Origin of the sequence: Massilia sp. YIM B02443, from assembly GCF_030411955.1 — a bacterium.
GTDB lineage: Bacteria > Pseudomonadota > Gammaproteobacteria > Burkholderiales > Burkholderiaceae_D > Telluria.
The window spans coordinates 110935-165216 of record NZ_JASNRA010000013.1 but is presented as its reverse complement, the minus strand read 5'-3'; the positions used below and the strand labels follow the sequence as shown (position 1 = coordinate 165216).

Annotated in this window: 55 protein-coding genes (2 of these 55 cut by a window edge); 29 read left to right on the top strand and 26 right to left on the bottom strand. The window is 66.4% G+C overall.

All coding sequences use genetic code 11. The features are described 5' to 3' along the window. The 4 genes from QPK27_RS15095 to QPK27_RS15080 all read left to right on the top strand — a co-directional run. Positions 1-12 carry the end of a YqjD family protein gene (locus QPK27_RS15095; RefSeq protein ID WP_290419073.1) on the top strand. 336 nt of this gene lie to the left of the window's left edge, so only the last 12 of its 348 coding nucleotides appear in the window; its start codon lies beyond the left edge, outside the window; it ends in the stop codon at positions 10-12. A 16-nt stretch (positions 13-28) separates the two neighbouring features. Next, the gene (locus QPK27_RS15090) at positions 29-415 is read left to right on the top strand and encodes a phage holin family protein (protein WP_290419072.1); all 387 of its coding nucleotides are present in this window, start codon (positions 29-31) and stop codon (positions 413-415) included. Between the two features lie 26 nt (positions 416-441). Then, on the top strand, positions 442-825 hold the full coding sequence (locus tag QPK27_RS15085; protein WP_290419071.1) for a hypothetical protein: 384 nt from the start codon (positions 442-444) through the stop codon (positions 823-825). A gap of 373 nt (positions 826-1198) precedes the next feature. Next, the gene (locus QPK27_RS15080; protein ID WP_290419070.1) at positions 1199-2377 is read left to right on the top strand and encodes a DUF3616 domain-containing protein; all 1179 of its coding nucleotides are present in this window, start codon (positions 1199-1201) and stop codon (positions 2375-2377) included. A gap of 90 nt (positions 2378-2467) precedes the next feature. On the opposite strand, the gene QPK27_RS15075 is transcribed toward QPK27_RS15080, so the two are convergent. Further along, complete coding sequence (locus tag QPK27_RS15075; RefSeq protein WP_290419069.1) at positions 2468-2854, bottom strand: hypothetical protein; 387 nt, start codon at positions 2852-2854, stop codon at positions 2468-2470. A 131-nt stretch (positions 2855-2985) separates the two neighbouring features. Then, on the bottom strand, positions 2986-3441 hold the full coding sequence (locus QPK27_RS15070) for a glycine zipper 2TM domain-containing protein (protein ID WP_290419068.1): 456 nt from the start codon (positions 3439-3441) through the stop codon (positions 2986-2988). 213 nt (positions 3442-3654) lie between these two features. On the opposite strand from QPK27_RS15070, the gene QPK27_RS15065 reads away from it, so the two are divergent. The 3 genes from QPK27_RS15065 (at position 3655) to QPK27_RS15055 (ending at position 5950) form a co-directional block, all read left to right on the top strand. Next, positions 3655-4233: a hypothetical protein gene (locus QPK27_RS15065; protein WP_290419067.1), complete on the top strand. Its 579-nt coding sequence runs from the start codon at positions 3655-3657 to the stop codon at positions 4231-4233. An 84-nt stretch (positions 4234-4317) separates the two neighbouring features. Beyond that, positions 4318-4632, top strand: a complete 315-nt coding sequence (locus QPK27_RS15060) for a BON domain-containing protein (RefSeq protein ID WP_290419066.1) — start codon at positions 4318-4320, stop codon at positions 4630-4632. 46 nt (positions 4633-4678) lie between these two features. Then, positions 4679-5950, top strand: a complete 1272-nt coding sequence (locus tag QPK27_RS15055; RefSeq protein WP_290419065.1) for an AI-2E family transporter — start codon at positions 4679-4681, stop codon at positions 5948-5950. A 99-nt stretch (positions 5951-6049) separates the two neighbouring features. Here QPK27_RS15055 and QPK27_RS15050 read toward each other — a convergent pair whose 3' ends face one another. Both QPK27_RS15050 and QPK27_RS15045 read right to left on the bottom strand, forming a co-directional pair. Further along, positions 6050-6964, bottom strand: coding sequence for a YihY/virulence factor BrkB family protein (locus tag QPK27_RS15050; RefSeq protein WP_290419064.1), 915 nt, complete (start codon positions 6962-6964; stop codon positions 6050-6052). A gap of 90 nt (positions 6965-7054) precedes the next feature. After that, positions 7055-8083 carry an OmpA family protein gene (locus QPK27_RS15045; protein ID WP_290419063.1) on the bottom strand — a complete coding sequence of 343 codons (1029 nt, stop codon included), beginning with the start codon at positions 8081-8083 and terminating at the stop codon, positions 7055-7057. Positions 8084-8643: 560 nt separating this feature from the next. Here QPK27_RS15045 and QPK27_RS15040 point away from each other — a divergent pair. The 5 genes from QPK27_RS15040 (at position 8644) to phbB (ending at position 12710) form a co-directional block, all read left to right on the top strand. Beyond that, positions 8644-9252: a winged helix-turn-helix domain-containing protein gene (locus QPK27_RS15040; protein ID WP_290419062.1), complete on the top strand. Its 609-nt coding sequence runs from the start codon at positions 8644-8646 to the stop codon at positions 9250-9252. 233 nt (positions 9253-9485) lie between these two features. Further along, positions 9486-10271 carry a glutathione peroxidase gene (locus QPK27_RS15035; RefSeq protein ID WP_290419061.1) on the top strand — a complete coding sequence of 262 codons (786 nt, stop codon included), beginning with the start codon at positions 9486-9488 and terminating at the stop codon, positions 10269-10271. Next, on the top strand, positions 10271-11170 hold the full coding sequence (locus tag QPK27_RS15030) for a zinc-dependent peptidase (protein WP_374047073.1): 900 nt from the start codon (positions 10271-10273) through the stop codon (positions 11168-11170). The genes QPK27_RS15035 and QPK27_RS15030 overlap by 1 nt, the downstream gene beginning before the upstream one ends. A gap of 133 nt (positions 11171-11303) precedes the next feature. Next, entirely contained in the window at positions 11304-11858 is a 555-nt protein-coding gene (locus QPK27_RS15025; protein WP_290419059.1) for a hypothetical protein, read from the top strand. A gap of 108 nt (positions 11859-11966) precedes the next feature. Then, positions 11967-12710 (top strand): acetoacetyl-CoA reductase, encoded by a 744-nt coding sequence (gene phbB / locus QPK27_RS15020; protein ID WP_290419058.1) that lies wholly within the window; start codon positions 11967-11969, stop codon positions 12708-12710. A gap of 141 nt (positions 12711-12851) precedes the next feature. On the opposite strand, the gene QPK27_RS15015 is transcribed toward phbB, so the two are convergent. From QPK27_RS15015 to QPK27_RS14995, 5 genes are all read right to left on the bottom strand, one after another. Then, positions 12852-13556 (bottom strand): hypothetical protein, encoded by a 705-nt coding sequence (locus QPK27_RS15015; protein WP_290419057.1) that lies wholly within the window; start codon positions 13554-13556, stop codon positions 12852-12854. Between the two features lie 10 nt (positions 13557-13566). Next, positions 13567-14418 carry a hypothetical protein gene (locus QPK27_RS15010; protein ID WP_290419056.1) on the bottom strand — a complete coding sequence of 284 codons (852 nt, stop codon included), beginning with the start codon at positions 14416-14418 and terminating at the stop codon, positions 13567-13569. A gap of 87 nt (positions 14419-14505) precedes the next feature. Beyond that, positions 14506-14871, bottom strand: coding sequence for a VOC family protein (locus QPK27_RS15005; RefSeq protein ID WP_290419055.1), 366 nt, complete (start codon positions 14869-14871; stop codon positions 14506-14508). Between the two features lie 665 nt (positions 14872-15536). Next, positions 15537-16892: a DEAD/DEAH box helicase gene (locus QPK27_RS15000; protein ID WP_290419054.1), complete on the bottom strand. Its 1356-nt coding sequence runs from the start codon at positions 16890-16892 to the stop codon at positions 15537-15539. Positions 16893-17187: 295 nt separating this feature from the next. Further along, the gene (locus QPK27_RS14995; protein WP_290419090.1) at positions 17188-17967 is read right to left on the bottom strand and encodes an inositol monophosphatase family protein; all 780 of its coding nucleotides are present in this window, start codon (positions 17965-17967) and stop codon (positions 17188-17190) included. Between the two features lie 176 nt (positions 17968-18143). Here QPK27_RS14995 and QPK27_RS14990 point away from each other — a divergent pair, with 176 nt between their 5' ends. The 5 genes from QPK27_RS14990 to QPK27_RS14970 all read left to right on the top strand — a co-directional run bounded on the left by QPK27_RS14990 (position 18144) and on the right by QPK27_RS14970 (position 22453). After that, on the top strand, positions 18144-18935 hold the full coding sequence (locus tag QPK27_RS14990; RefSeq protein ID WP_290419053.1) for an RNA methyltransferase: 792 nt from the start codon (positions 18144-18146) through the stop codon (positions 18933-18935). A 56-nt stretch (positions 18936-18991) separates the two neighbouring features. Beyond that, positions 18992-20014, top strand: a complete 1023-nt coding sequence (locus QPK27_RS14985) for a triacylglycerol lipase (protein ID WP_290419052.1) — start codon at positions 18992-18994, stop codon at positions 20012-20014. A gap of 84 nt (positions 20015-20098) precedes the next feature. Then, complete coding sequence (locus QPK27_RS14980; RefSeq protein ID WP_290419051.1) at positions 20099-21007, top strand: response regulator; 909 nt, start codon at positions 20099-20101, stop codon at positions 21005-21007. 128 nt (positions 21008-21135) lie between these two features. Further along, complete coding sequence (locus QPK27_RS14975) at positions 21136-21831, top strand: TetR/AcrR family transcriptional regulator (RefSeq protein ID WP_290419050.1); 696 nt, start codon at positions 21136-21138, stop codon at positions 21829-21831. Between the two features lie 19 nt (positions 21832-21850). After that, positions 21851-22453, top strand: coding sequence for a TIGR00730 family Rossman fold protein (locus QPK27_RS14970; protein ID WP_290419049.1), 603 nt, complete (start codon positions 21851-21853; stop codon positions 22451-22453). A gap of 28 nt (positions 22454-22481) precedes the next feature. Here QPK27_RS14970 and QPK27_RS14965 read toward each other — a convergent pair whose 3' ends face one another. The 8 genes from QPK27_RS14965 to QPK27_RS14930 form a co-directional block, all read right to left on the bottom strand. Beyond that, entirely contained in the window at positions 22482-23606 is a 1125-nt protein-coding gene (locus QPK27_RS14965) for a diguanylate cyclase (protein ID WP_290419048.1), read from the bottom strand. Continuing rightward, entirely contained in the window at positions 23603-26389 is a 2787-nt protein-coding gene (locus QPK27_RS14960) for an EAL domain-containing protein (RefSeq protein ID WP_374047071.1), read from the bottom strand. The genes QPK27_RS14965 and QPK27_RS14960 overlap by 4 nt, the downstream gene beginning before the upstream one ends. A gap of 13 nt (positions 26390-26402) precedes the next feature. Continuing rightward, positions 26403-26855: a phosphate ABC transporter substrate-binding protein gene (locus QPK27_RS14955; RefSeq protein ID WP_290419047.1), complete on the bottom strand. Its 453-nt coding sequence runs from the start codon at positions 26853-26855 to the stop codon at positions 26403-26405. 9 nt (positions 26856-26864) lie between these two features. After that, entirely contained in the window at positions 26865-28088 is a 1224-nt protein-coding gene (locus QPK27_RS14950) for a porin (RefSeq protein WP_290419046.1), read from the bottom strand. A gap of 343 nt (positions 28089-28431) precedes the next feature. After that, complete coding sequence (locus QPK27_RS14945) at positions 28432-28938, bottom strand: M48 family metallopeptidase (protein ID WP_290419045.1); 507 nt, start codon at positions 28936-28938, stop codon at positions 28432-28434. Between the two features lie 273 nt (positions 28939-29211). Further along, the gene (locus QPK27_RS14940) at positions 29212-29553 is read right to left on the bottom strand and encodes a KGG domain-containing protein (RefSeq protein WP_290419044.1); all 342 of its coding nucleotides are present in this window, start codon (positions 29551-29553) and stop codon (positions 29212-29214) included. Between the two features lie 185 nt (positions 29554-29738). After that, complete coding sequence (locus tag QPK27_RS14935) at positions 29739-30173, bottom strand: phasin family protein (RefSeq protein WP_290419043.1); 435 nt, start codon at positions 30171-30173, stop codon at positions 29739-29741. Positions 30174-30303: 130 nt separating this feature from the next. Further along, on the bottom strand, positions 30304-31335 hold the full coding sequence (locus QPK27_RS14930) for an NADP-dependent oxidoreductase (RefSeq protein WP_290419042.1): 1032 nt from the start codon (positions 31333-31335) through the stop codon (positions 30304-30306). Positions 31336-31463: 128 nt separating this feature from the next. Here QPK27_RS14930 and QPK27_RS14925 point away from each other — a divergent pair, with 128 nt between their 5' ends. Next, entirely contained in the window at positions 31464-32006 is a 543-nt protein-coding gene (locus QPK27_RS14925; protein ID WP_290419041.1) for a YaeQ family protein, read from the top strand. 70 nt (positions 32007-32076) lie between these two features. Further along, complete coding sequence (locus QPK27_RS14920; protein WP_290419040.1) at positions 32077-32574, top strand: copper chaperone PCu(A)C; 498 nt, start codon at positions 32077-32079, stop codon at positions 32572-32574. Between the two features lie 6 nt (positions 32575-32580). Here the strand turns inward: QPK27_RS14920 and QPK27_RS14915 are convergent, their stop codons facing one another. Continuing rightward, positions 32581-33348, bottom strand: coding sequence for a head GIN domain-containing protein (locus QPK27_RS14915; protein WP_290419039.1), 768 nt, complete (start codon positions 33346-33348; stop codon positions 32581-32583). Between the two features lie 183 nt (positions 33349-33531). Here QPK27_RS14915 and QPK27_RS14910 point away from each other — a divergent pair, with 183 nt between their 5' ends. Both QPK27_RS14910 and QPK27_RS14905 read left to right on the top strand, forming a co-directional pair. Beyond that, positions 33532-34014 carry a DMT family transporter gene (locus QPK27_RS14910; protein ID WP_290419038.1) on the top strand — a complete coding sequence of 161 codons (483 nt, stop codon included), beginning with the start codon at positions 33532-33534 and terminating at the stop codon, positions 34012-34014. A 72-nt stretch (positions 34015-34086) separates the two neighbouring features. Continuing rightward, positions 34087-35208, top strand: coding sequence for a type IV pilus twitching motility protein PilT (locus tag QPK27_RS14905; protein WP_290419037.1), 1122 nt, complete (start codon positions 34087-34089; stop codon positions 35206-35208). A gap of 22 nt (positions 35209-35230) precedes the next feature. Here the strand turns inward: QPK27_RS14905 and QPK27_RS14900 are convergent, their stop codons facing one another. Further along, on the bottom strand, positions 35231-35800 hold the full coding sequence (locus QPK27_RS14900; RefSeq protein WP_290419036.1) for a DUF3617 domain-containing protein: 570 nt from the start codon (positions 35798-35800) through the stop codon (positions 35231-35233). Between the two features lie 202 nt (positions 35801-36002). On the opposite strand from QPK27_RS14900, the gene QPK27_RS14895 reads away from it, so the two are divergent. The 4 genes from QPK27_RS14895 (at position 36003) to QPK27_RS14880 (ending at position 39987) form a co-directional block, all read left to right on the top strand. Further along, entirely contained in the window at positions 36003-36779 is a 777-nt protein-coding gene (locus tag QPK27_RS14895) for a hypothetical protein (RefSeq protein ID WP_290419035.1), read from the top strand. A gap of 7 nt (positions 36780-36786) precedes the next feature. Continuing rightward, positions 36787-37077 carry a hypothetical protein gene (locus QPK27_RS14890; RefSeq protein WP_290419034.1) on the top strand — a complete coding sequence of 97 codons (291 nt, stop codon included), beginning with the start codon at positions 36787-36789 and terminating at the stop codon, positions 37075-37077. A 165-nt stretch (positions 37078-37242) separates the two neighbouring features. Beyond that, a complete protein-coding gene (locus QPK27_RS14885) occupies positions 37243-39654 on the top strand; it encodes a TonB-dependent siderophore receptor (RefSeq protein WP_290419033.1) in 2412 nt (803 codons plus the stop codon). 105 nt (positions 39655-39759) lie between these two features. Beyond that, on the top strand, positions 39760-39987 hold the full coding sequence (locus QPK27_RS14880; RefSeq protein WP_290419032.1) for a hypothetical protein: 228 nt from the start codon (positions 39760-39762) through the stop codon (positions 39985-39987). 18 nt (positions 39988-40005) lie between these two features. On the opposite strand, the gene QPK27_RS14875 is transcribed toward QPK27_RS14880, so the two are convergent. From QPK27_RS14875 to QPK27_RS14850, 6 genes are all read right to left on the bottom strand, one after another. Beyond that, complete coding sequence (locus QPK27_RS14875) at positions 40006-41415, bottom strand: hypothetical protein (protein WP_290419031.1); 1410 nt, start codon at positions 41413-41415, stop codon at positions 40006-40008. A 106-nt stretch (positions 41416-41521) separates the two neighbouring features. Then, complete coding sequence (locus tag QPK27_RS14870; protein ID WP_290419030.1) at positions 41522-42394, bottom strand: endonuclease/exonuclease/phosphatase family protein; 873 nt, start codon at positions 42392-42394, stop codon at positions 41522-41524. A 171-nt stretch (positions 42395-42565) separates the two neighbouring features. Next, positions 42566-43834 (bottom strand): cytochrome c, encoded by a 1269-nt coding sequence (locus QPK27_RS14865; protein ID WP_290419029.1) that lies wholly within the window; start codon positions 43832-43834, stop codon positions 42566-42568. Further along, positions 43831-44544, bottom strand: coding sequence for a cytochrome c4 (locus QPK27_RS14860; protein WP_290419028.1), 714 nt, complete (start codon positions 44542-44544; stop codon positions 43831-43833). Before QPK27_RS14860 ends, QPK27_RS14865 begins: the two co-directional genes overlap by 4 nt. 111 nt (positions 44545-44655) lie before the next feature. After that, entirely contained in the window at positions 44656-45204 is a 549-nt protein-coding gene (locus tag QPK27_RS14855) for a 3'-5' exonuclease (protein WP_290419088.1), read from the bottom strand. Positions 45205-45300: 96 nt separating this feature from the next. After that, positions 45301-45876: a ProQ/FINO family protein gene (locus QPK27_RS14850; RefSeq protein WP_290419027.1), complete on the bottom strand. Its 576-nt coding sequence runs from the start codon at positions 45874-45876 to the stop codon at positions 45301-45303. A 566-nt stretch (positions 45877-46442) separates the two neighbouring features. Between QPK27_RS14850 and rpoD the strand changes: the two genes are divergently transcribed. Beyond that, entirely contained in the window at positions 46443-49196 is a 2754-nt protein-coding gene (rpoD, locus tag QPK27_RS14845) for an RNA polymerase sigma factor RpoD (RefSeq protein ID WP_290419026.1), read from the top strand. A gap of 177 nt (positions 49197-49373) precedes the next feature. On the opposite strand, the gene ppc is transcribed toward rpoD, so the two are convergent. Continuing rightward, positions 49374-52193, bottom strand: a complete 2820-nt coding sequence (gene ppc, locus QPK27_RS14840; RefSeq protein ID WP_290419025.1) for a phosphoenolpyruvate carboxylase — start codon at positions 52191-52193, stop codon at positions 49374-49376. A gap of 206 nt (positions 52194-52399) precedes the next feature. Here ppc and hemC point away from each other — a divergent pair, with 206 nt between their 5' ends. The 3 genes in view from hemC to QPK27_RS14825 are tightly spaced (at most 40 nt apart) and all read left to right on the top strand, a layout consistent with a single transcriptional unit that may run on beyond the window. Continuing rightward, positions 52400-53359 carry a hydroxymethylbilane synthase gene (hemC, locus tag QPK27_RS14835; protein WP_290419087.1) on the top strand — a complete coding sequence of 320 codons (960 nt, stop codon included), beginning with the start codon at positions 52400-52402 and terminating at the stop codon, positions 53357-53359. Positions 53360-53399: 40 nt separating this feature from the next. After that, positions 53400-54182, top strand: a complete 783-nt coding sequence (locus QPK27_RS14830) for a uroporphyrinogen-III synthase (RefSeq protein WP_290419086.1) — start codon at positions 53400-53402, stop codon at positions 54180-54182. Then, a protein-coding gene (locus QPK27_RS14825) for a uroporphyrinogen-III C-methyltransferase (RefSeq protein WP_374047070.1) crosses the window boundary here: on the top strand, positions 54182-54282 show its 5' end (the start). The gene runs 1213 nt beyond the window's last position; 101 of the gene's 1314 nt are visible here — the first part of the coding sequence; its start codon is at positions 54182-54184; its stop codon lies beyond the right edge, outside the window. The genes QPK27_RS14830 and QPK27_RS14825 overlap by 1 nt, the downstream gene beginning before the upstream one ends.

Genomic DNA, 54282 nt, shown 5'->3' with positions numbered 1-54282 from the left:
CGTAAACAATAAGACGCCGGGAGCTGTCGTGGACAAGAACGAAACAATCGTGCACAACCCCGGCCTGATGGGCGGGATCTCGAGCCTGTTCAAGAGCCTGTTCGGCCTGGCGGTCTCGCGCGTGGAACTGGCGGCGCTCGAGCTGTCCGAGATCCGCAACCACGTGATCGAGCTGGTCGCCATCTTCGCGGCGGCGCTGCTGGCGGTGTGCTTTGCCATCGCCTACGGCACCGTGACGATCGTGGCGCTGGCCTGGGATTCGATGGGCTGGACCATCCTGCTGGTGATGTTCGCGGTGTTCGCGCTCGCCACCGCGGTGCTGGTGGCGAAAGGGATGGCGCTGCTGCGCCAGAACAAGCTGGCCTTCCCGGCGACCATGAAAGAACTGAAGAACGACCGCGAGATGCTGCTGTAAGGGCGGCGACACCACAAGGGGAAACCATGCACAATCATGACGGAACGACTGGACTGGCCGGTCACAAGCACAGCCTGGATCCGGCGGCCCGCAAGCAGGAACTGCTGCGCGAAGGCGAGTTCTTCCGCGCAGGCGTGGCGCACGCCAAGGCGCACATCCAGCACTCGGCCAAGCCCGAGGTGATGCTGCACTCGGCGATCGACCACGCCACCTGGGCGCTGCGGGCGCGGGCCGATGCCCTGCTGAAACCGACCGGCACCAATGTGTCGGTGTTGATGCCATACGCATTGGCAGTGGTGAATTTCGTGCGCCAGCGGCGCATGGGCAAGCAGGCGGCCGGCGCCGCCCTGGTGCTTGGCGCACTGGGCTGGTATGTCAACCGACGGCGCGCCCGGCAATTGCCGGACTGAGGCTCCGGACGAGGTTGCAGGAGTATGCGCCGGCGTCATTGCCGGCGCGATGTGCCAGCCGTCGTAGTGCGTCGATGCCCGCGCCAGGCGCTGCGGCATGGGCGTGATGGGCAAGTCGAACGGCGGCGCATCAAACAGCATATGGTGGGGCTTGAGCGGCGTCTCAATCGGGGATTGGACGCCGTCTTTTTTTGTCCTGGCCAAGCTGCCAGGCCCGCGCGCGAACTGCGACGCGCTGCGCATTCAACGCGCCTGCACGCATCCGGTTGACAGGATGACGCACACTGTCACGTTGGCCGCCTTGCAAGCGGACCCGGCGCACAATGGCAAACACATGCAGTATGCTGTGGCAAACATCGCCACCCGAGGCCACATGCAATCGTTCGCTACGCATCCGAGCAATATTGTGCTGCTCGAATTTCATCCCGATCATGACGAACTCAGTCCCGGCAAGGAATTGCGCGACGGCCTGTCGGTGGCGCTGCGCATGGGATCGACCCTGTGGCTGGCCAACGACGAGTCGCTCAGCATCGAGCGGCTGAGCATTTCCCCCGAAGACAGTTCCGGACGCAGCAGCTTCGCTGGCGCGCACCGCCAGTTTGCGCTGCACGACTTCCTGGCGCTGCCGCTGCCGCCGCGCAATGCGCCAGGCGAACGCATCAACGAAGCCGACATCGAAGGGCTGGCCAGCGATGGCAAGTACCTCTGGCTGACCGGCTCGCACAGCCTGCGCCGCAAGCAGCCGGACCCGGGCGACGGCATCCGGCGCGCCCACAAACGCCTGGCCAGCGTCAGCGCCGACGGCAACCGCTATCTGCTGGCGCGCATTCCGGTCGTCGAACAGGAGGGCGGGCACGTGCTGATGCGCGAGGTCGAGCACAAGGGCAAGCGGCGCACCGCGGCGTTATTGCGCGGCGACGAGCACGGCAACGAACTGACGGCACTGCTGCGCGAGGACGAGCACCTGGCGCCGTTCCTGGCTATTCCCGGCAAGGACAATGGCTTCGACATCGAGGGCATCGCGATCGCCGGCAAGCGCATCCTGCTCGGCCTGCGCGGTCCGGTGCTGCGCGGTTGGGCCGTGATCCTCGAAGTCGCTCTGGCGCCGGACCGCGATCCCGCCTGGCTGCGGCTGGCGCCGCTCGATGCCGAGGGCACGCTGTACCGCAAGCACTTTCTCGACTTGCAGGGCCTCGGTATACGCGACCTGTGCGTGCAGGGCGCCGACCTGTTGATCCTGTCCGGGCCGACGATGGACCTGGACGGACCGGTGGCGGTATGGCGCTGGCCAGGGGCAGCCGGCGCCCCCGACGCGCGCGAGACAGTGGTCGCGGCCGGCGTGCTCGAGCGCGTGTTCGACCTGCCGTTCGGCCACGGCGTCGACCATCCGGAAGGCATGTCGCTGTACACGCATGCCGACGGTAGCGAGGAGGGCTTGCTGGTGGTGCACGACGCGGCTGCGCCCAGCCGCCAGATCGGCGAGAGCACGCTGGTGGCGGACGTGTATCCCCTGCCGCCGCCGGGGCGCAAGAAGAAAAAGAAATCGGGCTGAACGCGCCGCGCAACGACGCGTGCCCAGGCAATCCGGGAATGGGCGCGGGCCGGACGGCGTGACCGGCCCGCGGGTATCACCTGTACCGAATTACTGCTGGCTTGCTGGGCGCAGCTGCGCCATGTCGCGCTGCCAGGCCGAGCGCGCTTCCTGCATGCAGGCCTTGCGCTCGCCTGCCGGTTGCTGGCGGCAGGCATTCTGCGCTTCCTGCAGGGCGGCGCCGATTTCCTTGCGCAGGGTCTGTTGCTCGCTATCGTTGCGGTACCAGCGCGGCGGATCGCCTTTCGCGATCTCCTGCGCCTGCTGGCGCGCGGCGGTCGGATCGACCACGCGGTCGGTGCCGGAGCCGGCTTCCTGGGCCGAGGCAAGGCCTGCGGCAAACGTCAGCGCCGCCAGCGCGCAGGCGCGCACGGCGCGACCGATACGGTTCGGATCAATGGAATTGGTGGAACGGGTGAAATGCGTGGAATGGTGCATGCTTACCTCCATCCTCGAAGACGCCGGCAGGACGCCGGCGTGGGAACGCGGACCGGCTTCCGGAACAGATTTCCGGCGCGGTCCGCATCAGTTCATGCGATCCGTTCGGATCGCATGCGATCAATAACGCCTTAGTAACGATAAACGCGGCCGTCGACGATGCGCACGCGGTTGCCCACGCGCAGGTCGTAGGCGCTGTCCTGGGTCACGGCTCGGTATTCGCCGTTATCCATACGCACGTTGATCTGGTACATCTCCTGGCCGCCGGCGTTGCGGTTAGATTCGACACGGTTGCCAACGGCAGCGCCTGCCACGCCACCGGCCACGGTGGCTGCGGTACGGCCGCCGCCGCTACCGATCTGGCTGCCGGCCACTGCGCCGACCAGGCCGCCGAGGATGGCGCCCGCGCCGCTGGTACGGTTGTCGGCCTGCGCGACCTGGATCGATTCGATCACGCCATAGCCTTGCGAAACCGAGGAATTGCTGCTGTAGCCGCCGCCGTAAGGCTGGCTGCTGTTGCTTGCGCAACCGGTGAGGATGGCGCTGGTGGCCAGGATGGCGGCCACGAAGGTACGGGAAGCTTTCATGTTGTTCTCCTGATAAGAGGGATGGGACCAGCTTATGCAGGCGTGTTGACAGGGTCTGTGCGTTGCCGCACCCACCTTTCCCCTGATGTAAAGCTTGCTGCTGACCAGCTTTCTTGTGTTCGGCATCGTACAGAATTTGCTGTCCTGTCATGTAAAGATGACACTCATCGCAATGCGAAACGTGTCTTATCAACAGAGAATCGGAGAGGCTGCATGAAGCTGGTGTGCAAGAAAGTGTCGGGCAAGGTGCTGATCGCAGTGCTCGCCATGGGCTGGCTGGGCCAGGCCGGCGCGCAGCAGGCTGCGCCCGCGACTGCGCCCGATGCCAAAGCCACCCATTCACTGGCGCTCGACCGTGCCAAGTCAGTCTACGAAGTGGCGCAGGCGCGCTGCGACGCGCTGGCCGGCACCGCGCACGATATCTGCGAAGCCGATGCGCATGCGGTGCGGGTGCGCGCCGAAGAAGAAGCCACTGCCGCCTACAGGAACACGCTGTCGGCCTACACCCAGGCACGGATCCGTATCGCGGCCGCTTACCACGAGCGCGACAAGACGCGTTGCACGGCGCTGGCCGGCAACGACCGCGAAGTATGCCTGCAGCAGGCCAAGGCGACCCTGGTGGCGGCGCAAGCGGACGCCCGGGCCGACCGCAAGGCGATCGAGGCGCGTCTCGATGCCAATGAAGAGAAATTGACTGCCGAATACCACGTCGCGCTGCAGAAGTGCGACGCCTTCGCCGGCGCCGCCAAGGACCAGTGCGTGAGCACGGCCCGGACGGCTTACGGCAAGTGAAAGAACCTGCGGGCCGGCTTGCCGGCGCCGCGCAACCCGCCCGCAAGGGTATTTGCTTCACCATGACCACTAACAGGAGCCATCATGAAAATCGCTAAAAACCTCATCTCCGCCGCCTTCGTCGCTACCATGGCCATCACCGCCGTGGGCTGCTCGTCGACCAACAACCAGTCGAGCACCGGCGAGTACATCGACGACGCCGTGATCACCACCAAGGTCAAGGCGGCCCTGGTCAACGACCCGAACGTGAAAGCACGCGAAGTCAACGTCGAAACCTTCAAGGGCGACGTGCAGCTGTCGGGCTTCGTGGCTGATGCGCGCGACGCGCAACGCGCCGTTGAGATCGCTCGTGGCGTAAAGGGCGTGACTTCGGTCAAAAACGACATCCGTGTGAAATAATAGCCGGATCGCCGGGGCGGCCCGGTTACTTGTTCAGGCAACATCCATGCAGCTAGCTCAATCCGATCCGGCATCGCCGGCCAACTTGCCTGACCAGACCGCCCCGGGGGCGCCGCCCAGCGGCGCCGACCCGCGCGCACAGGCCCATGCGCACACCGACGCACGTGGCGGCGACGAACTCGCCCTGCACATGGGCGGCCTGCGGGTACCGCTGCACGTCAATGCGCGCGGCCTCTCGCTCGGCATCCTCGCCACCATCGCTTTCGTGTTCGCGCTCCAGTGGGCGCAAAAATTCTTCGTGCCGCTTTTGCTCGGCATCCTGATCGCTTACACCCTGAATCCCGTGGTGCGCTGGCTCGAACGCTGGCACATCCGCCGCATCGTCGGCGCCACCCTGGTCACCGCCATCATCGTCGGCGCCATGGCCGGCACCCTGTACCGGCTGCAGGGCGAATTCTTCAACATCATCGACGAACTGCCGACGCTGACCCACAAGATCACGCGCATCCTCACCAATACCAGCGGCCAGCGCTCGACGCTGCAGCAGATGCAGGCCGCCGCCGCCGAGATCGAGCGCGCCGCCAGCAATGTCGGCAGCAATGGTGGCAGCGAGACGCGCAAGGCCGCACCGCGGCGCCAGAACCTGCCGCCGGCCGAGTCCAGCTCGCCGATCCGCGTCATGGACTGGGTGCTGGCCGGCTCGATGGGCCTGGCCACCTTCCTGTCGCAGAGCACGATGGTGGTGTTCCTGGTGTTCTTTTTACTATTGGCGGGCGACACCTTCAAGCGCAAGCTGGTCAAGCTGACCGGGCCTTCGCTTTCGCGCAAGAAAATCACGGTCCACATCCTGGACGACATCAATACCTCGATCCAGAGCTATATGTTCATGCTGCTGGTGACCAACGTGCTGCTGGCGCTGCTGATGTGGGGCGCGCTGCGCGCCATCGGCCTGGAAAACGCCGGCGCCTGGGCCGCCTTCTCGGGCGTGGCGCACCTGATGCCATATTTTGGCCCGCTGGTGATCACGGCCGCCACCGGCATGGTCGCCTTCCTGCAGTTCGAGTCGATGAGCATGGTGATGCTGGTGGCCGGCGCGTCGCTGGCGATCGCCACCCTGGTCGGCATGGTGGTCGCCACCTGGATGACCGGCAAGATCGCGCGCATGAATCCGGCCGCCGTGTTCGTCAGCCTGCTGTTCTGGGGCTGGCTGTGGGGCGTGTGGGGCTTGCTGCTGGGCGTACCGGTGGTGATGGTGCTGAAGGTCGTGGCCGAACGCGTCGAGGGCATGGAGATCATTGCCGAGCTGCTCGGCGAATGAGTCTGCCGCTCTTTTCCTGAATTCACGGTTCCACATAAAAAAACCGGGCCGGGGCGTCATGCCCCGGCCCGGTTTGCCGTCGTGCTTGCCGCAGCTGGCTTACGCGTCGCTCGTGCGCGGCTCGGCGCCGGTAATTTCCTTCGGCTTGTTGCGCAGGCTACCCATCTGCAGCGCATACTGGCGCGCGAACTCGGCGCCCAGGAAGAAAATCTGCGCCGAGTAGTACACCCACAGCAGCAGGGCGATCAGCGAGCCGGCGGCGCCGAAGCTGTCGGTGGCGCCGCTATTGCCGATGTACAGGCCGATGCCGAATTTGCCGAGCGTGAACATCGCCGCCGTGCCCAGCGCGCCGATGGTGACGTCGTGCCACGACAGGTGCACGCGCGGCAGCAGCTTGTAGATCACGCCGAACAAGGTGGCGATCACCAGGAAGCTGACCGCCCAGGCGATCCAGCCCATGATGAACGCGGCTTCTTGCCACATACCACCAATAAATTTCTCGACCACGGCCAGCGCCGCGCTCACCACCAGCGACACCATCAGCAGGAAGCCCAGCACCAGGATCAGGCCGAACGACAGCAGGCGGGTGCGGATCATGCCCCAGATGCCGGCGTCGGGCGGCGCGGGAATGCCCCAGATCTCGTCCAGGCTGTCCTTCAGCTCGGAAAACACGGTAGTGGCGCCGACGATCAGCAGCAGGGTGGCGACGACGGTGGCGAAAAAGCCGGTCTCCTTGTTCTGGGCGCCGGCCAGGATCGCCTGGATGGTTTGCGCGCCCTGTTCGCCGACCAGGCTGCGCAGCTCATTGAGCAGTTGCCCCTGCGCCGCTTCGGTGCCATAGAAGAAGCCGGCCACGGCGATCACCAGCACCAGGATCGGCGCCATCGAGAACAGCGTGTAGTAGGCCAGCGCGGCGCCCTTGCTGGAGGCGCGGTGGTCGAGCCACTCCAATACCGCGCATTTCATGACTTTCACGAGCTGGGTTGAATAAGGGAACCATTTTTTGACTGCCATTAACCCATCCTCCATTGAAAAAGGGGGCCGAAGCCCCCTCGATTGCAGACTGCCGGCCGCGATAATGCGGCCGGCGTCATGCCACAGGAATTACTGCTGGACCGGGACTTCGACCACGATCTGGTCGACTTCCACGCGACGGTTCGGTTCCAGGCAAGCGATCAGCTCAGCACGCTTCTTCTGGTTGCACTCGACCACCGGGTTGGCTTCGCCCTTGCCGACAGCGCGCAGACGGTTGCCGTCGATGCCCTTGCCGACCAGGTATTCACGCACGGCGTTGGCGCGGCGCTCCGACAGCTTCTGGTTGTAGCTTTCCGAACCCAGGCGGTCGGTGTAGCCGGTGATTTCGACGTTGGTCACCGAGGTGTCGGCCTGCAGGGCGGTTGCGATCTCGTCCAGCTTCGGTGCCGGGGTGATCACTTCAGCCTTGTCGAAGGCGAACAGCTTGGTGGCTTCCAGGGTCACTTTCTGGAAGCGTGGCTGCGGTGCTGGCGGCGGAGCGACTGGTTCCGGAGCTGGTGCCGGAGCCGGTGCTTCGACGATTGGTGCCGGTGCCGGCGCTGCTGGCGGCGGGTTGAACGCATAGTTCAGGCCGACGGTCAGCATCTTGTTGTTGCTGCGCTTGAAGCCGAACAGTTCGTCGTCACGCAGGAAGCCGCGCACGGTGCGCAGGTCGGCTTGCAGCGACCATTGCGGGGTCAGGCTGGCCTGGAAACCGATACCGACGGTGGCGTACGGCGAGTTTTTCTCGACGTTGCGGATTGGGTTGTTGACCTTGTCGCGTTCTGCGCCGATACCGAACAGCACGAACGGACGGAAGCGATCGCGGCTCAGCATCAGCAGAGCGTCCACGCCCAGCAGGGTCTGGCGATACTCGTTACGACCTTGCTCGAAGCGGGTCTGGCTGGCGCCAACCTGGATGTCCCAGTTCTGGTGCACGGCCTTACCGAATTTCAGGCCGCCGCCCGTATCGCGATCATCCACGCCGAAGTCGGCGTCCGGCTTCACGTGGTTAACGCTTGGCTGGATGTACCACGATGGGTTGATCTCTTGGGCGAGGGTGGCGCCGGATGCGCACAGCAGTGCAGCAGCCAGGGCGATCTTCTTCGTATTATTCACAGGTAACTCCCGTAGGTTAAAGTTGATGACAACGCATACGTCAGCAGCGATGTTGGATAAAGAATAACAGTGCAAGTTCCATACTCTCGGTGCGGTAGCGCACCCAACGAAACGGCATGTGCGATTTTACAACAGTGCTTTAAAAATCACATTTCCTTAGTGAAACGAACTGTAACGGTGCTGTCATGCTACGTATGTGCCAGATCTCACATAATGACGTCATCCCTTTCTCATAACGAATTTCAATGACATGGTGTCGCGGTCTGCCATCGGATTCGTACCGTGCGCCGCCTGAATGCGTCGGCGTTGTAGGATAACGCTTACTTGCAGCAATCCTTCTTCCCATCCATACAGATGACAGCCCTCGCCGGGGGCGCTTGTGGGCATTTTTGAAAATGCTTGCAGGAATCTTGTTGAATGTTGGATGGCGCACAGACCATGGTGTCTGATGCAGGCAATCTTGAGCCCAGTTAAACGGAACCGAGATGTTGTCAGGGTGTCATACGACACACAGCGACCCGGACCACACAGTCTCACTCTATTTTTTGGAGCTCACCAATATGCATGCAACGACTCAGCACAACGCGGTATCTGGCGAAACCGGCGCAGTGCACACTTCCAGCAATTCGGCACTGATCGAGCGCGTCCCACCGCAACCGACCGAGCGCGCGCCGATTTCGCTGGCGCCGATCGAGCGCGTCCGTTCGACCTCGGCTACCCAGCGCCGTATCGAAAACATGCAAAAGCTGATCAATGAGCTCTCGAACCACGAAATGCTGGCCGACGAGATCGCCTGGTTCCTCAAGTTCTCGCCGTCGGGCGCCCGCAAGTACATCCGCGACCTGCGCGAAGCCGGCGTGATCGAGCTGGCGCGCTACATCGAGGGCACCGCCACCTACCTGGGCAAGGCCGTGTACCAGATTTCGCCGGATCCGGAGCGCGTCAAGGCCTTCCTGGCCGCGATCTGCCAGCCGAAGCGCGAAGGCGCCGCCCCGCGCAAGGAGCGTCCGGGCCTGCGCGAGCAGAACATGGCCGGCAGCGGCCGCCACTTCCACATCCTGGCCGACGACACCCATTACGCGATCCGCGTCAACCGCAGCCCGGTGGCGCGCGATCCGCTGGTCGCCGCACTGTTCGGACCGGCCCCAGGCCAGCAGAACGCCAAGTAATACCTTTCTTTAGCGCGCCCCATAGCGCGCCCCGATCCTGCCGCGGTAGAGACCCGCGGCCGAATCGGCCAGACGATCGCTGTCGTCATTCACACCGCGCCTTGTGCGCGGTTTTGTTTTTTCGGCGCTACTTGCTCGACAATTTGCGCGGTCGTTGTTGAAATCCGGTCAATAATCCACACCTTCCTGCCATCGTGCCGGCATGCCGGCCCCCACCAATGCAAGGAGTGACGATGTTACCGAGTGCCGATACGCTGGAAGGCAAGCCCGTTCCGAACGTGACCTTCAAGGCCCGCCCCGACGACCAGTGGCGCGACCTCAGCAGCGACGAACTGTTCAAGGACAAGACCGTGGTGGTGTTCTCGCTGCCAGGCGCGTTTACCCCGACCTGTTCTTCGACCCACCTGCCGCGCTATAACGAACTGGCGCCGGTGCTGCGCGCGCACGGCGTCGACGACGTGCTGTGCATCTCGGTCAACGACGCCTTCGTGATGAACCAGTGGAAGGCCGGCCAGGACGCCGGCAACATCACCGTGATCCCGGACGGCAATGGCGACTTCACCGAGGGCATGGGCATGCTGGTCGACAAGCGCGAGCTCGGCTTCGGTCGCCGTTCGTGGCGCTATTCGATGCTGGTGCGTGACGGCATCATCGAGAAGATCTTCATCGAACCCGAGCGCGACGGCGATCCGTTCGAGGTGTCCGACGCCGACACCATGCTGGCCTACCTGGCGCCGGACGCCGAGGTGCCGGAACCGGTGGTCATGTTCTCGCGTCCCGGCTGCCCGCATTGCGCGCGCGCCAAGAAAGCGTTGCGCGAGCACGACGTGCACTTCACCGACATCCCCGAAGACGGACGCATCAACACCATCGTGCTGCGCGGCGTGACCGGACGCATGACCTGGCCGCAAGTTTTCGTCGGTGGAGAACTGATCGGCGGCGCGGACGAGGTGCAGGACTGGCTGGCCGAGCGCTTCGCCGGCCAGCCGGCCAGGCGCGCCGCCGACGGGGCCGGATGATGGAAGCTTTGCTGTTCGGCCTGCTTGGAGCGGGCCTGCTGGCGGCCTGGCTGGCGCCGAAATGGCGCTTGCGCCGGGCGTTGGCGCGGCCGCTGGCGCCAGAGCGCGCCGCCATCCTGGCGCGCAATGTCTCGCAGTATCAAGGCATGGACGAGGACGAGCGTGGACGGCTGGGGCGCATGGTCCAGCGCTTCCTGCATGAAAAGAAATTTGTCGGCTGCGCCGGCCTCGAGGTCACCGACGAAATGCGGGTGACGATCGCCGGCCAGGCCTGTCTGCTGCTGCTGGGCCGGGTAGGCGAGGACGGCAGGGGGCCGATCTATCCGACCCTGGACATGGTGCTGCTGTATCCCGGTGCTTTCCTGGCGCCGCGGCGCCAGCTCGACGCTTCCGGCGTGGTGACCGAGGAGCGCCAGGATCTGCTGGGCGAATCCTGGGGCGACGGGCGCGTGATCCTGTCGTGGGAGCACGTGCGCCGCGCCGATGGCAGCGGCGGTCCGGCACACAATGTGGTGCTGCACGAATTCGCGCACCAGCTCGACAGCGAATCGGGCAATACCAACGGCGCGCCGTATCTCGGCAGCAGCGAGCGCTACCGCAGCTGGTCCGAGGTGCTGTCGCGTGACTTCGCCACCTTGCGCCATGAGGCGATGTGGGGCCGGCACGGCGTGCTCGACCATTATGGCGCGACCAACCCGGCCGAATTCTTCGCCGTGGCCACCGAAAGCTTCTTCGAGCAGCCTTACGAACTGGCGGCCAGCCATCCGGCGCTGTACCAGGAATTCCTCAGGTATTACCGGGTCGATCCGCGTCAGTGGCAGGCTGCGCCGATCATCCGGGAAGTGGAACCCGGGGTGCAATTTCATGGCGGCGGCATGGTCTACGGCCAGTGGCGGTGAACGTGGCGCCGGCTCCCGGCTGCCGAAGCGCTGGCCCTGACGGTCGGGTTGGCGGTGGACGGCGTGCGGCGGCGTACAGAGCCCGGCGCGCGCCAGGCGCATGCTTGAGCTACCACATCAGGGAGGAATCGCCATGTCCACCATCATCGCAGGACGTTTCCAGCTTCAGGACGAGGTCGACCGCGCACGCGCCGCGCTGGTCGAGGCCGGATTTGATCTCGAGCGCATCAGCGGCTTTTACCTGACCCAGCCGGGCCAGCACGACATGACCCCCATCGGCGGCGACCACATCCAGTCGCCGGGCGCCAAGGAGGCGCCCGAAGGCGTGATGCAGGGCGTGGCCACCGGCGGCGCGGTCGGCGCCGCGGTGGGCGCGGCCACCATCCCCGTTACCGGGCCGCTGGGGCCGGTCGTGGGCGGACTGGTCGGCGGCCACGTCGGTTCGCTGTTCAGCTTTTCCAAGATGAAGGACCGTGGCGAGCCGGAAGAGGGCGGCGAAAATGCGGTGCCGCCGCGTCCGGCCGGGATGCTGGTGGCGGTGGCCTTCGATGACACGGGATTGGAAGACACCGCGATCGCCACCCTGCGCCGCCTGGGCGCCCATCACATCGAACGGGCCCAGGGCAATATCGTCGATGGCGACTGGGCCGATTTCGATCCCAGCAGCCGGCCAGACGTGATCGCCTGAGCTGAAGAAATGCCTTGATCCTCATCAATAACCGATATTGATCGTTCCCTACACTCGGATGATCGGTACGCCCCACCTGCGGACCGGTCGACAATAGGGGAGCGAATCATGAAGAAACGGGTAGCCCTGATCACGGGCGCGATGGGCGGGCTGGGCACGGCGCTATGCCGGCGCCTGCATGCGGATGGCTTCACGGTGATTGCCACGCATTCGCCGGGCAATACCACGCGCGAAGGCTGGCTGGCGGCGCGGCGCGACGAAGGCGTCACTGTGCGCGCCTGCGAGCTCGACGTCTCGAACGGCAATGCCTGCGACGCCGTGGTGCGCCGCCTGCTGGAAGAAGTCGGCGCCATCGACGTGCTGGTGAACAATGCCGGGATCACGCGCGACCGCAGCCTGCGCAAGATGAGCGCGGAAGACTGGCACGCCGTGCTCGGCACCAATCTCGACAGCGTGTTCAACATGACCCGCCCGGTGCTGGAAACCATGACCGGACGCGGCTGGGGGCGCATCATCAATATCTCGTCGGTGAACGGCCAGCGGGGTGCTTTCGGGCAATGCAATTACGCCGCGGCCAAGGCCGGCATGCACGGCTTCACCAAGTCGCTGGCGCTCGAGGTCGCGCGCCATGGGGTGACCGTGAATACCGTGTCACCCGGCTATCTCGACACCAGCATGGTGCGCCACATGCCGCAGGAGGTGCTGCGCGACCGTATCCTGCCGCAGATTCCGGTTGGGCGGCTGGGCAAGCCGGAAGAGGTGGCGGGACTGGTCGCCTTCCTGGCGTCGGAGGCGGGGGGGTACGTGACCGGGGCGAATATCGCGATGAATGGCGGGCAGCATATGTATTGAGGGGCCGCGCTGGCTGTTTGAGCTGCGGCCGGGTTGAATCCTGCAGTCGGTCACGGGCGGCGTGCGCAGGTGCGCCGCCCGTGCCGGACTTGCTGTTGAAGCTGAGCGGCCGTTGCCGGTGTTATCGCGGCTTGGCCCACCTCAGGCGGCGGCCGTTGGCGGCGTCGGCGACAGGACCTGCAGCGCGTCGTTGTGCAGGCGAATCTTGTCCAGCGCCAGCACCACCCCGGCCGGCTGGCCTGCCATGGCGGCGCCGGCCAGTGACAGCAGGCCGCCCACCAGTCCGGCCGCCTCGCCGATCACGCCGATGCGGCGGATTTTTTGTGCCGCATCCTTGGTCAGGCCGACCAGCTGGCCTTGCGGCCTGCCCAGGTCGTGGATGATGAAGGCGGCCGCGTCGGCGTACAGGCTGTTGGCGCGCTGGCGCAGCAGCATTTCGTCGTCGAGCAGGGCGCGCAGGACGTCTTGCGTGTGCTCCGGGAAGCGGCCCGTGCCATGGTCGCGGATGTCGGCCATGATGCGTTCGTGCAGTTGGTCGGCGAATGCGGACAATTGATCGGCGAGCTCGATCACACCCTGCATGCTGGACAGGGCGCCTTCCTGCGGCGGGGTTGGCGCGGCGGATGGGGCGGAGGCGGCATCGGTGGCGGCGGATGGCGCGGGGGCAGCAGCGGTGGTCGCAACCGGCGCCAATTGCATAGTCGCAGCAGTGGTGGCGGCTGCCGGCGCGCGTTGCGCAGTGAAGGAAGCGCCGGCAATCGTTTCCTCGGGGCGCGTACCGCCGGACGTGTTGGTGGTGGAGGACAGTGGCGTCGTAGTGACTTGCGTTTGCTCAGGCTTGGTCATGTTCGCCTCCTCAGTCACCGCTCAGGTTTTCGCGAATGATGCGCACGTCGCGGCCATAGGTTCTCAGCATGCGCCGCACGTCCTCGTTGGTCAGCCGGTTCAGGTTCTCGCGCATCTTCTGGTGCCCGAGCGCCACTTTGGTCAAGCCCTGCAGCGCCAGTTCGTAGCGACGGTCGATCAGCTTGTACTCGGTGGACTTGTTCAGGTAGTGGACCTTGGCCAGGGTGACCAGCATGCGGTCCGAATTGCGGTTCGAAAACGGAATCTCGACATCAAAAATGCCGAGCACGGTCTTCTTTTCATTCTCGTTGGTCTTGTAGTAGAGGCGGGTGAGCGAGATCATGGCCTCGAGCAGGACCTGCACGTCGGGATCGCCGTCGCGCACCATGGTTTCCACGCTGCGATTCTGGTAGCCGGAAGCGATGACGCGGGTCAGCAGCCGGCTCATGCCGGTGTACGCCGCAATATGGCGCTGTTGCAAGCCCGAGTCGGCATTCGCCTTCAGTCCATTACCCAGGTCATCAATCCGTTCAGACAGGTCGTAACGGGCATCGCCGGCAAGCAGGCTGAGCGTCTGCATATACAGCACCAGCGTCTTCTGGATCGCGACGAAGTCGTCATAGACGGCGCGCCGCCGTGCATCGTTCTCGCGCGCCAGGCGTTCGGCCACCGGCGACAGGTAAGGCTGCTCGCGCTCGAAGGTATCGCGATACCGCCGCGACAATTCCGCATAACCACCCAAACGCGCCGAAGCATCCGCGAACTCGCGCACCTCCTGCAAGCTGACCGGCCCCTGCGAAGCACATCCGGCCAGTACCGAGGTCGCCAGCAACAACATCCAATAAGCAATCCGACGCAGCATCGTGGATCCTCCCTGGCCGCGCGGTATGGCAGCCCGAAAAATCCCATTCTTTCAAAACGATGCTGCCTCGATCTTGCTTACCGTCAATTACGCCACTTTGGCGCGGTCGAAGTGTGGGTTCTCGATCACACCGAACAGGTTCCCGTCCGGATCGCGCACGACGGCAGTCCGGATCCCGCCGCCGACATCCTCGACCGGCGTTTCCACGGCCGCACCGAGTCCGACCAGCCGCGCCAGCTCGGCCTGCGCATCCGCCGTCCCCCAATACGCCGTCGCGCCCGAACTGCCCGGCACCCCATCCGGCACCAGCCCCAGCTCGAACCCGCCGACGTCGAAGCCCACATAAAACGGCTGATCGAAATACGGCGCCACCCCCAGGACCTGCTGATACCACGCCTTGGCCGCCTCCAGTTCAGTCACCGGATAAATCACCGTCCGCAATCCCTGAATCATGGCTACTCCTCAGAAGTAAAACCCCATCCTGCCCCACCTATTTCCCTAAGTCCACCCGTCAAGACTAAGAGGGTCAGAGTCGAATTGTCGGGCAACCTCAAAAGTTGTCAAACAATTCGACTCTGACCCTCATTGTCGAGAATGTGCTTGTGAGCACTGTTAGGTCGATCAATGTAGTCAGCTAACTACTCTAAAAGAAATTGGCAAATAATTTGACTCTGACCCTCGTTATTTTTGGCTGCCTGACCGCGAATGCACTGATCCGCTGCCAGCGATTTTTACAGTAACAATTGCGAGCCAGAAGAAATGCCATTAACAACGACAGATCGATATAACCACAGCAAAAAATAAANTTTTGGCTGCCTGACCGCGAATGCACTGATCCGCTGCCAGCGATTTTTACAGTAACAATTGCGAGCCAGAAGAAATGCCATTAACAACGACAGATCGATATAACCACAGCAAAAAATAAATAGGGTCAGAGTCGAATTGTTTGACAACTTTTGAAGTTGCCATTTAATTCGACTCTGACCCTAATTATTGGGTACGAGCTTCCGAGAAATTGAGACAAAGGTCACGCAGAAATTGGGAAAGACGTGACAATCTTTCCCAATAATTTGACTCTGACCCTAATTAACGACCCTAATTCACGAACTCGGTGGCGCTTAGCGGTCGCGCGATGGGCGGGCGGCCGATTGGGGGCGGGGGGCGTTGCGCTTGGGGGCGGCGCCGGTGCTGCTGCCCGGGGTACGGGGCTTGTTGCCACCGTTGCCGTTGCCGTGGCCACGGCCGCCGCCTGGACGGCCGCCGCGGTTGGCGTGGCCCGGGGCGCCGCTGCGCAGCTGGATCGGCTGCGGCTTGGCGTTCAGGTCGGGCTCGAAACCGGGGATCACATGGCGCGGCAGCGTCTGCTTGATCAGCTTTTCGATGTCCTTCAGCATCTGGTGCTCGTCGACGCAGACCAGCGACACGGCTTCGCCAGTGGCGCCGGCGCGGCCGGTACGGCCGATGCGGTGGACGTAGTCTTCAGGCACGTTCGGCAGGTCGTAGTTGACCACGTGCGGCAGCTGGTCGATGTCGATGCCGCGCGCCGCGATGTCGGTCGCCACCAGCACCTGCAGGCTGCCGTCCTTGAATTCGGCCAGCGCCTTGGTGCGCGCCGACTGGCTCTTGTTGCCGTGGATCGCCATCGCGCCGATGCCGTCCTTGCCCAGTTGCTCGACCAGCTTGTTGGCGCCGTGCTTGGTGCGGGTGAACACCAGCACCTGGTGCCAGTTGTTTTCCTTGATCAGGTGCGACAGCATCGGGTGCTTCTTGTCGCGGTCGACCGGGTGGATCTTCTGCGCGATCACTTCCACGGTCGAGTTGCGGCGCGCGACTTCGATCGACTGCGGGTTGTCCAGCAGGCGGTCGGCCAGGGCCTTGATCTCGTCCGAGAAGGTGGCCGAGAACAGCAGGTTCTGGCGCTTGGCCGGCAGCAGCGCCAGCACCTTGCGGATGTCGTGGATGAAGCCCATGTCCAGCATGCGGTCGGCTTCGTCCAGGATCAGGATTTCGATCTTGCTCAGGTCGACCGTGCCCTGCGCCGCGTGGTCCAGCAGGCGGCCTGGCGTCGCGACCAGGATGTCGACGCCGTGCTTGAGCAGCTTGATCTGCGGATTGATGCCGACGCCGCCGAAGATCACGGCCGAATTCAGGTTGGTGTACTTGCCGTACAGGCGCACGCTTTCCTCGACCTGGGCCGCCAGCTCGCGGGTCGGGGTCAGCACCAGGGCGCGGATCGCGCGCGGCGTGGTCTTGTTGCGCTGCGCTGCGCCGACGGCGTCGGTCGACAGGCGGTGCAGGATCGGCAGCGTGAAGCCGGCGGTCTTGCCGGTGCCGGTCTGGGCGCCGGCCAGCAGGTCGCCGCCGTTCAGGACGGCAGGAATGGCCTGGCTCTGGATCGGCGTCGGCGCGGTATAGCCTTGTTCGGTTACCGCGCGCACGATCGCGTCGGACAAGCCAAGGGTGGAGAATGACATAGATGTTTTTTCAGTAAAAAGCGGCCCGTCGCCACAGTGGCGCCAGTCCTGGAAATCGGGTTGGTCGATGCAGGCGCGCGGCCCGACGTGATGGACGTCGGCCGCTGCGCCCGGACGCTGCCGCAGGCGGCTAGCAGGGATTATAGTGAACTAAGTTTCACTGTGGAAAGTATTTTTGACGGTGCTTAGCGCATGACATGGCGACACTCGGTTACAACTCGCGCCATGCCCCACGCGCCAACGCCTGTCACCGCAGGACCAGGCCGGCGATTGTGACATGCACCTCGGCGGTATTTTACGCGAAAGGCGAAAGCAGCGGCACCAGCGCGCCAAATACCTTCGGGCCGGCGGCGATCACGTCGCCCTTGTTCAGGTATTCGGATTCGCCGTTGAATTCGCCGACGATGCCGCCCGCTTCGGTCACCAGCAGGGCGCCGGCGGCGATGTCCCAGGTCTTCAGGCCTTTTTCGAAGTAGCCGTCGATGCGGCCGGCGGCCACGTTGGCCAGTTCCAGCGCGGCCGAGCCGCCGCTGCGCACGCCGTGGCTGCGCGAGGCGACCACTTCGTACATGCGCAGGTATTCGGCCAGCGCGCGCGGATCCGGACCGTGGCCCGAGGACAGCAGGGCGCGGCCGATGCGTTCGGTGGCGCGCACGCGGATGCGCTTGTCGTTCAGGTAGGCGCCGGCGCCCTTGGTGGCGGTGAACAGGTCGTTGCGGACCGGGTCGTAGACCAGGCCTTGCGTGATCACGCCGCGCTGCTTGAGCGCGATCGAGATGCAGTAGTTGGGATAGCCGTGCAGGAAGTTGGTGGTGCCGTCGATCGGGTCGATGATCCACACGTATTCGCTCTCGTCGTTCAGGTTGCCCGATGCGCCGCTTTCTTCGGCCAGGATCGCGTGATCCGGATAGGCTTTCAGCAGCGTCTCGACGATCGCCTGTTCCGCCGCCTGGTCGACGTCGGTGACGAAGTCATTGTGTTGCTTCTCAGAGACAACGATACGGTCGATGTCGAAGGACGCGCGGTTGATGACGGTGGCGGCGCGGCGGGCGGCCTTGATGGCCGTGTTGAGCATTGGGTGCATGAGGCTAATCCGTGAAAAACGCGAACGCCCACCAACGCCAATGAGCGCCGTGAACGGTCAGCTGATAGAAGAGTGATAAAAGAGCAAAGCGGTGTCGAACCCGTTACAATCGCGACCCTGGCCGCTCTTGTCAACGCTGTTCGCACCGCGCGATGGCGCTATTGTAAATGATCCCGACTGCAACCGTCACTTCTCCCAATAATTCTTTGTTCAGCCGTCTGCGCTTCGTGCTGGTCGAAACCAGCCGCGCCGGCAATGTCGGCTCGGTGGCGCGCGCCATGAAGACCATGGGCTTCAAGGAGCTGGTGCTGGTCGCGCCCAAATGCGCCGATCCGCTGAACGATCCCGAGGCGGTAGCGTTTGCCAGCGGCGCCATCGACGTGCTGCAGAACGCGCGCATCGTCCCCGACATCAAGGACGCGCTGGACGGCTGCAATTTCGCCGCCGCCGTCTCGGCGCGCCTGCGCGAATTCTCGCCGCCGGTGTGGACTCCGCGCGCGTTTTCCTCGCACGCCGCTAGCCAGCAGAGTCTGGTGCCGGCGGTGGTGTTCGGCAACGAGCGGGTCGGCCTGCCGAACCATATCGTCGAAGCCTGCAATGTCCTGATCAATATCCCGGCCAACCCGGATTACTCGTCGCTCAACCTGTCGCAGGCGGCCCAGGTGCTGGCCTACGAGGCGCGGATGGCGGCGCTTGGTGACGGCATCGACGCCGGCAGCGTGGGCTTCCACGGCGACGCCGCCAGCGTGAGCCAGATCGACGGCATGTACGCGCACCTGGAGCAGGCGCTGGTGGCGATCGGCTTCCTGAATGCCGACAATCCGAAGAAGCTGATGCCGCGCCTGAAGCGCCTGTTCGCGCGCACCGGGCTCGAGACCGAGGAAGTCAATATCCTGCGCGGCATCGCACGCGCAATCATGAGTAGCACCGCGAACAATACGCCGCCGCGCAAGGATTGACGGCGCGTCCGCCGAGCCTTGCGCTGGGCGCGGCGCAACTGACGTACACTGGCGCCATGCGCGCACGACGTCTTCTCCAGATCATCCTGCTGATCCAGGCAGCCATCGCCCTCGGCATCGCCCTGGGCGCGGTGCACTGGTTCGACGCTGCCCCGTGGCAGGGCGCGCTGTTCGGCGTCGCCGCCGTGGTGCTGGTGCGCCTGGTCATCAACCTCAACAACTTCCTGCTCAGCGCGCGCGTGGCCGGGCCGACCCCGCCTGCGTTCCGCCTGCGCCGGTCCGCGCGCCTGCGCATGCTGGCCGAGGAATTCAGGTCCAGCATGCTGCTCACTTCGTGGCACATGGCGCGTGCGCGGCCGCACATCCGGATCCATCCCGATGCGCCGCTGCCGCCGGTACTGCTGGTGCACGGCTACGGCTGCAACAGCGGTTACTGGGCGCACCTGGCGCCGCTGCTGGACAATGCCCGCATCAGCCATGCCACGCTCGACCTGGAGCCGCTCACCGGCGACATCGACGGCTACGCGGCCCAGGTCGAGGCCAGGGTCGACGAGCTGTGCGCACGCAGCGGTGCGTCGCAGGTGGCGATCGTCGGCCACAGCATGGGCGGCGTCGTGGGGCGGGCCTGGATGCGCGCCTTCGGCAGCGCGCGGCTGGCGCGCCTGATCACCATCGGTTCTCCGCACCACGGCACCTGCCTGGCGTCGTTCGGGATCGGCCTGAACGCGGCCCAGATGGGGCGCCTCACGCCCGACGGTCCGGCCTGCGACTGGCTGCAGGCGCTGGACGCGAGCGAAGACCCGGCCAAACGCGCCTTGATCACCTCGATCTACACCCACCACGACAACATCGTGTCGCCGCGCATCACGAGCGAGCTGGCGGGCGCGCGCAACCTGGCGCTGGGCGGCGTCGGCCACGTGGCGCTGGGCAGCAACCGGCGCGTGCTGGCCGCCGTGATGGCCGAGCTCGACGCACTGCGGCAGGGCAGGGCGGACAGCGGCCCGCAAAGCCACGCGATGCGCGCGCCAGCCCGTCAATCAGTCGGCAAATTGGCCGCACGCGACATGCCTGTCGCATGAGGTACTCATTCGCAGCAGCCCCTGGCCCCGGGGCAGCGTCCGGCGTGGTAAAGTGACATCAACGTCGCATTCCGGAGCACACCCGTGGCCCGTATCCTGATCATCGAAGACAATCCCGCCAACATCGAACTGATGTCGTTCCTGCTCAGCGCTTATGGCCACACGCCGCTGAACGCGCCGGACGGCGCACGCGGCGTGGCGGCCGCGCGCAGCGAGCTGCCCGACCTGATCGCCTGCGACGTCAACCTGCCCGGCATGGACGGCTTCCAGGTGCTGGCCGCGCTCAAGCAGGAGCCGGCGCTGGCCGCGGTGCCGGTGCTGGCGGTGACGGCGCTGGCAATGGCGGGCGACCGCGAGAAAGTGCTGGCGGCCGGCTTCGACGGCTACATCAGCAAGCCGATCGAGCCGGAAAGCTTCGTCGCCGAACTGGAAGCGTTTTTGGCGGGCACGCCGCCGGCCGCCGCTGCGGCGCCGGCGCCGCAAGCTGAGGCCCCCGTCGCGGCCACGGCGGCGCCTGCGGCACCTGCGCCCGCGTCCAACCCGTGGGCCGCGGCGCCCGAACCTGCTGCCGCCGCGCCAGTGGCTGCCGGCGCCGACCCGGCGCTGGCGCGCCCGACCCTGCTGCTGGTCGACGACGACCGCTTCATGCTGGGCGTGCTGAACGACATGCTCACCGGCGAACCATATCGCGTGCTGAGCGCGCAGTCGGGCGAGGAAGCGCTGGCGCTGCTGGCGGCCGAACCGGTCGACGTGATCCTGTGCGACCAGGCCATGCCCGGCATGCGCGGCACCGACGTGCTGGCCGAGGCGGCGCGCCGCTATCCGAAGACAGTCCGCCTGATGCTGTCCGGCCAGCCCGACCTGAGCGAGATCGAAGCCGCGATCGCGGCCGGCGTCGCCGACGAACACTACATCAAGCCGGTCACCGCCAGCCAGCTGCGCGAACGGCTCGGCGCGGCGTTCCGCCTGCGCAGCGAACGCGCGGCGGCGTAAACCGGACGGCGCGGCGCCGCTGGCCGGGCGTCGTGCGCCGGGGAGCGCGGAAAGAGGGGCGCGGAAAGGTCGATTAGAACGACCGTTCGATGTTATCCTTGAGCAATTGCACTTTAATCTCGCCCTTCATGCAACAAAAAGCTCCGCGCCGCACCCGTGAACGCATCCTCGAGCTCTCGCTCAGGCTGTTCAACGAGTTTGGCGAGCCCAACATCACGACGACCGTCATTGCCGAGGAGATGAATATCTCGCCCGGCAATCTGTACTATCATTTCCGCAACAAGGACGACATCGTCAATTCGATCTTCGTCCAGTTCGAGGCGGAGATCGAGCGCATCCTGACGGTGCCGGCCGGGCGCCGCTCCAACATGCAGGACGTGTGGCTGTACCTGCACCATATGTTCAAGCTGATCTGGCGCTACCGCTTCTTCTACCGCGACCTGAACGACCTGCTGTCGCGCAACCGTAAACTCGAACTCCATTTCAAGGCGATCCACGCCCACAAGATCAAGGTCGCGCGCCAGCTGTGCGAAGACCTGCGCAGCGAAGGCTCGCTGGAAGCCACCGACCAGCAGATCGGCGCCATGGCGACCAATATGGTGGTGGTGGCGACCTACTGGCTGTCGTTCGAGTACGTGCGCAATCCGCGCAAATACAGCGAGCAGCAGGCGATCGCCGACGCGCTGGCGCGCGGCTGCTACCAGGTGCTGTCGATGGTCGGGCCCTACCTGCGCGGCGAGACCCGCACCCTGTTCGAAAAACTGTCCGACGACTATCTCGAAAAACTGTCGGCCGACGCCCGCCCGGGCGCCGACTTCCTCTGACTCCGATTCCATCCGCACCATGAAAACACTTGCCGTCTACTGCGGCGCCGCGCCCGGCGCCGATCCCGTCTACGCCGACGCTGCCCGCGCGCTGGCGCGCGCCCTGGTCGAGCACAATATCGGCCTGGTCTACGGCGGCGGCAAGGTCGGCCTGATGGGCGTGATCGCCGACGAAGTGCTGCGCCTCGGCGGCGAAGCCACTGGCGTGATCCCGCGCGCGCTGATGGAGCGCGAAGTCGGCCATGCCGGGTTGACGCGCCTGTTCGTGGTGAAGGACATGCACGAGCGCAAGGCCATGATGTCCGACCTGTCGGAAGGCTTCATCGCCATGCCGGGCGGGATGGGAACGCTGGAAGAATTGTTCGAGATGGTCACCTGGGCCCAGCTCGGCATTCACGCCAAGCCGATCGCGCTGCTCAATGTGAACGGCTTCTGGGACGGGCTGCGCGCGTTCGTGCGGCACCAGTGCGCCCAAGGCTTCGTGCGGCCGGAGCATGAAGGCCTGATGATGGCCGAGAGCGATCCGGACGCCCTGATCCGCCGCCTGCGCGCCGCGGCGCCGGCGCCGGCGGTGCAGGCGGCGGTGGAAGCGGATGCGGCAGCCAGGGAGCTGCGCGGCTAAGCCCGGTTTCGCCCCCGGGGCAGTCCTTTCAGGCCATCTCGATCCGGTCCCGCCCCGCCGCCTTGGCCCGATACAGCGCCTTGTCCGCCCGGCTGATCGCCTCCGTGAACGGCTCGCCGCTGCGGCGCTCCGCCAGCCCGGCCGAGAAGCTCAGGCGCCGCTCCGGATCCATGCCCTCGATGCGCAGCGCGTGCACCCGCTCGAGCATCCGTTCCAGCACCTGGTGGGCGTCGGCCGGCGCCGCGTCGGGCAACAGCAGCAGGAATTCCTCGCCGCCCCAGCGCGCCAGCGTGTCGCGCGCGCGCAGGGCGCCGCGCGCGACCAGCGCGAATTCGCGCAGCACGGCGTCGCCCAGCGCGTGGCCGTGGCGGTCGTTGACCTGCTTGAAGAAGTCGATGTCGAGCAGGGCCACGCAGCTGCCGCCGCCGTTGCCGTTCCTGTGCGACTGGCGCCGCTCCTCGGCCTGCAGCACTTCGTTCATGTGGCGCCGGTTGGCCAGCGCAGTCAGTTCGTCGACCGTGGCCAGGGTGCGGATGGTCTCCAGCGCCTGCGTCAGGTCCTGGGTCTTGCGCTTCATGCGCCGGCGCAGCCTGGTCATCTCGCCGGTCAGCACGGCGGTGGACAGCAGCGCCGCCGCCAGGTAGCCGAAGGTCATCGCCTCGACCGCGGGCGGGAAGCGCTGCGGGTCGCCCGCCTGCAGGCGCCACATGGTGCCGCCCAGGCCGAGCAGGGCGGCCGTCGCCAGCAGCAGCGTCTGGCGCGGACGCAGTGCGAAGGCGCAGAAGGCGATGATCACCACCGTCATGGTCAACAGGGCGGCGCGCACCGGGCCGGCGATCGCATACGCCGCCATGCCGCAGCCGATCGCGAACAGCGACTGCAGCACCGCCAGCACCTCGGGCGCCAGGCGCAGCGCGCCGGAAAACCGGATCAGGATGTAGAAACACAGGGTGCCGCCGCCGGCCACGCAGGCCAGCAGCATCGCCGGCGCGGCCGGCGAGTAACCGGCCGCCACCTGGCACGCCAGCAGCGCGATGCCGGCCACGTACAGCAGCGCGGTCGCGGCCCAGTAATTCAGCATGCGGCGCAGCGCCGGCTCGGCGCCGAACAGCGCCGCCGATGCCGCCCCGGACAGAGGACGCCAAGGGTTCATGCGGCGCGCTGGACGTCGGTTTGCGCGGCGCTCCGTACGTCATCGGCCAGCAGGCGCGCGATCTCGTGCGCCGGCACCGGGCGGCTGAACAGGTAGCCCTGCATTTCGTCGCAGTCGTTGGCGCGTAAAAACTCGCGCTGCTGCTCGGTCTCGACCCCTTCGGCGATCACGCGCAGGTCGAGCTTGTGGCCGAGCGAGATCACCGCCATCGCGATCGCCTGGTCGTCGCTGTCGTGGGCCAGGTCGGCCACGAACGATTTGTCGATCTTCAGGCGGCTGATCGGGAACGACTTCAGGGCCGACAGGCTCGAGTAGCCGGTGCCGAAATCGTCGATCGACAGCGACACGCCCATCGCCTCGATCTCGCGCATCTTGTCGACCGAACGCGCCAGGTCGCGCATGATCAGGCTTTCGGTGACCTCGATCTCGAGCCCGGCGGGCGGCAGGCCGCTGTCGTGCAGGGCGCCGGCGATGCGCTCGACCAGGCGCTTTTCTTCGAACTGGCGCGCCGAGACATTCACCGACACCGTCAGCGGCGCCAGGCCGGCGCGGCGCCAGGCCATGTTCTGGGCACAGGCGGTGCGTATCACCCAATCGCCGATCGGCACGATCAGGCCGCTCTCTTCGGCCAGGCCGATGAAGCGCAGCGGCGACACCATGCCGTGTTCCGGATGGTGCCAGCGGATCAGCGCCTCGAGCCCGACCAGGCGATTGCTGCGCAGGTCGACCTTGGGCTGGTACAGCAGTTCGAACTGGCACGCCCCGCCATACCCTTCGGCGCAGGTGTCGATCGCAGCGCGCAAGCCTTCGAGCAGCATCAGCTTTTCTTCGAGGCTGGCGTCCATCTCGCTGGCGTACAGCTGGACGTTGTTGCTGCCCTGTTCCTTGGCGCGGTACATGGCGACGTCGGCGCGCATCATGAGCGCCTCGGCATCGACGCCGTCCTGCGGGTAGAAGGTGGCGCCGATGCTGGCGCTGACTTGCACTTCCTGGCCCTCGACCAGCACCGGTTCCGTGACCGCCTCGCGCACCCGCTCCAGCAACGGCGCCACCGCACCGACCGCGGCGCCGCCGTCGTCGCCCAGGTCGGGCAGCAGGATCACGAATTCGTCGCCGCCGAAGCGCGCCAGCGTGTCGCCCGGACCCAGGCAGCGGCGCATCCGCGCGCCCACCACTTTCAGCAATTCGTCGCCGGCGTTGTGCCCCAGGCCATCGTTGACCAGCTTGAAGCCATCCAGGTCGATGAAGGCCAGCGCCAGCACGCCGCGTTCGCGTTCGGCGTCGACGATCGCGGCGTCGAGCCGCTCGCGCAGCAGGCTGCGGTTGGGCAGGCCGGTCAGGTCGTCGTGGTGCGCCAGGTGGCGGATGCGTTCTTCCGCCAGGCGGCGCTCGGTGATGTCGCGCACGATCACCACCACGCCGCCCTCGACCGCCACCGCCTGGCGGTGCAGCCAGCGTTGTTCGCCGGGCAGGGCGCGCGTCAGCCACTCGGCTTCGCGCGCACGGCCGTCGTGCGCCACCGCGGCCAGGTCGTCGAAGATGTGCGCGCCCAGGTCGGCCGGCAGGAAGGTCGACATGCGCTGGCCGGCCATCTGTGCACGCGTCAGCCCGGTGAGCCGTTCGGCGCGGCTGTTGACGGCGTCGACGGTGAAGTCGACCACGCGACCGGCCACGCCGGCGCGCGCGCCGCGCACGCTGCGCAGCACGAAAAAGGCGTCCGGGCTGGCTTCCGAGGCGGCGGCGTAGGTTTCCTGCGCCATGCGCTCGCGCCGGCGCGCCTTGGTCAGCTGCCAGCTCCAGGCGCTGACCAGGATCACCAGCGCCACCAGCAGCGCGCTGCCGATGCCGGCGCCCAGCAGCCAGGCGCGGCGCTGCGCGTGGTATTCGGCCATCTGCTCCGCTTGCGACAGGCCTGCTACCGCCACCAGCGGGAAGCCGTTCAGCGGCCGGCTGCTGGTGTAGCGCGCCACGCCGTCGATGCCGCGGCCAAGCACGACGGCGTCGGCCACGCCCGGCGCATGGCGCTGGCCCCAGGACAGGTTTTCGCCGATGCGCAGCGCGCGCACCACGCCGTCCAGGCCGGCCAGGCCGAGCAGGCCTTGCTCGCCCTGGCGCGAACGCTCGTAGGAACTGGTGAAATAGGCCGGATCGAGCGCCACCACCGCCACCCCGGCAAAACGTCCTGCAGCGTCGTTGATGCGGCGCGAGAAATGCAGGTGCGGCTCTTCGTTGCGCGGGTGGATGGCGGTGCGGCCGACGAATGGCAGGTCGCGGTTGGCCTGGCGGTGATACTCGAAATAGTCGGCGCCGGCCACGTTGCGCCCCGGCGCATGCGGCTCGCCGGCCGGATTGCTGGCCACCACGCGCCCCTGGCTGTCGACGATCTCGACCTGGAACACCACACCCGGCGGCAGCAGGCCCTTGGCGGCCAGCGCCGGCAGCGCGCCGGTAGGACCGTCCTGCTCGACCGCGTACTTCAGCACGCGCAGGGTCTGGTCGATGTTGGACAGGCTGCGCGCCATCTGCGCTTCATAGGTGTCGAGCAGCTCGCGCGTGGCTTCCTGCGCGCCGGCAGCGGCGTCGATCCGCTCGCGCTCCAGCACGTGCAGCGTGCCGAACCAGATTGCGCCCAGCAGCACCAGCGCGAACAGCGGCAGCGCGATGTGGGTCTCCAGCGCCAGCACCAGCAGGCGCACCAGGGCGCGGCGCGGGGCCGCGCCGGCCTGCTGCGCCGGCGCCAATGCCGAAGCCGAAACAGAATCTGAAGCCGAAGGCGCCGCCACGGTCATCGCGTCCTCACTGCAGCACCAGTACCGGACGCACGCTGGCGTCGAGCGCGCTGCGGTCGATGTAGCCGATCATCGACGGGTTCTCGGCCACCATGCGCCGCACGCTGGCGTCGTCCTGCGCTTCGCGCGGCGGCTGGCCGCGGCCGGTGAACACCATCTTCGACCAGTGGGCCTTGAGCAGGGCCGGGGTCTTGCCGGACACCTCGCGGTAGAACTGCAGGCGGGCCTCGGCGCCGAGGCGCTGGTCGACCGGCACCGCGACCGCGCCGTCGGGGAAGCGCGCCGACTGGCCGAGGAAGATGGCGGCCACCTGGTCGGCGTTCATGCTGGGGGCCGGATTGCGGCTGGAGACCACCACCACCAGCTCGGCCGAGGCGTGGCCGCTGGCCAGGCTGCTCGACAAACCGAGGACCAGGGTGGCGCACAGGAGGCGCAGGCAGGGACGGAATCGATCGTTCATGTCGCCCCCTCAGAAAACGAAATCCAGCGCGACGCTGGCGATGCCGAACGCGCGGCCCGAGCGGAACTCGGGCGTCGGGTTGATCAGGGTGCCGCGCGAGCCGCCTTGCGGGCGCACCCGCTCGAACTGCAGCTTGAGGGCGATGTCGGGCGCCGCGTCCCAGCGCACGCCCGCGCTCCAGGTCGACTGCACGGGGATCGTCGACAGGAAGCTGTTGACGCCGGCATTGAGCTGCACCGCAGCGCCGGCCAGTGGCGGCGGCAGGCCGGTTGTGGGAATGCCGGGGTCGGTCAAGGGCACGTCGGCGCGCACCTGGGCGTAGCCGGCGTAAGGCGTGAAGGCGCCGCGGCGCAGGCCGGCGCCGACGTACATCGAGGTGCCGTCGCCGAGCAGGGAACTGGTGCGGGTCTTGCCGTATTCGGCGGTCACGAACCAGGGGCCGGGGTCGTAGCTGGCGCCGGCGCTGAGCATCATCACGCGCTTGTCGTCGATCGCGTAGCGGTCGGCCATGGCATTGCCAGTCGGGCCGAACATGCGCAGGGCGTCGAACAACTCGCGGCCGATGCCGGTGGTCAGGCGTCCAGTGAATGCGGTCACGCGCCCGCTCAGCGCGCCGCGCTCGATGCTGTGCGAGACGCCGCGAATCTGGCCGGCGCGGATCTTCAGGCCGTTGGCCAGGTCGCGGTTGGTGCGTCCGGCCAGCAGCTGCGTATTGTGGCGCACGTCGCCGGTGCTCCAGCGCCAGGTCATGTCGACGCCGTCGCTGCTGGAAATCGGCAGGGTGCCGTAGACGTCGACCGGGGTGCGCACCCAGGGCAGGGCATAGCCGACCTTGCGGTATTCGGCAGCCAGGAATACCGGCAGCGCGATGCGGCCTGCGCGCACCGCCAGTTCGGGCGTGAGCTGGTACTTGACGTTGGCCCATTCGATTTCGGGCTGGTAGCCGCCGTCGAGGCGCTGTTCGCTGACTACCTGCAGCACTGCCGACCAGGGGCCCATGCCGAGGTCGAGCTGGGCGCCCAGGCGGCTGTCGACGTCGGGACTCCAGCTGCTTGTGGCGCCGGCGCCATCCTTGCGCAGTACCGAGGCGGTAAAGTCGGCGCTGCGCTGGCTCGAATGCACCATTCCGAGCGTGCCGAAGCCGGACACTTTCCAGCTTGGGACCAGGCCGTTATCGGCCATCGCCACGCCGGGCAAGCACGGCAAAAGGAGCGCCGCCAACAGGCTGGCCATGCGCTTGGGTACGCATACGGGCGCCGATGCGCGGCGCGAAAAGGGCTGAGCGGCAGGCGCAAGCGTGCCGGAACGTGGTTGCAGGTACATGTGATGTCGGATGGTGGCCACAGGCCTGGAATCGCTGCAGTAGCGATTGGATCAGGAAATATTGCTTGTCAAACTCTAGCGGAGCTGCATAAGTATGTCGAGGTAATTACCTAAGCGCATTATATAGTGGTAAATTGTTGTTGTCTTAACGCAACATTCTCTCACATGTTCACATCCGGGGCGCGCACGATAGCGTTCCGTGCCCTTTGGCTGCCGGACATCCCGGATCCATCGTGGACCGGGCTGACGACAGTCACCACAGGCGTTCGCCGGACAGGTCGAGCCAGGTCAGGTACAGGCGCACGTCGAATTCGAGCTGGTGATAATCCGGCTCCATCCAGCAGCACAGTTTATAAAACGCCTTGTCGTGGTCCTTTTCCTTCAGGTGCGCCAGTTCGTGCACGGCGATCATGCGCAGGAACGGCAGCGGGGCGTCGCGGAACAGGCTGGCGATGCGGATCTCGTGCTTGGCCTTCAGGCGGCCGCCCTGCACGCGCGAGATGGCGGTGTGCAGGCCGAGCGCGTGCTGGACCACGCCGATCTTGCTGTCGAAGGCGACTTTCGAGACCGGCGCCGCCTGGCGCAGGTATTCACCCTTCAGGTCTTGCACATAGCCGTACAGGGCGCCGTCGGTACGAATGCCGTGGGCGTCGGGATAGCGCCGGCGCAGGGTGTCGCCGAGGCGGTCCTGGTCGATCAGCTGGCTGACCTGGGCGCGTAGCGGCTCGGGATAGGCGGTCAGGTATTTCAGGGTATGCATGGGCCGGGAATGTACCACAGCCGGGGCGGCATGCAAGGGCAGGTCACGGCGGGAAAAGACGCAGCCCGAGGTGGGGGGAGCCAAACGACGACGACAAACGACGACGACAAACGACGACGACAAGCGAAGAGTACTAGCGAAGACAAACAATGGAGCCACTCCGCCGGCCGGTGACGCCGGTCGGCGGAGCGGATTGCGCGCAGGACCGGGCCGTCGGGACGGGGCCCGGAACGTTGCGCCTTGCAGGGTGGGCCGGGCGCGGTGACAGCGGCGTCAGCCCTCCTTCTCGCCCTGGCGGTTGCCCTTGGATGCCGCCGCTGCCGCCGCGGCGCGTTGGGCCGATTGCCGGCTTTCGCCGCCCTTGCGGCCGATGTCGGCCATGTGCGCACGGTTGCGGCTCACTGCCTCGCCGCCTTTCTGTCCGGCGCGGCGCGCTTCCTCGGAATCGAATTCGTGCGCCGTGCCTTTCTGGTGCGCCGCCTGGCCACCCTTGCTCGCGATTTCGCGCTGCTGGTTCTGGTCCATCGCGGCGAACCCGCGCTTGGCCGGCTGCCCGCTCTTCTGGGCGTTGCCGGGACTGCTCGTGCCTTTGCCGTTCTCCTTGCTAGTCGCCATGTCGATCTCCTTGTGCCGTAGGGCTGTTAGATGGTGTTGCCATACCAGAGGCCGTACCGGTTGCCGTGAGCGCACTATGGCTGCGCTCGTGCGATTAGAGAAACGTGGTGGACGTTAGTTCAACCTTTCCGCCGTCCGCGCGTGTCGTCATTGCATGGCCGTCCGGTCCGGCTGATGGCGCGGCATCAGCTGGCGCGCCGCGCCGCGGTGGCGGCCGCATTCGCCATATTGCTGGCGGCGGCATTGGCCGCATTCGCGGCCGCCATGCTGTTGGCGGCGAACGCCGCCGGCGCCTGCGCTGCCGCCTGGCCCAGGCCGGCGCCGGCGTCGGCCAGCACGCCCATCAGGTTCTGCTGGTAATTGCGCAGGTGTTCGCCCACCGGCTGCCAGCCGTGCATGGCGGTGGCGCCGAGCTGGAACGGGTCGCTGCAGGCGGCCATCTGGCGGCCGGTGTCGATCACGTCGTCGATGGTCTGGCGCGCCAGCTGCATGTTCAGTTCGCTCAGGCGCGCCATCAGGTCGCAACTGCGCTGCGACAGCGTGGCGAGGTAGCCGACCTGGGCGTCGAACTGGGCGCGCAGCGCCGGATTGGCGCTGGCATTTTCGGGATAAGGAAACATGGCGGACTCCATGAAGGGAAGAGGCGGGCGTCGCCCCGAACCTCTACGACCACAGGCGCGGACTGAAGTTCAGCCGCGCCGTTCGGCTTCGCCTTCGACATGCGTGTGGCGCCGTTCCGCCGGGATGCCGTCAGGCGTCCGCCACCTTCAGCACCAGCTTGCCCAGGTTGCGCCCTTCGAACAGCATCAGCAGCGCCTGCGGGAAGCCTTCGAAGCCTTCCACCACGTGTTCAATGCTCTGGATCGCGCCCTCGCGCAGCCACTGCGACAGCTGCGCCACCGCTTCCGGGTAGCGCGCGGCGTAGTCGAACACCACCATGCCTTCCATGCGCGCCCGGTTCACCAGGAGCGCCAGGTAGTTCGACGGCCCCGTCACTTTTTCGGTGGCGTTGTACTGCGAGATCGCGCCGCAGATCACGATCCGCGCGTGCAGCCGGATGCGGGTCAGGACCGCGTCCAGGATGGCGCCGCCGACATTGTCGAAATAGACGTCGACCCCGTCCGGACAATGTTCCTTGAGGCCGGCCTGCACCGGCCCCGCCTTGTAGTCGATGCAGGCGTCGAAGCCGAGCCGTTCGACCACGAAGCGGCACTTGTCGGCGCCGCCGGCGATGCCGACCACGCGGCAGCCCATCTGCTTCGCAATCTGGCCGGCGGTCATGCCGACCGCGCCCGCGGCGCCCGAGATCACCACCGTGTCGCCGGCCCTGGCCTGGCCCACTTCGCGCAGGCCGAACCAGGCGGTCATGCCCGGCATGCCGAGGGTATTGAGCCAGGCGGTCGGATGCTCGACCGTGGAGCCGATGCGCCTGAAGCCGGCGTTCCGGTCGTCGGCCGGCCCCGACCAGTAGCGCTGTACGCCGGTGCCGCCCACCACGTAGTCGCCGGTGGCGAAAGCGGGCGAGCGCGAAGCCACCACGATGCCCAGGCCGCCGGCGCGCATCACTTCGCCGATCGCCACCGGGCGGATGTAGGAGCGGCCTTCGTTCATCCAGCCGCGCATGGCGGGGTCGAGCGACAGGTACAGCACCTTGACCACGATCTCGCCTTCCTGCGGCTCGGGCACGGCCTGTTCGTGGAATTGCCAGTCGTGCGCCTGCGGCAGGCCGACGGGCCGGGCGGCGAGCAGGAACTGCTGGTTGGGCGGGAAGGCGTTGGTCATCGAAGTCTCCGTGGTGGGTGAAAAGGTGTATTGGAAAGCCGACAGGCTGCACGCGGCGCCGCCGGCGCGCCCGCACCATGCGACAATAGCGGGTTTTCTCAACCAGGCACGCACAACCTCACGCACCAATGGCTCTCAAAGCGACCATCTACAAGGCCGACCTGTCGATCGCCGACATGGACCGGAACTACTACCAGGAACACAATCTGACCATCGCCCGGCATCCGTCCGAAACCGATGAACGCGTGATGATCCGCGTGCTGGCGTTCGCGCTGCACGCCGACCCGGCGCTGGCCTTCACCAAGGACCTGTTCGACGTCGACGAGCCGGCCATGTGGCTGAAGGACCTGACCGGCGCCATCGACCTCTGGATCGAAGTCGGCCAGCCGGACGAAAAGCGCATCCTGAAGGCCGCCGGGCGCGCCGAGCGGGTGATCGTGTACAGCTACAGCGCTACCAGCAGCATCTGGTTCAAGGGCCTGGCCAACAAGATCGAGCGCGCCAAGAACGTTTCGGTGATCAACATCCCGGCCGAGACCAGCGCCCAGCTGGAAAAGATGGCGCAGCGTTCGATGAGCCTGCAATGCACGATCCAGGACGGCCAGGTGTGGCTGACCGACGGCGCCGAGACCGTGCTGGTCGAGCGCGAAGTGCTGCGCGGCGCTGTCTGAGCCGTCCGATCAATACCAACGCTATAATTTCTATTTACCCGTTGTCGATATTTTCTTTGCGAGGACCGTCATGACCCGCCAGCTTTTCGCCGCGCTTGCCGCCGGCCTGTTGTCCGCCGCCGTTTCCCTGCCCGCCCTGGCGCAGGTGAGCGTGACCGATCCCTGGGTGCGCGCCACCGTCCCGGCGCAAAAGAGCACTGGCGCCTTCATGCAGCTGCAGTCGGCGGGCGCGGCGCGCCTGGTCGAGGTGCGCACGCCCGTGGCCGGCCGCGCCGAGCTGCACGAGATGGCGATGGAAGGCCAGGTGATGCGCATGCGTAAGGTCGACGCCATCGAGCTGCCGGCCGGCAAACCGGTGAACCTGGCGTCGGGCGGCTACCACGTGATGCTGTTCGACCTGAAGCGCCAGCTGAAGGAAGGCGAGAACGTCGAGCTGACCCTGGTGCTGCAGGACGCCGCCGGCAAGCGCCAGGACGTCAAGGCCACGCTGCCGGTGATGCCGCTGTCGCACAGCGGCAAGCCGGCCGCCGGCGGCCATGCCGGCCACGCCGGTCACGCCAGCCACTGAGCCGCTTCAGCGCGGCGCCGCCGCCAGCCGGCGCGCCTCGCCCGATCCCGCCACCGAACGCCGCACGCGCGGGTCGCCGTAATAGGCGATGTCGCCCGAGCCGGCGATCGAGGCGTTCAGGTCGGCCTGCGCCCACAGCGTCACGTCACCCGAGCCGGCGATGTTGACGCTGGCCTCGCGCGCCTCGACCCGTCCCAAATCGACGTCGCCCGATCCCGCCACCGCGACCGACAGCCGGCCCACCTTGCCGCCGCCGCAGCGCAGGTCGCCGCTGCCGCCGACGCTCACCGCCAGCCGGTCGGCTTCCACCCCTTGCAGCTCGATCCGGCCCGAGCCGCCGATGTCGACGTCGATGCGTCCGCCGCGCAGCGGGTCCGACTCGATGCTGCCGCTGCCGCCCAGCGACAGGCGCTCGATGCGGCGCGCGTAGACGACGAAGTGCAGATTGCGCGAGCGCAGGTTCAGGTTGCGCCGCGCCGGGCGGATGCGCAGCATGCCGTCTTCGACCTCGGTCTCGATCAGCGCCTGCAGGTTCTCTTCGGTCTCGACAGTGATGCCTTCACGCTCGCCGATGCGCAGTTCGACCCGTCCCGGCAGGCCCAATGACACGCCATTGAAACTGCCGACCCGGCGCTCCTGGCGCGCCACCGCGCCGCGGCCTTCGACGGTTTCTCCGCCGAACCAGGCGGCAAGGGCGGGCGTGGTGCTGCAGCCGAGCAGGGCGCCCAGCAGCAGGGTGCGGCGCGTGGAAGAAATGGGCGGACGGGTCGGCATGACGGTCTCCTTGGAAGGTTGATTGGCAGGCCGATGCTAGGCCTCCGGCCGGCCGCCCGCGCGCGTTTTGCGACGAGCCGCGCAGAAGCATGGCTGGATTGCACGGACGAGTGATGAACCGTGCCACCGCTGCGGCGCCGGATGCACTAAAATCGTGCGCTTTTTGTTTGTCAGGGAAGTACGATGAATGTGATGTTGTTGGGGCTGGCGTTTTGCGTCGGCATCGCCATGTCGGTGCAGGCGGCCGTGAACAGCCAGTTGGCCCAGTCGCTGGGCGCCAATTCGGTGATGGCGGCGCTGGTGTCGTTTGGCTGCGGCACCGCGGTGCTCTTGGTGATGGCGCTGGCCAAGGGCGGCCTGGGAACGCTGGGCGCGACGCTGTCGGCGCTGCCGTCGCAGCCGCTGTGGAAATTTGCCGGCGGTTTCCTCGGCGCTGCCTTCGTGTTCGGCACCGTGTTCCTGGCGCCACGCATTGGCTTGTTGAGCCTGGTGGTGCTGGTGATTGCCGGTCAGCTGCTCAGCTCGATGACGATCGACCACTTTGGATTGATCAATATGGCCACGCGCAAAGTGTCGGCCGTGCGCATCGTCGGCGCCCTGGTCGTGGTGGCCGGCGTGGCGATCACCGTGTTCGGCGAACGGATTGTTGCAAGCATGTCACGATGAACAATTAATTTTCTTTAGGCAATTCTTGGTTTTATAATGGTCCGGTCTTGATCTTTTGTCAGTACCGGCCCGATGGAACACCACCAGTCCTCGCAGATTCCCACGCTCTCGTACATCGAAAACGAAGACCATCCGGTGTTCGAGACGCTGGTCCAGCAGATCCTGCACCTGCTCAATTCCAAGCTGGTGTTCTCGGACATCATCATCCACCAGAACAGCCCGCTGATGCTGCGCCAGCCGAAGGGCCTGGTGGCGGTAACCGATTCGCCGATCACCAAGGAAGAGCTGGAAGAATTCTTCGACGTCATCGAACCAAACTGGCCGGAGCGCATCACCTCGCGCGCCTTTGATCGCTCGATCGACCTGCACACGGCGCGCATCCGCGCCAACTGCTTCCGCTTCCAGGGCGGCAAGCGCCTGGGGTGCGTGATCCGGCGCTTCCCGAAAGAGCCGATCGCGCTATCCGACCTGGGGCTGTGGGACGACGAACGCGAGTTCGCGCGCCTGACCAGCGGTCTGGTCCTGATCATCGGCGACACCTGCCAGGGCAAATCCACCACCATCGCGTCGATCCTGGACGAAATCAACCGCCAGCGTTCGGGCCACATCATCACCATCGAAGACCCGGTCGAGACCCTGATCCCGCAGCGCAAGTGCATCATCACCCAGCGCGAAGTAGGCGAGGGCGGCGACGTCGAAAGCTACTACCTGGGCGCACTGGACGCGCTGCGCGAGCGGCCGGACGTGATCGTGATCGGCGAGATCCGCGATGCGCAGACGGCGCAGGAAGCACTGGCGCTGGCCGAATCGGGGCCGCTGGTGCTGGCCACGCTGCACGCGCGCTCGACCGAGCTCGGACTGCAGAAGATGCTGCGCCTGCTGGGCAATTCGGATGCGCAGGCCCAGGCGCTGGCGCATGCGCTGCGCGGGGTGTTGTGCCAGGCGCTGCTGCCGTCGGTGGAGGGCAATCGTTATTATCTTGCGACCGAGTGCCTGACGCCGAGTCCGGCCGTCATGCGCATGCTGGAGGCGGGCGACCTGGGCGGGATCCGGGCGCAGATGAACAGCGGGCAGGATGCGGGCTGCCACACCATGAATGCATCGCTCGAGGAATTGCTGGCGGCGCACAAGGTGCGGGTCGAGGATGCGAGGAATGCCACCACCGACCGGGTGGCGTTCGCGGACATGGTGTAATCAGCCCGATCCCGGCAAGGCATCATCCATTGACGGAGAGCGGCTTGACGTTGCCGCATTCGCTGCCCAGCCATTTGCCGGTACCGCTGGTTTTCTGGGTCGTCGTACTGCCGTCGGGAGCGGTCGCGGTAACGGTCGAGTCGAACGTATAGGCTTTGTCCCCGGCGTACTTGAGCGCGGCATCGATCGTCATCTGCGGCCTGGTACAGACCATGTTCACTTTGACGCCGCCCGCCATGGGGCTGGACTTCCTGGTGCAGGTGTCGCTTCCTTTATTGCCCAGCAAATCGAAGCGCGCAATGCCCTCCCTGGTCAGGCACTGTTTGGTGCGCATCCCGCTATTCGTGAATTCGGTCCCGCCGGCGCCAAAGTCACTCATCGTTTTTTCCATTTGCTTGCGCTGCTCCGGCGACATCGAGGCCACATGGCGCTGGATCTGTGCGGCAAGGCCGGCCATCGGACTGTCCGCGCCGGCGCCGGGCAAGGTCATGTCGATTTGCCATAGCCCTGGCTGGAGTTTGATTTGCTGCGCGAACGCATTCGATGCGCAGATGGTGGCGAGGCTGAGGAAGATGGTTGCGATACGTGGCATGGTCATTGTCGTGGCCGCTCATGGTGGACAGGCCAGCAGTGTAGCCGACCTGCCGATTACCCGGCATTCCTTTCGCCTGTGCCGTCTTCAGCCGGCAGCGATCAAATAAATGCCAGGCAAGTGAGAATGTGCGCGGATTGCCGAAGGACGGCATGGCATCATCTCTGCTTTTCCACTCACCGCGCCGTCACGCAGGATCGCCATGAATAATTTGTTCGCCGCCTCGCCAGTACGGCGTTGGCTGCTCACCGCCGGTGCGTTCGTCGTCCTCGCCAGTAGCGGCACGACCCTGCTTGCCAAAAAGCGCCAGTACGACTGCAGTGTCGATCCATCGCTTACCGCCGAAGCACGCGACAGGCAGATGCGCCGGGACGGTGTCGAACGCGTGTGCGAGGGCGACCTGGCGCGGTTCGATATGTCGCTCGGCGCCATCGAGGGCGCGGTCGGGAAACTGGCCTTCGCGCCGGTGGACCTGACCCGCACCCCGTTCTCCGGATTCGAGGCGCTCGGCGGACGGGCCGAGACCGTCAACGGCATCCGCTCGCGCCTGTATCGGGGATTTCGCACGGCCGAGGGACAACGCGTCATCCTGTTCGAGCACGACATGTCGGCGGACGGCACCCGCAGCCGACGCGACCCCGAGGATGAACCTGAGCGCATCAATGGCTTGCCGGCGCGCCTGATCGTGCTGGAAGATACGGCGGGCGATGCCGTGTCCCACCTGTCGTGGAACGAGGGACGGCGCTCGTACGAACTCTGGATTCATGCCAACGTCATCAGGACCGGATTGCGCGCGCGGCTGTTCGAACTCGCGGCCTCGCTTCCGCGCTCGGTCCCGGGCTGCCCGGACGAAGTGCCGCCGAAGCCGCTCCGGATGGGCGCGGATGGCTTCCCGGCCGACGATGATCCGATGCCGAATTCGTTGACCCAGGCCGAGATGGATGCCCGGATATCCGGTGCTGCCCGGCCATGTAGATAGGAACGCCATGATGGACGAAGCACAGGCAGCCACCTGGAACAAGCAGCGCGAAGCGGGCCTCGCAAAGTGGATCATACGACGCGGTATCCTCGGCTTCGGACTTCCGATGTGCTTCGGGCTTGGGCTGCCATGGTGGCTGAACGATCCCGACAACATCGTTCGGATCCTGACCATTCACTTGCCGCTGTGCCTGATCCTCGGCGGCGCCGTATTCGGCGGATGGACCTGGTTTATCTCCGAATCGCAATACCGGCGCTACGTAGCCTTGCACGGAGCGCCATCCGTCCCGAATCTCTGATACAACGGGCAGTCGCAAGCGGCCACCAAGCCCGCCGCCAACCCTTGCTTCTTGCATATAAGCATAGGAGCAAACGGTATTGGTATCGCCATGGACAGCCTGTTAAGCTTGCGACCCCCGGCCGCCGAAGCGCCGCCGCAACACGCAAAAAACAGAGAGAAAACCATGAGCTGCAAGCACCAACACGCCAATCCGGCCCGCGCCGTCCTCATCCTCGGCTTGATCGCAGCGCTGGCCCCGCCAGTCGCGCTCGCCCAGGACGCCCAGCAACAAGACCAGGCAGCCGCAGAACAGCAGACCGTCGTCGTCACCGGCACCCGCTCGCTCAACCGTCGCACGCTCGACTCCGAGTCGCCGGTCGACGTCATCGGCAGCAAGGAGCTGCTGAGCACCGGCTCGAGCGAGCTGGCTACTGTCTTGTCGCGCCTGCTGCCGTCGATGAACTTCCCGCGTCCGACCGGCGCCGACGCCAGCGATGCGGTGCGTCCGGCGCAGTTGCGCGGCCTGTCGCCCGACCAGACCCTGGTGCTGGTCAACGGCAAGCGCCGCCACGCGTCGAGCGTGGTCAACGTCAACGGCACGCTCGGCCGCGGCTCGGCCCCGGTCGACCTGAACGCGATTCCGTTGGCCGCGATCGAGCGCATCGAAGTGCTGCGCGACGGCGCCGCCGCCCAATATGGGTCGGACGCGATCGCTGGCGTGGTCAACATCATCCTGAAACGCGGCGCCGAAGGCGGCGAAGCCGAAGTGACCTACGGCCAGTTCGACGAGGGCGACGGCGAGCAGGTCACCGTGCGCGGCTCGACCGGCTTCAAGCTGGGCGACGATGGCTGGCTGCGCGTAGCGGTCGAAGCGGCCGACCGCAATGCCACCAACCGTGCCTTCGCCGACCCGCGCGCCAGCGCCGGCCCGCGCCAGGGCACCATCACCCAGCGCTACGGCGATCCGGACAGCCGTCCGCGCACGCTGTTCGTCAACAGCCAGGTGCGCATCAACGACAACGTCGACTGGTACGCCTTCGCCAACTACGGCGAGCGCAAGACCTCGTCGGCCGCGACCTTCCGCACCGCCTATACCAACGATGCCCGGACCGCGCTGCGCACACCGCTGTATCCGGAAGGCTTCCTGCCGCTGCTGGACAGCACGTCGACCGATGCGTCGGTCGTTACCGGCCTGCGTGGTGTGCTGGGCGAGTGGCGCTGGGACGCGAGCCTGAACCACGGCCGCAACCGGTTTGAACTCGACGTCAACAACACCGTCAACTACAGCCTGGGCGCGGCCAGCCCGACCAGCTTCTATGCCGGCGAACTGACCTCGACCCAGAGCCTGGCCAACCTCGACGTGGCGCGCGACATTCCGGTGTCGTTCATGAGCGGTCCGCTGACGGTCGCGCTGGGCGCCGAGTACCGCCGCGAGACCTATGAAATCGGCGCCGGCGAAGCCAACTCGTACTTCGGCAGCGGCGCCCAGGGCTACTCGGGCTTCCGCCAGGACGACGCCGGCAAGAACAGCCGCAACAACAAGTCGCTGTACCTGAATCTGGAAGGCGACATCACCGAGAAGCTGTCCGGCGCGCTGGCGGTGCGCCATGAGCGCTACAGCGATTTCGGCTCCACCAACTCGGCCAAGGCCTCGGCGCGTTATGCGTTCACGCCGCAGTTCGCGCTGCGCGGCACGCTGTCGAAGGGCTTTCGCGCGCCGTCGCTGGCGCAGTCGTTCTACACCATCACCACCACCAACACGCTGCTGGTGGGCGGCACCAGCGCGCTGGTCGAAACCGGCACCTTCCCGGTCGGCAGCGCCGCCGCGACGCTGCTCGGCGCCCAGCCGCTCAAGGCCGAAAAGGCGCGCAACCTGAGCATCGGCGCGCAGTGGCAGCCGACCCGCAACTGGACCACCACGGTCGACCTGTACCGCATCGACATCGACGACCGCATCGTGTTCTCGTCCAACCTGCAACTGGCCAACAAGCCGGACCTGGTCAGCGCGCTGGCCGCGCAGAACGTGTACGTCGGCGCCGCGCGCTACTTCACCAACGCGGTCGACACCCGCACCAAGGGCGTCGATATCGTCAGCACCTATCGCCTGAACCTGGCGCAGGGCGCGCGCGCCGACCTGACGCTGGCGTACAACCACAACGACAATGAAGTCCAGCGCGTGGCCGCTACGCCGGCCGTGCTGGCGCAGCAGGGGCTGGTGCTGGCCGACCGCCAGACCATCAACCGCCTGACCGTCGGTTCGCCCAAGGACAAGCTGAGCCTCTCGGGCGACTACACCAGGGGCATCTGGAACGCGCGCGCGGTGGTCACGCGCTACGGCGAATTCACGGTGCCGCAGAACGATCCGGCGCTGGACCAGAACTACGATCCGCAATGGGTGCTCGACCTGGCCGCGTCGGTGCGCCTCGCCAGCCAGTGGCGCCTGACGGCCGGCATCGACAACGTCACCAACCGCTATCCGGCGCAGGTGACCTCGCTGTCGAACCTGAACGTGAACGGCACCCAGCCGTACAGCGTGTGGGCGCCGAACGGCTTCAACGGCCGCTACTTCTACGTGAAGGCCGGCTATACCTGGTAAGGGAAAAAGCAGGTGCAAGGACGCCGGCGGAGGCTTGAGGCAAGCCGCCGCCGGCCTGAAGGCGATGGTAGGATGTCGCCTTCTTAATGAAGTCCGGAGACTGCAATGACCGTATTCGCCATGCCCGTGTTCGACGCCACCGTCATCTACGAAGGCCAGGAACTGTTCAAGGGCCAGGGCGCCGCCAAGGGCTGGGCCGAGAAGCTGGCCAGGGAACTCGAGACCGAGGTCACGGTTGAAAAGATCGGCACCGGCTGGGCGCTGTGCGGCCAGGTCGACGGCGTCGCCTGCCAATGGGGCATCCTGGGGCAGCGCCTGAAACGCCTCGACTGAAAGCGCTGCACCCGTCGTTCATAGTGCGGACAGTTCGCGTTTCAGATAGGCCTGTCCTGGTCGGTCGCCTTCCAGCAGTTCGAGCAGCGCCTGCTGAACCGTTTGCTGGCGTAGAAATGCCCGCTGCTGCTCGGTGGGTTGCGTGTAGCCGCGCACTGCGGATCCCAGCCAGAGACACAATTCCTTGTGCAGCCTGCTCCTGAAGTTCGGGTCGCTGCGCGTCATCGCAGCAGTCCTGGCGATCACTTCGAGCAAGGCCCACGGTTCGCCTTTCACCAGCGCCAGCATCTGGCCATAATCGCCGTGCGCGAGCATGAGCGGCAATGCTGTCTCGCGCTGGACATAAGCGCCAAGTTTGCTGGCCAGGACGCCGAACAGCCTGCGCACGCGGCGATGCTCGCTGGCCAGCAAACGCTCGGCGATCACGTCCTTTTCTTGCGGTGCCAGGCGCGCCCAGGCCGCATAGGCTGCGGCTTGCACGCGCGCCCGCGGGTCCGAGGTGGCCGCGCGGGCCAGGTCGAGGTACGCTGTCCCCTGGAATTCCGCCAACCCGGCAAGGCAGGCATTCAGCTTGCGCGCATCGTTGTCCGCACTGGCGATGTGGGCGCCATATAGTGCGGGCACGTCGCAGCCGAGCCGCTCGAGGAAGGTACCTGCAACCAGTCTGACCCATTCGTTGCGGTCGGCCAGCATCGATTGCGCCAATGCCCTCGGGTCGTCGTCATCGCCGCGAAGCAATGCACGCAAGGCTTGCGCACGCACCGGGCCGACCGTCGAGCACAGGGCCTGCCGATAGAGGCGGCGACTGTCCTGCGGCGCGAGGTCGCGCGCCATGGCGATCGCCATGTGGGCGAGAACGACATTGCCTTTGCGCGCCAGGCCGCGCCGGCCCAGGTCGACCTTGTCGGCGAGGCGGTATCGGTCTGCAAGCAAAAAACACGCTTGCGCCAACGCGGGCCGTGCGTTGTCGATGGCGTCGGCGATGCGCCGAGCACCCATGACGTCGATGAACAGCGGTTCGAACCGGGCGATCCAGTCGGTGTGGTCGGCGCGCCGTGCCTGCTTCAGATGCTGGACGTTCAGCAAAAGCTGCATCAGGACCTCGCCATCCGTGTCGGGATTCCGGTTCGCCAGCATCTGCAGCACCGCCTCGCGGGCCTGGTCCCGGACTGCAGGAACCCAGTCATTCAGGCGGACCGCGACCGGCAGCAGCAATGCCGGCGCATCCAGCTGTGCGGCACGCTCGACGGCCGCCTCGCGCACGTAGCCATTGCGGTCGCACAGAAAGTCGATCAGGCGCGCCGTCGAATCGCGGCGCCGTACGTCTTCGATGATGTGCGCGACGGCACGTTCAGCCGGCGATCGGAGCGATGGGGAGGGCTGTGGCGCAGGCTTGTTCAGCAGGCGCCCAATGTGGCGGAAGATCACGGCAGGTCAATCGAGTCACGGATCCAGCCATCGTAACATCGCTTGCGATGGCGGCGCCACCGAGCGGGCCTGGCGGCCGGTGACGCGATGACACTGCGCTGTTTGCTTATTTGAGCGTGACGCGCGCCACCACCGGGTGGTGGTCCGACGGATAGCGGCCACCAAGCGAATCGCTCAGGGTCGCATATCTGAGCACGTCGAAATGACGGTCGACGAAGATGTAGTCGATGCGGTCCGCCATCGGCGCGTCCAGCTTGAAGCCGTTGTAGGTGCCGCTCGGGCCGTACGGCGGCGCCTTGCTCGCGCTGCGCGCATCGCGCAGCGCTTTCGACATCGCCTGGATCTGCGCCGTGTCCGGCGTCGAATTGAAGTCGCCCACGCAGATGGCCGGCTCGCCGCCTGCGATCTCGGCGATCTTTTTCAGCATCAGGTCGGCCGCGGCGCGGCGGGCCTGCTTGCCTTCATGGTCGAAGTGGACGGAGAACACGTACAGCGTGCGGCCGCTGCCGCGCTCACGCAGGTGGGCCCACGACGCGATGCGGTTGCAGCAGGTCGCGTCCCAGCCAAGCGAAGGACGGTCGGGCGTTTCGCTGAGCCAGAAGTCGCCCTTGTTCAGCAGCGTGAAGCGGCTCTTGCGGTAGAAGATCGCCGAATGCTCACCGGCGTTCCTGCCGTCGTCGCGGCCGATGCCGACGTGGTCGAATTCTTCCATCTTCGCCAGCTCGGCGATCTGGTCGGACAGGCCTTCTTGCGTCCCCAGGATGTCGAACTCGTGATAGCGGATCAGCGACTTGACCATCTCCTTGCGCGCCGGCCAGGCGTTGGGGCCATCGCCGGGATTGTTGTAGCGCAGGTTGTAGCTGGCGACGTTGATCGGTGCCGCTGCAGCCGGCGCGGCCGATGCGGCGGGGGCGCCGGTCAGGCCAAGCAGCGCGGCGAACGCGAACAGTGCGGCAAGCGGTGAAAAGGCAGTCTTCATGGTGATCGCTTCAGGAAGTGACGTACGGCTTCGAAGTTAACCATATTCCATCACCGGTGTTGAGTCTTCGGGCGTAAAGCCGCGGCAGTTTAGGTGCTTTACTAAACGTGCCGCTGGCATCCCACGATCCTTCAAGCGGCCCAGGCAAGCCGCTGACTCGGTTGCAACATGCTAGTCGACCGGCGGCGCGCGGTGGCGGTTGACCTCCGCACTGCTCACCGCCGGCGCCGCATTGCCCCAGCTGCGCCGGATCCAGTTCAAGACCGCCGCCACCTGCGCGTCATCGAGCTCGTGGCCGAAGGGCGGCATGCCATAGGGCCGCGGATTGCCATGCGTGCCGGGCGGGAAGCCGCCGTTGACGGTCATCCGGATCGCGTTCACCGCCGGCGTCATGGTCACGGCGCGGTTGCCGGCCAGCGGCGGATAGGCTGGCGCCTTGCCCTGCCCATCGGCGCCATGGCAGTCGGCGCAGCGCGCTGCGTAGATGCGGCGTCCTTCGGCCAGCACCTGCTCACCCGGCGGCGGGCCCGGATCGACCGGAGGCGCCGAGGTGGCGGGCAGCGACTTCAGATAGCTCGCCATGGCGCCCAGGTCGTATGGCGTCAGGTGCTGCAGGCTGCGCGCCACCACTTCGGCCATCGGCCCGGTGGCCGAGCCGCGCGGCGAGATGCCGGTGCCGAGCAGGTCGACGATGTGCTGCCTGTCCCAGCCTCCGAGGCCGGCCTCGCTGTTTGAGGTCAGCGACGGCGCGTACCAGCCGAGCGTGGCAATCAGGCCACCGTCCAGTCCATCGCCGCCGGCGCCGAAGCGGTTGCGCGTGCTGTGGCATGCGCTGCAATGTCCGAGGCCTTCGACCAGGTAGGCGCCGCGGTTCCACTCGGCCCCGCGCGCCGGCTGCGCTTCATACACCTCGGGACGGAAGTACAGCAGGCGCCAGCCGGCCAGCATGACTTGCTGGTTGTAGGGGAAACGCAGTTCGTGCGGCCGGTTCGCCTGGCGTTGCGGCGGCAGGCTGCGCAAGTACGCATACAGCGCGTCCGAGTCGGCGCGTGCGACCCTCGAGTAGTTCGTGTACGGGAACGCCGGATACAGCAGGCGGCCAGCCGGAGCGATGCCGTTGTGCAGGGCGTTCCAGAAGTCGTCGGCGCTCCAGGCGCCGATGCCGGTGGCGCGGTCCGGTGTCAGGTTGGGGCCGTAGAAGCGGCCGAACGGCGTGTCGAGCGCGCGCCCGCCCGCGTAGGCTGCGCCGCCGCGCGCGGTGTGGCAGGCGATGCAGTCGCCGGCGCGCGCCAGGTAGGCGCCGCGCGCGATGTTCTCCGGCGTGGCGGCCCAGGCGGCGGGCGAGCTGGACGCCACGTACTGGGCGCGCGGCCAGGCCAGCAACAGCGCGACGACCAGCAGCGCCAGGATGATGAGCAGGGCGATGCGCGCGGCTTTCATCGCGCCTCCGGGGCGCTGCCGCAGGCCAGCGGCAAGGGCCTTTCGATGGACGCCGCCGGCGCGGCGTCGGCCGGCATCGGCTGCGCCGCCAGCCAGCCGGCGACGGCGGCCACGTCCTCGAGCGACATGCGCGCCGAGACCGAGGCCATGCAGTCGGGCGCGTGGGCCTTGCGCGCGCCGTTGCGCCAGGCGCCGAACTGCGCGTTGACGTAGTCGCGCGGCAGGCCGAGCAGGCCGGGGATCGCCGGCTTCACGCCGGTCAGGCGCGCGCCGTGACAGGCGATGCAGGCCGGGATGCCGCGCGCGGCGTCGCCTTGCAGCGCCAGCTGGCGTCCGCGCGGCAGCGCCTGCGCCGCGCCGGCAGGCGGCAGCACGGTCGGCGGCTGGGCCGCGAAATGGTCGGCGATCTCGCGCAGGTAGGCGTCCGGAAGGTGCTCGACCAGGTAAGTCATCAGGGGATACCGACGCCGGCCGTCGCGGAAGTTGACCAGCTGGTTGTGCAGGTAGCCGGCCGGCTTGCCGCCGATGCGCGGGAAGAAGCTGTCGTTGACCGGATTGCCGCGCGCATCGACGCGCGCGTGGCAGGTGGCGCAGGCCAGCAGGCGCTGGGCCAGGGTATCAGGGACGGTGTGCGGTGCGGGTGCGGCAGCCGGCGCCGGGCCGGCGAATACGGAAAGCAGCAGGGCGGCAGACAGGCATCGCGATCTCATGGGCTCACCGGCAGCGAAGATGGTGAGGATGATAACGCGATTCCAGGGCCGCGCACGTTTGGCGCGGCCAGCTTATGCAGCTCGCTTAGGCAACTTGTTTATGCAGCGCGCTCAGGCAGGAGGATTGGCGCGCCAGTGGCGATAGATGCGCAGCGCCGCATGGGCGTCGTCGGCCGCGTATTTCAGCTGCTGCTCGCTCAGGCGCGGAAGCGACCAGTTGGTGGTGGTGATGCGCTTCGACTTCTGCAGCCGCTGGCCGAGGAAGCGCGCCACCGCGCTCTTGGCGCCGAGGGGATTGCGTTCGCCGCGGCGGCGCAGGGCGGTCGACAGGTCCAGCACGTTCTTCGCTTCGATGCCGAACTTGGCGCGCAGGCGGCGCACGTCGTCGCCCAGGCCGAAGCCGGCTTTCAGGATCGCGTCCGATTCAAGCACCGGCTTCATGACGGGAATCGCGAGTGCAGTGCCGGCCGGGGTCGCGGTCTGGAACAGCCACACCACATCATCAAGGGCCAGCTGCACCAGATGCGGCCCGGTCGACACTTCGCCCTTGGCGAAGGTCGGCTTGGATTCGGTGTCGAAGCCGATCGCATCGGCGGCCATCAATGCCGCCAGCGCGTCGGCGGCATCGCCTTCGGTGCGCACCAGGCGCACCGCGTTCATGGCGATGCCGACGTAGGGCGGCAGCTCGTCCTCGAGAGCCGGCGCGGGGCCGGCTGTGACAGGCCTACTCAACCCGGGCGTACTCAACGCGCAGGCTCAGTTCTTGGAAAACTTGGAGGCCAGCGCCTGCAGTTTTTCCTGGCGCAGGCGGTTCGCTTCTTCGGCGGCGGCCGCGTCGCGTTCGGCTTTCTTGCGCTCGGCTTCCTTCTTGAAGCGCTGCTGCAGCTGTTCCTTGGCGTGGGCGCGGTGGGTGTCCGGCACTTCGGCGCCCGGGGTGCCGTCGAGATCGTAGCGCACCTTGGCTTTTTCCATGGCGCGCAGGTAGCGCATCGAGCCGGTGTGGATGCCGAGGGCGGCGCGCATCACCTTGCGGTCCAGGCCCGGCATGCGGGCCAGCAGCTGCTTGTCGATGCCGATCGACAGCGGCAGGCAGTCGCGGAAGGCCGGGTAGTCCTGCTGCAGCTGCTTGAGCAGGGCGCGCGGCGACAGGCCGGCGCCGGCCGGCTTGGCGGCCGGAGCGCGGCTTGCTGCGGCTGCTTTCGCTTCAGGAACTGCAGTCGCCGATTCCTGGTCCGGCGCCGGGGTGGCTTCGGTGGCCGGCGCCGCGGCGGCTTGTTGCGCCTCGGGCGTGGCGTTGGTATCGACGGATTCTGCAGGGGTAATGGTATTCATTGACTTCATGGTAAGAACAGGAAAGCGAAGGATAGCACGGCGCTCGGGCGCGCATTGTACAAGTTCCAATTATAAATGTTGGTAAAGCTCGTACAGCGATTGAGCAGACCCCTGCGAAATCGTGTATGATCCGCCCCTTGCCTTGCGGTCGGCTTGCTCCGGCGCAGACCTCCTGGAAGCGGAGGAGGGAGCCCCAGGCAGGTTGCCATATGCGAATTGTGTATATCGGATATCGGATATCGCAATTATCACCAAAACTTGCAATGGGGCATAATATCGCCTCCCTCTATTCTTCTCGAAAAATAGATAGCAAGCCCGTGTCAACGGGCTTTTTTTCGTTCCGACATGTACAGCACGATTTTGAACACGACTATTTTCCTGCCGCCAGCTGCTCAGTTTCAGCACCCTCGCGCGGCCTGCCGGAAAAGTCGTGCTTGAAGTTAAGCATGTCCGCCCTTAGGTAGGGCCACTTCCGTTCCCCTTTCGCCGGTCCCGCTACTGCGGGTCCCGCTGGATATTTGACTTCGCAGGCGCCGCAACTCGCCTCGACTGGAGACTTTTAAGTTATGAAGAACACCGCCAAGACATTGACACTGACAGCGAAAAAAGCGCCGGCCAAGACTTCGGCGCCGCTGGCAGTGCCGAAAACCGCGACCTCCTACTTCCTCGAGACGGAAGCGGCGGCCAAGGTGACGGTGGTCAAGACCCGTTCGCGCCTGGCGACCCTCAAGGCCCAGGCCGACGCCATCCTGGCCGCCGGCCAGCCCGTGACGCCGGAACCGGTCGCCCAGGAGCCAGCTGCCCAGGAGCCAGTCACCGCGCCGGTGGTCGAGGGAGTGCCCGCAGCAGTGGCTGCGCCGGCGGCCGACGCTGCGCCGGCTCCTGAGGCCGCGCCCGCCGTGATCGAATCCATGGCCGACGCCGATCCGGCCGACGACTACATGCCGCAGCAGGCCAAGCCGGCTGCCGCGCCGCCGGTGATCGTGCGCAAGCGCGGCCGCCTGGCCGGCCTGAAGCTGGAAGCCGACGCGCCTGCCGCCGCCGAGCCGGAAGCCATCGCCGTGGCCCCGATCGCCGCCGCCGCGGCAGCTGTCGCGGCCGCCGCCGAGCCGGCGCCGAAAGTGGTGCGCACCCGCACCGCGCGCCGCGTCGACGCCGTCCAGGCCGCTGCGCCGGCCGTGCCGGCCAGCGCCGTCGGCGCCGTCAGCAAGACCACCGACGCCGCCGCGCTGGCCGCGATCGACACCTCGGGCTATCTGCTGCCGCAGGTCAAGGTCCCGGGCCGCCGTGGCCGCAAGCCAAGCGAATTCATTCCCGAGAATGACGAAGTCGCGGCGCTGAACGCGGTCGAGCGCGCCGAGCTGAAGGCGGCCTCGAAGGCGCGCGAGCGCAAGGCCAAGGGCATCGCCGCCCTGAGCGAGGAAGGTTTCTCGGACGCCGAACTGGAAAAGCGCCGCCTGCAGCTGAGGAACCTGATCAACATGGGCAAGGAGCGCGGCTACCTGACCCACGCCGAGATCAACGACCACCTGCCGGAAAACATCATCGATCCGGAAGCGATCGAAGGCATCATCGCGACCTTCAACGACATGGGCATCGCGGTCTACGAGCGCGCCCCGGAAGCGGAAATGATGCTGCTATCGGACCAGGCCGTGACCCCGACCAGCGAAGACGAAGTGGAAGCCGCTGCCGCCACCGCGCTGTCGACGGTCGACTCGGACTTCGGCCGCACCACCGACCCGGTGCGCATGTACATGCGTGAAATGGGCGCGGTGTCGCTGCTGACGCGCGAAGGCGAGATCGAGATCGCCAAGCGCATCGAGCAGGGCCTGAAGGACATGGTGCAGGCAATCTCGGCTTGCCCGACCACGATCTCGGAAATCATCGCGCTGTCGCACAAGATCGCCAGCGACGAGCTGAAGATCGACGACGTGGTGGACGGTTTCGTCGACCAGAGCGACACCACGCCGCCGGCCGCCAGCGTGGCCGCCGCGGCCGCCGCTTCCTCGGACGACGAGGAAGAGGAAGAAGAAGAGATCGAGGAAGAAGAGGAAGAAGGCGGCAACGCCGGCGGCGCCGCGGCCGGCTATTCGGCCGAGCAGCTGGCGCAGCTGCGCAAGAGCGCCCTGGAAAAGTTTGCCCTGATCGAGAAGCAGTTCGACCGCATGGGCCAGGCCTTCAAGACCGAAGGCTATGGTTCGGACAACTACAACGAAGCGCAAGAGATCATCTCGTACGAGCTGCTGGGCATCCGCTTCACCGCGAAAGTGGTCGAGAAGCTGTGCGACACCCTGCGTGGCCAGATGGACGAAGTGCGTTCGATCGAGCGCGCCGTGCTGGACATCTGCGTGAACCGCTGCGGCATGCCGCGCGCTCACTTCATCAAGGTGTTCCCGGGCAACGAGACCGATCTGGCATGGGGTGACCGCGAAGTCGACTGCGCGTATCCGTACAGCGCGGTGCTGAGCCGTAACCTGCCGGCGATCAAGGAATTGCAGCAGCGCATGATCGACCTGCAGGCACGCGTGGCGCTGCCGCTGGCCGACCTGCGCAAGATCAACAAGCAGATGGCGGCGGGCGAGAAGCGTGCGCGCCAGGCCAAGCGTGAAATGACCGTCGCCAACCTGCGTCTGGTGATCTCGATCGCGAAGAAGTACATCAACCGCGGCCTGCAATTCCTGGACCTGATCCAGGAAGGCAATATCGGCCTGCTGAAGGCGGTCGACAAGTTCGAATACCGTCGCGGTTATAAATTCTCGACGTATGCGACCTGGTGGATCCGCCAGGCGATCACGCGCTCGATCGCGGACATGGCCCGTACCATCCGCGTGCCGGTGCACATGATCGAGACCATCAACAAGATGAACCGCATCTCGCGCCAGATCATGCAGGAAACCGGTTCCGAACCGGACCTGCCGACCCTGGCCGCCAAGATGGAAATGCCAGAGAATAAGGTCCGCGAGATCATGAAGATCGCGAAAGAACCGATTTCGATGGAAACCCCGATGGGCGAGGACGGCGATTCGCAGCTGGGCGACTTCATCGAAGACAACGCGACCCTGGCGCCGCTGGACGCCGCGCTGCACGCCTCGATGCGCAACGTGATCAAGGAAGTGCTGGACTCCTTGACCCCGCGCGAAGCCAAGGTGCTGCGCATGCGCTACGGCGTCGAGATGTCGAACGACCACACGCTGGAAGAAGTGGGCAAGCAGTTCGACGTGACGCGCGAGCGCATTCGCCAGATCGAAGCGAAGGCGATGAGCAAGCTGCGTCAGCCGTCGCGCTCGGACAAGCTGAAGACCTTCCTGCACAACCAGTAACACGCTGGTGGTGTGGGTGTAAAAAAAGCCGCCCGGTGCAAGCCGGGCGGTTTTTTTGTAGGGTTGGCGGCTATGCCGCCGACGCGGTGATAGATAGCAGCGAGATCATCCGGCGCGAGATCGGAGCCGGTAACGATCGACGCGTCGGCGGCGGAGCCGCCAACCCTACGACGGCGATCAGCCGGTGTTGCGCAGACCCGCCGCCACTCCATTGATCGACAAATGAATCCCGCGATGCACGCGTGGATCGGCCTTCTCCGGGTCGCCCGTCAAAGCGCGGCGGCGGTGAATCAGTTCGACCTGCAAGTGATTCAACGGATCGAGATACGCGAACCGGTTCTGAATCGAGCGCGCCAGCAGCGGATTGCCGGCCAGCCGTTCGCTGGCCCCGGTAATCGCTTCCAGGCAGCGAATCGTCTCGCCATGCTCGTCCACGATGCGGCGGAAGATCCGCTCGCGCAGCTCTTCATCCGCCACCAGTCCCGCATAGCGCGATGCGATCGCCAGGTCGGTCTTGGCCAGCACCATGTCCATGTTCGACAGCAGCGTGGCGAAGAACGGCCACTCCTTGAACATCGTGCGCAGTTCTTCCAGGCGCGCTTCTCCGCTTGCTTCGCGGTCTTCTTCCAGCCAGCCTTTGACGCTCGACGCAAACCCGTACCAGCCCGGCAGCAGCAGGCGGCACTGGCCCCACGAGAAGCCCCACGGAATCGCGCGCAGGTCTTCGATACGGCGGGTCGACTTGCGCGAGGCCGGGCGTGAACCCAGGTTCAGTTCCGCGATCTCGGCGATCGGCGTGGCGGCGAAGAAGTAGTCGGTGAAGCCCGGCGTTTCGTACACCAGGTCGCGATAGGCTTTGTAAGCCCGGTTCGACAGCTCGGCCATGATTGTCTCGAAGCGCGCCAGCTGCTGCGCGTGTCCGCCATTGCCGGACGGCGGCGTGAGGCTCGCTTCCAGCGTCGCAGACACCAGCAGTTCCAGGTTGCGGCGCCCGATCTCGGCGTTCGAGAATTTGGAGGCGATGATCTCGCCTTGTTCGGTCAGGCGGATCTGGCCGTTGACGGTGCCGGGCGGCTGGGCGCGGATCGCGTCGTAGCTCGGACCGCCGCCGCGGCCGACCGTGCCGCCGCGGCCGTGGAACAGGCGCAGCTTGACCTGCCGTCCCTTGAACACTTCGACCAGTTTCAACTCGGCCTGGTACAGCTCCCAGTTCGAGGTCAGGAAGCCGCCGTCCTTGTTCGAGTCGGAGTAGCCGAGCATGACTTCCTGCAGGCGGCCCTGTTTCTCGATCACGCTGGCGACCAGCGGGATCGCCATCCACTCGTCCATGATGCCGGCTGCGCGCTGCAGGTCGGGAATGGTTTCGAACAGCGGGATCACCATGACATCGTTGGCGCCCGAGCTCACGCGCATCAGGCCCGTTTCCTTTTGCAGCAGCAGCACTTCGAGCAGGTCGGACACGGTCTCGGTGTGCGAGATGATGTAGTTGCGGATCGCGCGCGGGCCGTAGCGCAGGCGGATCTCGCGCGCAGTGCGCAGAATGGCGAGCTCGGAATTGGTCTCCTCGCCATAGGTCTCGTAGGGCGAGAACAGGGGGCGTGGCTGGGCGAGTTCCTTGAGCAGCAGGGCGCGTTTGTCTTCTTCCGGCAGCGCTGCGTAATCCTGTTCCACCCCGGCGCGTGCGAACAGCTCGGCCAGTACGCGCTCGTGGATGTCCGAACTCTGGCGCATGTCGAGCGAGGCCAGGTGGAAGCCGAAAATGCGCGCGGCGCGCAGCAGGCCGGCCAGGCGCGGCTGGATCAATACGGCGCCGTGGTTCTGGCGCAGCGAGTCGGCCAGCACTTCGAGGTCGGCCGCGAACAGTTCCGGATCGAGGTAGGGCGCGGCGTGGCCGACTTCGCGGCGCAGGATGTGGCCCACGCCCAGTTCGCGCGCGGTGGCGGCCAGGCGCGCATAGATGCCGATCAGGGCGCGCCGGTACGGCTCGTCGCTGCGGTGCGGCGAATTGTCGGGCGAGCTGGCGGCCAGGGTCTCGAGCGCGGGGCTGACTTCGATCAGCAGGGTCGACGCCGACAGCTCGGCGCCGAGGGCATGCACTTCGTCGAGATAAAAGTCGAGGATGGTGGTCGACTGGCGCGTCAGCGCGTGGCGCATGGTGTCGGCGTTGACGTTCGGGTTGCCGTCGCGATCGCCGCCGATCCAGCTGCCCATCTGCAGGTAGGAGGCGTGCGAGGTTGGTTCCGGCGCGGCGCCGTAGTGGTCGGCGATCTCGGCCTCGATGTCGTCGTACAGCGCCGGCATTTCACGCAGGAAGGTGATGCGGTAGTAGGACAGGGCGTTGTCGATTTCGTCGGCCACGGTGAGCTTGGAGTAGCGCAGCATGCGGGTCTGCCACAGCGTGGCGATGCGCGCGTGCAGCAGGGCCTCGTTGCGCTGGCGTTCCTTGGCCGTCTGCGGCAGGTCGCGCTCGGCCAGCAGGCGCGCGATGTCGTGCTCGGCGTCGAGGATGCTCTTCCTTTGCACTTCGGTCGGGTGGGCGGTGAGCACCGGCGAGATCAGGGCGTCGCGGAAGAATTCCTCGACCGTGTCCTGGCCGACGCCGGCCTGTTTCAGCTGGCCGAGCGCGTGGCCGATGCTGCCGGGGCGCGCGGCGGAGCCGGCCAGCAGGTGGGCGCGGCGGCGGCGGTTGTGGTGCTGGTCTTCGGCGATGTTGGCCAGGTGCGAGAAATACGAAAAGGCGCGCACCACCGAGATGGTCTGGTCGCGCGTGAGCGCGTGCAGCAGGTCGGTCAGTTCCTTGCCGGCCTGCGGGTCGTCTTCGCGGCGGAAGCGCACGGCGGTCTGGCGGATGGTCTCGACGATGTCGAACACCGCTTCGCCTTCCTGGTCGCGCAGCACGTCGCCGAGCAGGCGGCCGAGCAGGCGGATGTCTTCTTTGAGCGGCGCGTCCTTGTCGGCGCCGGTGCTAACTTCTGAGGCTACAGCTGGATTGTTCATATCGACCACAAGTTAAAGGGTAAGTGCGATGGCGGGTGGCCACGATCTGCAAGGTGCCCCCATGCTAAAATTTATGATCTTATGCAGGGGCCGAAACTGGCATCGTCCGGATCGGCCCGACGACAGTGAAAGAATCCGTGTTAAACGTTACTGAAACAGCTACCGAACAAGCTGCCGGGCAGGCTTCTGCTCCGGCACCGGCCAAACTGGCGCCGCTAAAACTGATCATCGCATCGCGCGAGAGCCGCCTGGCCATGTGGCAGGCGCAGCACGTGCGCGACCGGCTCGCGGCATTATATCCAGAATGTAGCGTCGAAATTCTCGGAATGACAACACGCGGCGACCAGATTCTCGACCGTACCCTCTCCAAGGTCGGCGGCAAGGGCCTGTTCGTGAAGGAGCTCGAGGTGGCGATGGCAGAGGGCCGCGCCGACCTGGCGGTGCACTCGCTCAAGGACGTGCCGATGGAGCTGCCCGAGGGGTTCGAGCTGGCCGCGGTGCTCGAGCGCGAAGACCCGCGCGACGCCTTCGTCTCGAACGACTACGCCGGCCTGGACGAGCTGCCGGCGGGCGCCGTGGTCGGCACCAGCAGCCTGCGCCGCCAGGCCCTGATCGCGGCGCGTTACCCGCACCTGGTGATCCAGCCGCTGCGCGGCAACCTGGATACGCGCCTGGGCAAGCTCGATCGCGGCGACTACGCGGCCATCATCCTGGCGGCGGCAGGCCTCAAGCGCCTGGGGCTGGAGAGCCGCATCCGCGCCGTGCTGGCGCCGGAAATGAGCCTGCCGGCGGCCGGCCAGGGCGCGATGGCGATCGAAATCCTGAGCGGCGCGCGCAGCGACGGCGTCGACATGCGCGCCGTGCTGGCGCCGCTGAACCACGCCGACACCGCCAGCGCCGTCACGGCCGAGCGCAAGGTGTCGCGCATCTTCGGCGGCAGCTGCCAGATCCCGCTGGCGGCCTTCGCCACCGTGGAAGACGGCCAGATGCGGCTGCGCGCGATGGTCGCCACCCCGGACGGGCTGCGCAGCGCGCATGCCGAAGTCTCGGGCACGGCGGCGCAGCCGGAATACCTGGGCGAACAGGTGTCCGAGCTGCTGGCGCAGCAGGACGCCAACGCGATCCTGGCGGCCTGCCGCCAGGAAGCCGCGCAGGATGACGCCTGAGCTGCGTGCGGGCGCGATGCATGAACCGGAGCTGGAGCGCATGAGCGGGCCGGCGGTCGTCATCACGCGTCCGCGCCAGCAGGCCGGCGCGCTGGCGCAGGGGGTAGCGGCGCTGGGGCGCACGGCGGTGCTGCTGCCGCTGTTGCAGATCGCGCCGGTCGAGGATCCGGCGCCGCTGCGCGCGGCACTGGCTTCGTTGAATACGCCGGACGATCCGGCGGCGCTGGTGGCGTTCGTGTCGCCGAATGCGATCGACGCCGCGTTCGCGCAGCTGCCAGCATGGCCGGCCGGCGTGCCGGTCGCGATCGTGGGCGAGGGCAGCCGCGCGGCGCTGGCGCGCCATGGCGTGGCCAGCCCGGACTACACGATCTTCAGCCCGGCCGATAGCGCGCACAGCGATTCGGAACACCTGCTGGCGAGCCTCGACCTGGCGTCGCTGGCCGGACGGCGCGTGCTGATCGTGCGCGGCGACGGCGGGCGCGAACTGCTGGCCGATGCCTTGCGCGCGGCTGGCGCGAGGGTCGAAGCGGTGGCCGCCTACCGGCGCAGCGTGCCGCTGCTGGACGAGGCGTTGCGCGCACGCTTGCGCGCCTTGCTGGCGCAGCCAAACGACTGGATAATCACGAGCTCGGAAGCCCTGCGCGGCCTGGCCGCGCTGGCCGCCGAATTCGACCCGGCCGGCGGCCTGGCCGCGCTGCGTGCGCAGCGCCTGATCGTGCCGCATGCGCGCATCGCCGCCACCGCGCATGCGCTGGGGTTCACCCGTGTGACCGAGACCGGATCGGGCGATGCACGCCTATTAGCAGCGTTACAATCACAATAATGAACGAATTGCCGAACAATCCAGACCAACCGCAGTTGCCGGGCGCCGGGGCGCCGAGTCTCCACAAGCCGGAGGCGGTTGTCGTGCCGCCGGGCGCCAG

What these genes read in the sequence shown, in the direction of transcription:
- QPK27_RS15085 (WP_290419071.1), top strand. Translation starts at nt 442, where the DNA reads ATGCACAATCATGACGGAACGACTGGACTGGCCGGTCACAAGCACAGC.
- QPK27_RS15080 (WP_290419070.1), top strand. Translation starts at nt 1,199, where the DNA reads ATGCAATCGTTCGCTACGCATCCGAGCAATATTGTGCTGCTCGAATTT.
- QPK27_RS15075 (WP_290419069.1), bottom strand. Translation starts at nt 2,854, where the DNA reads ATGCACCATTCCACGCATTTCACCCGTTCCACCAATTCCATTGATCCG.
- QPK27_RS15070 (WP_290419068.1), bottom strand. Translation starts at nt 3,441, where the DNA reads ATGAAAGCTTCCCGTACCTTCGTGGCCGCCATCCTGGCCACCAGCGCC.
- QPK27_RS15065 (WP_290419067.1), top strand. Translation starts at nt 3,655, where the DNA reads ATGAAGCTGGTGTGCAAGAAAGTGTCGGGCAAGGTGCTGATCGCAGTG.
- QPK27_RS15060 (WP_290419066.1), top strand. Translation starts at nt 4,318, where the DNA reads ATGAAAATCGCTAAAAACCTCATCTCCGCCGCCTTCGTCGCTACCATG.
- QPK27_RS15055 (WP_290419065.1), top strand. Translation starts at nt 4,679, where the DNA reads ATGCAGCTAGCTCAATCCGATCCGGCATCGCCGGCCAACTTGCCTGAC.
- QPK27_RS15050 (WP_290419064.1), bottom strand. Translation starts at nt 6,964, where the DNA reads ATGGCAGTCAAAAAATGGTTCCCTTATTCAACCCAGCTCGTGAAAGTC.
- QPK27_RS15040 (WP_290419062.1), top strand. Translation starts at nt 8,644, where the DNA reads ATGCATGCAACGACTCAGCACAACGCGGTATCTGGCGAAACCGGCGCA.
- QPK27_RS15035 (WP_290419061.1), top strand. Translation starts at nt 9,486, where the DNA reads ATGTTACCGAGTGCCGATACGCTGGAAGGCAAGCCCGTTCCGAACGTG.
- QPK27_RS15030 (WP_374047073.1), top strand. Translation starts at nt 10,271, where the DNA reads ATGGAAGCTTTGCTGTTCGGCCTGCTTGGAGCGGGCCTGCTGGCGGCC.
- QPK27_RS15025 (WP_290419059.1), top strand. Translation starts at nt 11,304, where the DNA reads ATGTCCACCATCATCGCAGGACGTTTCCAGCTTCAGGACGAGGTCGAC.
- phbB (WP_290419058.1), top strand. Translation starts at nt 11,967, where the DNA reads ATGAAGAAACGGGTAGCCCTGATCACGGGCGCGATGGGCGGGCTGGGC.
- QPK27_RS15015 (WP_290419057.1), bottom strand. Translation starts at nt 13,556, where the DNA reads ATGACCAAGCCTGAGCAAACGCAAGTCACTACGACGCCACTGTCCTCC.
- QPK27_RS15010 (WP_290419056.1), bottom strand. Translation starts at nt 14,418, where the DNA reads ATGCTGCGTCGGATTGCTTATTGGATGTTGTTGCTGGCGACCTCGGTA.
- QPK27_RS15005 (WP_290419055.1), bottom strand. Translation starts at nt 14,871, where the DNA reads ATGATTCAGGGATTGCGGACGGTGATTTATCCGGTGACTGAACTGGAG.
- QPK27_RS15000 (WP_290419054.1), bottom strand. Translation starts at nt 16,892, where the DNA reads ATGTCATTCTCCACCCTTGGCTTGTCCGACGCGATCGTGCGCGCGGTA.
- QPK27_RS14995 (WP_290419090.1), bottom strand. Translation starts at nt 17,967, where the DNA reads ATGCTCAACACGGCCATCAAGGCCGCCCGCCGCGCCGCCACCGTCATC.
- QPK27_RS14990 (WP_290419053.1), top strand. Translation starts at nt 18,144, where the DNA reads ATGATCCCGACTGCAACCGTCACTTCTCCCAATAATTCTTTGTTCAGC.
- QPK27_RS14985 (WP_290419052.1), top strand. Translation starts at nt 18,992, where the DNA reads ATGCGCGCACGACGTCTTCTCCAGATCATCCTGCTGATCCAGGCAGCC.
- QPK27_RS14975 (WP_290419050.1), top strand. Translation starts at nt 21,136, where the DNA reads ATGCAACAAAAAGCTCCGCGCCGCACCCGTGAACGCATCCTCGAGCTC.
- QPK27_RS14970 (WP_290419049.1), top strand. Translation starts at nt 21,851, where the DNA reads ATGAAAACACTTGCCGTCTACTGCGGCGCCGCGCCCGGCGCCGATCCC.
- QPK27_RS14965 (WP_290419048.1), bottom strand. Translation starts at nt 23,606, where the DNA reads ATGAACCCTTGGCGTCCTCTGTCCGGGGCGGCATCGGCGGCGCTGTTC.
- QPK27_RS14955 (WP_290419047.1), bottom strand. Translation starts at nt 26,855, where the DNA reads ATGAACGATCGATTCCGTCCCTGCCTGCGCCTCCTGTGCGCCACCCTG.
- QPK27_RS14950 (WP_290419046.1), bottom strand. Translation starts at nt 28,088, where the DNA reads ATGGCCAGCCTGTTGGCGGCGCTCCTTTTGCCGTGCTTGCCCGGCGTG.
- QPK27_RS14945 (WP_290419045.1), bottom strand. Translation starts at nt 28,938, where the DNA reads ATGCATACCCTGAAATACCTGACCGCCTATCCCGAGCCGCTACGCGCC.
- QPK27_RS14940 (WP_290419044.1), bottom strand. Translation starts at nt 29,553, where the DNA reads ATGGCGACTAGCAAGGAGAACGGCAAAGGCACGAGCAGTCCCGGCAAC.
- QPK27_RS14935 (WP_290419043.1), bottom strand. Translation starts at nt 30,173, where the DNA reads ATGTTTCCTTATCCCGAAAATGCCAGCGCCAATCCGGCGCTGCGCGCC.
- QPK27_RS14930 (WP_290419042.1), bottom strand. Translation starts at nt 31,335, where the DNA reads ATGACCAACGCCTTCCCGCCCAACCAGCAGTTCCTGCTCGCCGCCCGG.
- QPK27_RS14925 (WP_290419041.1), top strand. Translation starts at nt 31,464, where the DNA reads ATGGCTCTCAAAGCGACCATCTACAAGGCCGACCTGTCGATCGCCGAC.
- QPK27_RS14920 (WP_290419040.1), top strand. Translation starts at nt 32,077, where the DNA reads ATGACCCGCCAGCTTTTCGCCGCGCTTGCCGCCGGCCTGTTGTCCGCC.
- QPK27_RS14915 (WP_290419039.1), bottom strand. Translation starts at nt 33,348, where the DNA reads ATGCCGACCCGTCCGCCCATTTCTTCCACGCGCCGCACCCTGCTGCTG.
- QPK27_RS14910 (WP_290419038.1), top strand. Translation starts at nt 33,532, where the DNA reads ATGAATGTGATGTTGTTGGGGCTGGCGTTTTGCGTCGGCATCGCCATG.
- QPK27_RS14905 (WP_290419037.1), top strand. Translation starts at nt 34,087, where the DNA reads ATGGAACACCACCAGTCCTCGCAGATTCCCACGCTCTCGTACATCGAA.
- QPK27_RS14900 (WP_290419036.1), bottom strand. Translation starts at nt 35,800, where the DNA reads ATGCCACGTATCGCAACCATCTTCCTCAGCCTCGCCACCATCTGCGCA.
- QPK27_RS14895 (WP_290419035.1), top strand. Translation starts at nt 36,003, where the DNA reads ATGAATAATTTGTTCGCCGCCTCGCCAGTACGGCGTTGGCTGCTCACC.
- QPK27_RS14890 (WP_290419034.1), top strand. Translation starts at nt 36,787, where the DNA reads ATGATGGACGAAGCACAGGCAGCCACCTGGAACAAGCAGCGCGAAGCG.
- QPK27_RS14885 (WP_290419033.1), top strand. Translation starts at nt 37,243, where the DNA reads ATGAGCTGCAAGCACCAACACGCCAATCCGGCCCGCGCCGTCCTCATC.
- QPK27_RS14880 (WP_290419032.1), top strand. Translation starts at nt 39,760, where the DNA reads ATGACCGTATTCGCCATGCCCGTGTTCGACGCCACCGTCATCTACGAA.
- QPK27_RS14870 (WP_290419030.1), bottom strand. Translation starts at nt 42,394, where the DNA reads ATGAAGACTGCCTTTTCACCGCTTGCCGCACTGTTCGCGTTCGCCGCG.
- QPK27_RS14865 (WP_290419029.1), bottom strand. Translation starts at nt 43,834, where the DNA reads ATGAAAGCCGCGCGCATCGCCCTGCTCATCATCCTGGCGCTGCTGGTC.
- QPK27_RS14860 (WP_290419028.1), bottom strand. Translation starts at nt 44,544, where the DNA reads ATGAGATCGCGATGCCTGTCTGCCGCCCTGCTGCTTTCCGTATTCGCC.
- QPK27_RS14855 (WP_290419088.1), bottom strand. Translation starts at nt 45,204, where the DNA reads ATGAACGCGGTGCGCCTGGTGCGCACCGAAGGCGATGCCGCCGACGCG.
- QPK27_RS14850 (WP_290419027.1), bottom strand. Translation starts at nt 45,876, where the DNA reads ATGAATACCATTACCCCTGCAGAATCCGTCGATACCAACGCCACGCCC.
- rpoD (WP_290419026.1), top strand. Translation starts at nt 46,443, where the DNA reads ATGAAGAACACCGCCAAGACATTGACACTGACAGCGAAAAAAGCGCCG.
- ppc (WP_290419025.1), bottom strand. Translation starts at nt 52,193, where the DNA reads ATGAACAATCCAGCTGTAGCCTCAGAAGTTAGCACCGGCGCCGACAAG.
- QPK27_RS14830 (WP_290419086.1), top strand. Translation starts at nt 53,400, where the DNA reads ATGAGCGGGCCGGCGGTCGTCATCACGCGTCCGCGCCAGCAGGCCGGC.